The following is a 57477-nucleotide window of genomic DNA, read 5'->3' as shown; positions in this document are numbered from 1 at the left end:
CAACCGAGACTGACGGACATTCACACGAGCACGCGGCTGCCGAAGAAGGCAGCGCATTTTCCCGCAACGCTTTGACCAGTCTGTTCTTTGGGCTCGCCTATGTCGGCTATGGCCTTGTTCTGGTCGCAGGATACGGCTTGGCGCAGGCTTTCGGCAATGTGGTGACGCTGCGCGAAGGGCTGCTCTGGGGTATCGCGGGTTATGCCGCGTTCCAACTTGCGCCCGCGATGGGGCTGGAGCCTGAGCTGCCGGGCACGATGGCCGCTGATCTGGCTGCGCGTCAGATCTGGTGGGTTGGCACGGCTATCTGCACGGCGGGCGGTTTGGCCTTGCTCGGCTATGGCCGCGGTGTGGCTTCGGTGGTGGGTGCGGTCGCGCTGCTGGCGATCCCGCATGTGATCGGCGCGCCTGAGCTGGAAAGCTATTCCGGCGTCGCTCCGCCCGAACTCGCCTCAACCTTCGCGGCACGAACCTTGGGGGTCGGCCTGATCGTTTGGTCGGCTTTGGGAGCTTTGTCGGGTTGGATTTGGTCGCGCCCACAATAGGCGTATGAAAACCAACAAGCGTATGAAAATCAACGCGCGCCGATCCTTGTGGTTGGCGCGCGTTTTGCTGCAAATGGGGCAGCTTTAGGAGGGCATATGTTCGATCTCACTCTCATCGGCATCGGCACAGGAAATCCCGATCACCTTACCCTGCAAGCCATCAAGGCGATCAACGCTGCCGATCTGATCCTGATCCCGCGTAAGGGTGCGGGGAAGGCTGATCTGGCGGAGCTTCGGCTGGCGATCTGCCGCGACGTGCTGAGCAACCCTGCGACACGGATTGTGGAGTTTGATCTGCCGGTGCGGGATGAAAGCATCGCGGATTATAAAGCGCGGGTTGAGGATTGGCATGACCGGATCGCGGCGGTTTGGAAGGGCGCGATTGGGGGGGCTGCAAAGGTGACGTTGCTCGTGTGGGGTGATCCGAGTTTGTATGATTCCACGCTGAGGATTGCGGCGCGGTTGGTGCCTGCGGATCGGGTGCATGTGGTGCCGGGGGTGACGTCTATTCATGCGCTCACGGCGGCGCATGGGATTGCTTTGAATGAGATCGGTGCGCAGTTTGTTGTGACGACCGGGAGAAGGTTGCGGGACGAGGGGTTTCCGGCGGGCGTTGATACGGCGGTGGTGATGCTGGATGGGGAGTGTTCGTTTCAAAGCCTCGACCCTGCGGGGGTGAGCATCTGGTGGGGCGGGTATGTCGGGATGGCTGAGGAAATTATCGTCTCCGGTCCGCTGGCCGAAGTGGGGGCGCGGATTGTGAGACTGCGAGCTGAAGCGCGGGCGGCGCATGGCTGGATTATGGATATTTACCTGCTGCGGCGGTGTTAGGTTTTTGAGAGTGTCCACATGTGGACAGCTGCAAAGTCTGTTAGTTGTCAATGGGTTGGATTGCGGCTTAGGGGTTTGTTAAGGTATAGGGTGGTCTTCGCTATTGTGACCAGCCGCCCGCTTCAACCGCGCCGGGCTGCGTCAATTTTGGCGACGTCGATTTTTTGCATTGTCATCATCGCCGCGAAGGCGCGTTGGGCTTCAGCGCCGCCTGTGGCCAAAGCTTCGGTGAGAGTGCGCGGGGTGATTTGCCAGTTGATGCCCCATTTGTCGCGGCACCAGCCACATTCGCTGGTTTGGCCGCCGTTATCGACGATGGCGTTCCAGTAGCGGTCGGTTTCTTCCTGGTCGTCGGTGGCGATTTGCATCGAGAACGCCTCGGTGTGTTTGAACATTGGGCCGCCGTTCAGACCAATGCAGCGCACGCCGCAGACGGTGAAATCGACGGTCAGAACGTCACCCTGTTTGCCGGAGGGATAATCGCCCGGAGCGCGGAATACGGCGTTTACCTGCGTGTCGGGGAACACCGTGGCGTAGAAGTTTGCTGCGGCTTCGGCATCTTTGTCATACCAAATACAGATGGTGTTTTTTGCAGCCTTTATCATGAGAATCGCCTTTTCATCTTACTTTGAATTCAAGGTAGTTTTTCACCGGATCGGGCATATGGCAAGAAAAAGGCCCGCGCCTCGAGTGCGCGGGCCTTGGTAGTGGCGAGGTTTGGCTTAGCCGTTCAGACCAAACCGTTTAGGAGGCGCTTTCAACGCCTTTGACGAACCAATCAATCGTGGCGAGTTGTTCAAGGCCCATCACTTCGCCAGCTTTGACTTTTTCAACACCATCTTGGTCGAAGATAGGGCCGGTAAAAATGTCGTAAGTGCCAGCGACATAGCCGGCTTTGATCTCATCGGCCAAAGCAACGACATCGGCGGGGATCGCGGGGTTGTAGGGGGCGATGACAACGGTGCCCTCTTTCATGCCATCCCAAGTATCGGCCGAAGTCCATGTACCATCGACAAGCGCTTGTGCGCGGGCGACGTAGTAGGGGCCCCAGATATCTTCGATGGCGGTGAGGTGCGCGGTCGGTGCGAAGGCCGACATATCCGCACCTTGACCAAAGCCGTAGAGGCCCTTTTGCTCTAGGATTTGCAGCGGGCCGGGGCTGTCGGTGTGGGTGGTGACGATATCGCAGCCGAGGTTGATCAGCGTTTCGGTGGCAGCGGCTTCCTTCGGTGGATCGAACCAGCTGTCGATCAGCACCAGTTTGACGGTCGCCGCTGGGTTTTGTTTTTGCGCTGCGAGGGCGAAAGCGTTGACGCCCAAGACGACCTCGGGGACTTTGTAAGAGCCGAGATAGCCAAGCGTGCCGGATTTCGACATTTTGCCCGCAATGGTGCCGAGGACGGCGCGACCTTCGTGGAACTTCGAATTATAGGTGGAGACGTTGTCGGCGCGTTTGAAGCCGGTGCAATGTTCGAACTTCACATCCGGGAACTCGGCTGCGACGGTAAGGGTTTGATCCATGAAACCGTAAGAGGTTGTGAAGATCAGCTTGCAGCCCTGCTGCGCCAGATCGCGGATCACCGGGATGGCGCTTGCATCTTCCAAGACGTTTTCGACGTAGATCGTCTCAACCTTATCGCCGAGGGCTGCGTCGATAGCCTCACGGCCTTTGTTATGCGCCCATGTCCAGCCATAGTCGCCGATGGGGCCGAGGAAGATGAAGCCGATCTTGACCTTATCTGCGGCGTGAGCGGTGGTGCCGACCAGCGAAAGCGTGGCGGCAGCGCCCACGGCTTTCATCAGGCTGCGACGGTTGAGTGTCGTCATGTTAGTCTCCCAGTTGGTGTTTTTAGGTAGAAGGTAGAAAGGGTTTGCCGAGGCAGGCCGGGGCGGATGCGCCAACATTGCCGCGAGATGAGATCAGGGTCAGCGCCACGACTGTCATAATGTAGGGCATAGCCGCCCAGAATTGCGAGGGAATTGCTTGCAGGAACGGCATTGTGTTGCCGAAGCCGTTGGCCTTGGCGAACAATTCCAGCCACATCAGGAAGCCGAAGAAGTAGGCTCCGGCGAGTAGGCGTCCGGTGCGCCAGCCAGCGAAGACGACGAGGGCGAGGGCGATCCAGCCGCGCCCGGCGGTCATTCTCTCCGCCCACATTGGGGTGATCACCATCGAGAAATACGCGCCGCCGATGCCTGCCATGGCACCGCCGAAAGCGATGGCGGCGTAGCGTACTCCGGTCACCGAATAGCCGATCGAATGGGCGGAATGATCGTTCTCACCAACCGCGCGCAGGATCAGTCCGGCGCGGGTGGATTTGAGGAACCATGCGGTGAGCGGCACCATGATCAGGGCAAAATAGACAAGCGGGGAGTAGCCGAACAACAGTTTCCAGATCGGATCTTTTGCCAGCACGTCGGGGAAGATTGAGCCGAATTGTGGTACGATGCGACCTGTGAAGGATTGCCCGATCAGCGACGATAGGCCAGTGCCGAAGATCGACAATGCGAGACCGGTGGCGACTTGGTTGGAGTTTAACTGCAGCACGAGAATGGCGAATAGCATGGACGAGAGGGCACCGCCGGCCGCAGCACCGATGACGCCGAGCCACGGGTTGAAGGTGAAGGCGGTGGCGGCAAAACCGCAGATAGCACCCATCAGCATCATGCCTTCGACGCCGAGGTTTAAGACGCCGGATTTCTCGGTGACAAGCTCACCCAAGCCTGCCAGCAGGATCGGTGTGGTGAGGCCGATGATGGTGACAATCGAGGCGATGATGAATTCCGGGCTCATACGCGCGCTTCCTTTTTGTCAGCGATGGCTGGTTTTGTCGGGATGAAGCGGACGCGGTAGCGGATCAGGATATCGGAGGCGAGGATGAAGAACAGCATCATGGCTTGAAAGATGCCTGCGGTGGAATTCGGGATATGGACGGTGGTTTGGGCGACCTGGCCGCCGACGTAAGTGATGGCGAGGACGATGCCTGCGATCAGGCAGCCGATGGGATTGAGGCGACCGAGGAAGGCGACGATAATGGCGGTGAAGCCATAGCCGGAGGGGAAGCCGAGGTTGACGGCTTTGAGCGATCCGGTGAACTCGAGTGCGCCTGCGAGGCCAGCCATGCCGCCGCCGATCAAAAGGGCTGCCCAGATGGTTTGTTTGGCGTCAAAACCGCCGTGGCGGGCGGCGTGCGGGGCGGAGCCTACGACTCGGATTTGGAAGCCGAACACCGATTTCGACATGATCAGCCAGAAGATGAACGGCAGGATGAGGGCGATTGCGACGCCGAGGTGGACGGTGGAGCCTTGGAATAGGATCGGCAGGGTGAGTTGCTCGGGTAGCGGTGCGGTGGCGGGGAAGTTGCGGCCGTTCGTGTCTTTCCACGGGCCGCCGACGAGGTAGCCTAGCACTTGGAATGAGACATAGGTGAGCATCAGCGTGGTCAGGTTTTCGTTAACATCCCAGCGGATTTTCAGCAGCGCGGGGATGGCGGCCCAAGCAGCGCCGCCGATGATGCCTGCGAGGATCATTGGGATTAAAGTGATGGCGGGGGCGTCGGGGCCAGCGGCGATGCCGACGCCTGCGGCACAAAGTGCTCCGATAACGTATTGGCCTTCGGCGCCGATGTTCCAGATTTGCGCACGATTTCCGATGGATAGGCCGAGGGCGATGATGATTAAGGGCGCGGCTTTGACGGCGACGTCTTGCCATTTGTAGCTGGCAAGGATCGGCGTCAGAAAGATATCAACCACGGCGCGTTGGCCGTCGATGCCGATGGCGTCGAACACCAGCATACCGATCAGCATGGTTAACAGCACCGAGGCGATGGGGGTGGCGATCAGCATGAAGGTGCTGGGGGCGGGGCGTTTTTCCAGCTTAATACGCATGGGCGACCTCCGCCGAGATATGGGTGGGCGCGTTGGGATCGCCGTGGACGCCGCCCATGAGCAGGCCGATTTCCTCGATATTGGCCCCCGCGACGGGCATCGGTTTGGAGAGACGGCCTTCGTTGATCACCGCAAGCGTGTCGCAGAGGGATAGCAGTTCATCAAGGTCTTGGCTGATCACCACGATGGCGGAACCGGTGGCGGCAAGATCGACCAGCGCCTGATGGATGGCAGCGGCGGCACCTGCATCGACGCCCCATGTCGGCTGGCTGACCACCAGAACCTGTGGTTTCTGCATGATCTCGCGGCCCATGATGAATTTTTGCAGGTTGCCACCGGAAAGGCTGTCGGCCATCGCGGCGGGGCCGGTGGCTTTGACCGAGAAGGCGGCGATAACTTCGCCTGCGTAGGTGCGGGCGGAGTGGGCGTTAACCATGCCGCCGGAGACCATGCCCATGCGGTCGCGCGCGGTGAGGATGGCGTTGTCGGACAGGCTGAAATCGGGGACGGCGGCGTGGCCGTTGCGCTCCTCGGGGACCGAAGCCATGCCGGCGAGACGGCGTTGTTTGGCGGTGAGTGGGGCGACGCTTGTGCCGTCGATCTGGATGGCTTCAGGGCTGGTGGAAGGGGTTTCGCCGGAAAGCGCCAGCAGCAGGGCGTTTTGGCCGTTGCCTGCGACGCCCGCGATGCCGAAGATTTCGCCGGCTTTGACCGAGAAGCCGATGTCTTTCAGGGCGATACCGAACGGGCCGTCTTTGGCGACGCTTAAGCTCTGCACGGTAAGTTTAGCGGTACCCAAAGCGCGACCTTCGCCGCGCTGAATGTCTTTCAGACTGCCACCGATCATTTTCTCGGCCATTGAGCGGGAAGTCTCTACGGCGGGGTCGCAGGTATCGACGAGTTTACCGCCGCGCAGGATGGTGGCGGTGTGGCATAAGGCTTTGATTTCGTGCAGTTTATGGCTGATATACAGGATCGAACAGCCTTCGGAGGCGAGTTGGCGCAGGACGACGAAAAGCTGTTCAACCTCTTGCGGGGTGAGCACAGACGTCGGTTCATCCATGATCAAGAGGTTGGGCTTTAGCAGGAGTGCGCGGACGATTTCGATGCGTTGACGCTCACCTACGGACAGGGTTGAGACGATGCGGTGGGGTTCCAACTTCAGCCCGTATTGCTGCATCACGGCGACGATTTTCGCCTCGAGATCGCGGGCGGGTATATTCGCGTCCATGCCAAGCGCGATGTTTTCCAGCACCGTCATCGCCTCAAACAGCGAGAAATGTTGGAATACCATGCCGATGCCAAGCTTGCGGGCGGCTTTGGGGTTCTGGATGGTGATGCGTTCGCCGTTCCAGCGGATTTCGCCAGCGTCGGGCTGCATGATGCCGTAGATCATCTTCACCAGAGTCGATTTGCCCGCGCCGTTCTCGCCCAAAAGCGCATGGATTTCACCGGGTTGCACCGCAAAACTGACCTGATCATTGGCGAGCACGCCGGGAAAACGCTTGGTGATGCCCGAAAGATCAAGGCGGGGCGGTGTTTGCATCGGGCGCGGCTTCCTTCAGGGCTGGTGACGGTGGCGTAGTGGACACTTTGGCAGGCGGCGGTGGCTATGCGGATTGGGGTTGAAAGACTTTCAAGGTTTCGGAGGGTAATGGCTATGGTTTTGCTTGAAAGCGGTGGTTTGGTGTGGTTTTCGAAGGCGGCGGATGCCCGGTTTTTGCGCAGATGGTCAGAGGTAGGTTAGACTGGATGGCTTTGCGGTCGCAAGCGCCGCGTCGGATTGAGGGATAGAATTGTGACGGCTGGATAATAAGGAAATTGTTATTAGCTTCAGTGAGATAGGGATGGTTTCCATGATCGCAGGTTTTGGTGTGTTCCGAAGAAGCGCCGTAATTTCGTGCATATGCTGAAGCTGTTGCTGATTTATGCCGCAGAATGCAGTCGAAACTGGGCTTGATTGCGAAGCGGCAAGCGGCGACTCTGTCGTGAGATATTGAGCAGAAAAGGAGCAGGCGATGGCGGGTGAAGCACTGGATCATGTGGCGCTGCTGCGGCTGGCGATTGCGGAATCGGAAAAGGCCAAGCAGGCGGGAGTGCATCCGTTTGCCTCAATTTTGGTCGGGCCGGATGGCGCGGTGCTGATGACGCAGCACAACGCGTTCATGCCGGATCACGATATGACCGGCCATGCCGAGCGGGTTTTGATGACGCGCGCCTCGACTTCGCTGCCGATGGAGTTGCTGCGGGAGTGCACGATTTACACCTCGGCCGAGCCGTGTGCGATGTGCGCGGGGGCGATTTATTGGACCGGGTTACGGAGGGTGGTTTACGGGATGTCGGAGCATCAGTTGAAAGAGATCACCGGCAACCACCCTGAGAACCCGACGCTGGATTTGCCGTGCCGGGTGGTATTTGAGGCCGGGCAGCGGCAGGTTGAGGTTATTGGGCCGATGCTGGAGGATGAGGCGGCTTTGGTGCATGTCGGGGTTTGGTAAAAAGGGGGGCATCTGCCCCCCTCGGCTTCGCCCCACCCCCTGAGGATATTTATGAATAGGTGAAATTGAGGAGTTAGTAGTCGGGGGCGAAGCCGATTGCGGGGTCGATTTCGCTCGGGCGGCCTTCTAGGAATAGAGCGCCGACGCGTGCAGGGGTGCGGGCGATGATTTTGCCGCTCTTGATCACCAGAAGTTTGGTGGCTTTCAGGCGGAGGGCTTCGGCGGGGTCGCGGGCTTGCAGCAGGATCAGGTCGGCATTGCGGCCTTTTTCCAGACCGTAGTTTTCGAGGCCCATGGTTTTGGCGGAGTTCACCGTCAAAGCGTTGAAAATCTTGGTTTTATCCTCAAGGCTGCCCATCTGTGCGGAGTGGATCGCCATATGGCCGACCTCTAGCATGTCGCCGGAACCCATCGCATACCACGGGTCCATCACGCAATCATGGCCGAATGAGACGTTGACGCCCGCGGCCATCAGCTCTGGCACGCGGGTCATGCCGCGGCGTTTGGGGTAGCTGTCGTGGCGGCCTTGCAGCATGATGTTGATCAGCGGATTGGGGATCACATTCATCTGCGATTCCGCGATCAGCGGGATCAGTTTTGAGACGTAGTAATTGTCCATCGAATGCATTGAGGTGAGATGCGAGCCTGCGACGCGGCCTTGCAAACCGTGGCGGATGCTTTGTTGCGCGAGGGTTTCGACGTGGCGTGAGTTGGGGTCGTCGGTCTCGTCGCAGTGCATATCGACGGGCAGGCCACGGTCGGCGGCGAGGCGGCAGAGGGCTTCGACAGAGGCTTGGCCCTCGGCCATGGTGCGCTCAAAGTGCGGGATGCCGCCGACGATATCGACGCCCATGTCGAGGGCGCGGGTGAGGGATGTGACGCCTTCTGGGGCGCGGTAGTAGCCGTCTTGCGGGAAGGCGACGAGCTGTAAGTCGATGTAAGGTTTTACCTTTCGTTTCACCTCTAGCATCGCCTGCACGGTGGTGAGTTTGGGGTCGGAGGTGTCAACATGGGTGCGGATGGCGAGCAAGCCTTGAGTGACGGCGAGGTCGCAGTAGCGCAGGGCGCGGGTCACGAGTGCGTCAATGGTGAGGGTGGGGCGGAGTTCGCCCCAGAGCGCAATGCCTTCGAGTAGGGTGCCGGAGCGGTTCATTCTGGGTAGGCCGAGGGATAGGGTGGCGTCCATGTGGAAGTGCGGATCGACGAAGGGCGGGGAGGCGAGGCGGCCGGTGGCGTCGATTTCCTCATGGGCGGTGGCTTGGATGTTCGGGGCGATTTCCGCGATTTTGTTGCCCGCGATGGCGATGTCGTAGCCGCTGCGGCCATCGGGGAGGTTGGCGTTTCTTAGGATCAGATCGAACATCGGTGCCCCTTAAAAGTTTGCGGCAGGGTTGCGGGTTTGGCTTGGGGCGTCAAGCGGTGAGGGTGTGGGCAGCCCTGGCGGTGGGGCGCAGCAGGTGAGCGGCGACTCCGATGGCGATGGCGTTTGGGTGTTTGCCAAGGCTTGGGTCGCCGATGGGACAGGTGATTTTGGCGATGGTTTGGGGGGCGTGGCCGAGGACTTTCAGGCGGGATTGAAAGCGCGCCCATTTGGTTTGTGAGCCGATCAAGCCTGCGGATTTGAAGCCGTGCAGGAGGAGGCGGTGGCAGAGGTCGAGGTCTAGGGCGTGGGAATAAGTGAGGATCAGGTGCTCGGCGTTGAGGGGGGCGAGGGGGACGGCGTTGGCGGGGTTTAGGGCGGGGAAGGCCGTGGTGTTATCGGGGATTTGGTCGGGGAAACGGTTGGGGGCGGTGTCGATCCAAGTGATTGCGAGGTCTGGGAGAGGGGCGATTGTGTGGACGAGGGCGCGGCCGACGTGGCCTGCGCCCCAGATCCAGAGTTGCCGAGTGGGGTGAGCGAGGGGTTCGATCATCCAGCCTTGCAGCAGGTGAGGGGTGGGGAGCGTGCCTTGGTTGCGGGCCGATACGAGGAGGCGTTTGACAGCGAGCGGCATGGGCGCGTCGGTGGTGGGGCGAGCGATTATTGGCGTGGGTTCGGGGAGGTTGGCGGCGGTGAAAACCTCGGTGAACAGAGTGACAGCACCGCCACAGCATTGGTTTAACTTCGGGCCGAGGGCGGTGTGGGTGAGGGATTTTGTATGAGACTGCAAGAGGGTGCGGGCGTGTTCTGTGGCTTGATGCTCTAACGCTCCACCGCCGATGGTGCCGGACTGGCCGCCGGAGTCTTTCGAATCCCAGACCAGCATGGAGGCTCCGACTTCGCGGGGGGAGGAGCCTTTGTGGGCGGCTATGACAATGCGGGCGGTGGGGCCGTGTTGGGTTACGGTTTGGGTGAGGGCGGTGAGGTCAAACATGGCGCTGAGCCTGAACGGCGGCAAGGATGCGTTCGGGGGTGGCGGGGGCGTCGAGTCCGGGGTAGCGGGTGCCGTCTCCGCAGGCGGCTATGGCGTCGGAGAGGGCGAGGAAGGCGGAGACGCCGAGGTTGAAGGGGGGTTCGCCGACGGCTTTGGACTTGCCGACGGTGTCTTCTCGGTTGGGTTTGTCCCAGAGCGCGACGTTAAATATGGGCGGGCGGTCGGAGCAGGCGGGGATTTTGTAGGTGCTGGGCGCGTGGGTGGTGAGGCCGCCTTTGGCGTTCCAGACCAGTTCTTCGGTGGTGAGCCAGCCTGCGCCTTGAACGTAGGCGCCTTCGACTTGGCCGATGTCTAGGGCGGGGTTTAGCGAGGTTCCGGCGTCGTGCAGGATGTCGGTGCGCAGGATGCGGTTTTCGCCGGTGAGGGTGTCGATCACGACCTCGGTAACGGCGGCTCCGTAGGCGAAATAGAGGAACGGGCGGCCTTGGCCTTTGACGCGGTCCCAGTTGATTTTAGGGGTGGCGTAAAAGCCGGTGGAGGACAGGGAAATCCGGGCTTGGTAGGCCCAAGCGACGACTTGCGCGAAGGGGAAGGTTTGGCCGCCAGCGCGCATTTCGCCGTTCTCGAAGCGGATTTCGTTGGCTTGGCTGCCGAGTTTGTCGGACAGGAAATCGGCCATGCGTTGCCGGATGATCTCGCAGGCATTTTGCGCCGCCATGCCGTTCATATCGGCCCCAGATGAGGCGGCGGTGGCGGAAGTGTTGGGGACTTTCGCGGTGTCGGTGGCGGTGATTTTGATCTGTGATGTGTCAACGCCGAATACCGAGGCTGCGACTTGGGCTACCTTTTGGTTCAGGCCCTGACCCATCTCGGTGCCGCCGTGGTTTAGGTGGATCGAGCCGTCTTGGTAGACATGCACCAGCGCGCCCGCTTGGTTCAGCCATGTGAGGGTGAAGGAGATGCCGAACTTGACCGGCGTGAAGGCGATGCCACGCTTCAGGATTGGATTTGTGCTATTCCACGCGGTGATTTCGGCGCGGCGGGCGGCGTAATTGCTCGATTTCTCCAACGCGTCGTGGATGTCTTGGCCGATGAAATCTTCGACCTCCATGAAGTAGGGGGTGGTTTGCGGGGCGGAGTTGGCGGGGGAATAGGTGGAACCTGTGCGGTGGCCGGTGCCGGGGCCGGTAAGGTCGGCGGCGCGATAGTAGTTGAGTTTGCGGATCTCGTTGGGGTCTTTTTTGAGCGTATGGGCAATGTGGTCGATGACGCGTTCGATGCCGATGATGCCTTGCGGGCCGCCGAAGCCGCGGTAGGCGGTGGCGGATTGGGTGTTGGTTTTCAGGCGGTGCGATTCAATGCGAACGTCGGGGAGGTGGTAGCAGTTGTCGGCGTGCAGCATGGCGCGGTCGGCGACGGCGAGGGACAGGTCTTGCGCCCAACCGCAGCGCACGAGGTGAATGAAATCTAGGCCGAGGATGCGGCCTTCGGCGTCGATCCCGGCGCGGTAGGTGATGCGCAGATCGTGGCGTTTGCCGGTGATCATCATGTCATCGTCGCGGTCGTAGCGCATTTTGCAAGGTTTGTTCAGGTCGTTCGCGGCAATGGCGCAGGCGATGGCGAGAGCGTTGCCTTGGGATTCCTTGCCGCCAAAACCGCCTCCCATCCGGCGGGTTTCAACGCGCACGGCGGACATGGGAAGGTGCAGTGCGTGGGCTACTTTGTGTTGGATTTCGGTGGGGTGCTGGGTTGAGGAATAGATGTGGACGCCGTCTTCTTGCGGGATGGCGGCGGCGATCTGGCCTTCGAGGTAGAAGTGCTCTTGGCCGCCAACCTCCACTGTGCCCTCGATGATTTGTGGGGCGGTGGCGATGGCGTGGGCTGCGTCGCCTTTGGCCCAAATGATCGGGCCTTGCTCAAAGCGGGAGTTGGCGGCGAGGGCTTGATCAACGGTCAGCAGGGCGGGGAGTTCGGCGTAGGTGACGGCTCCGAGGCGAGCGGCTTTGCGGGCGTTTAGGTGGGTGTCGGCGATGACGAGGAAGACGGGTTGGCCTGCGTGATGCACGGTTCCGGTGGCGAGCAGGGGTTCGTCGTGGGTGGAGGGGGAGCAATCTGGCATCTCGGCGAAGTCGGCGGCGCTGTAGACTTTGATGACGCCGGAGGCTGCGCGGACGGCGGAAAGGTCGATGGCGGTGATGGTGCCGTGGGCGCAGGTGCTTAGGCCGAAGGCGGCGTGCAGGGTGTTTGCGGGCAGCGGAATGTCATCGAGATAACGGGCTTGGCCGGTGACATGCAGCGGGGCGCTGTCGTGTGGAAGGGGTTTGCCCATGGTCATAGTGCGACCTCCAACACGTTGGTTTTGGTGCCTGCGAGGTCGTGGAAGTAGCGGATGAGCAGGTTTTGCGCGGTGGTCAGGCGGTAGGTGGCGGAGGCGCGCATGTCGGTGAGGGGTTGGAAATCTTGGGTGAACCGGGGGAGGGCAGCTTGCAGGGTCTCGAAGGTGAAGGGTTTGTTTAGGATGGCGTTTTCGACATGGGTGGCGCGTTTCGGGATGCCGGCCATGCCGCCGAAGGCGATGCGAGCGGCTGTGATTTGACCGCTTTCGGTGGTGATGTTGAAGCAGCCGAGCACGGCGGAGATGTCTTGGTCGAAGCGTTTGGTAAGTTTGTAGCAGCGTAGGTTTGGCGCGGTGGAGGGGATGGTGATGCCGGCCACGAACTCGCCGGGGTGGCGGTCTTGTTTGCGGTATTCGATGAAGAACGACTCAAGCGGGATGGTGCGGATTTCGTCGCCTTTGCGCAGGTGGAGGGTGGCGCCGAGGGCGATCAGGGCGGGCGGGCCGTCGCCGATCGGCGAGCCGTTGGCGATGTTGCCGCCGATTGTGGCGGCGTTGCGGATTTGCTCGGAGGCGTAGCGGCGCAGCATTTCGGCGAAGGACGGGTGCAGTGGGAGCAGGGCTTCGCGCAGTTGGGCGATGGTGACGGCAGCGCCGATGTGGAGTTGGCCGGGGGAGTGCTCGATCTGTTGCAGGTCGGTGACGGCGTTGAGGAAGGCTACTTGGCCGAGGTCGCGGAGTTGTTTGGTGACCCAGAGGCCGACATCGGTGGCCCCCGCGATTAGCGTGGCGGTGGGGTTTTTGACATACCAGTCGGCGAGATCATCGGAGTTGCGTGGGTGGAACGCGCCGGGGAGGCTGTCTGCCTCCCCGGACCCCTCCGAGGATATTTCCGCAGAGAGGATGACCTTGTCGGTGTGCATCCAGTCGGGGATTGGGGTGGTGGAGGCGGCGATGGCGGCGCGGATGATGGGGGCGTAGCCGGTGCAACGGCAGAGGTTTCCGGCGAGGGTGGTGTCGTGATCGGTGCGGCCTTGCGTGTGGGCGGTGGCCATTGAGGCGATGAAACCGGGGGTGCAAAAGCCGCATTGGCTGCCGTGGTGGGCGATCATCTCGGACTGGACGGGGTGGAGTTCGCCGTTCGGGCCGGAGATGCCTTCGACGGTGCGGACGGCTTTGCCGTGCAGTTGCGGAAGGAACAATATGCAGGCGTTCAGGGCTTTCGGGCCGTTCGCGTCGGTGACCATTACTGTGCAGGCGCCGCAATCGCCTTCGTTGCAGCCCTCTTTGGTGCCGCAGAGCGATTTATCTTCGCGCAGGTATTCCAAAAGGGTGCGCGTCGGGCTGCCGCCCGCGATGCGCACCGGCGTTCCGTTCAAGAGAAACGCTGTCTCGGTCATGGTTCATCCTGCCGCGGTCTTTTGGTATCAGCCTGTCGCGCGCCCGCCCGATGCGGCGTAAAGCGGGGGCGCTGGCCTTTAGATTGGTCTAACGTATTGCTTTATCAAGCCTGCCTTGCGTTGGTTTGGCAAGCACTACCTTCTTGGCGATGCACAAAGCAGTTTCAGGATTTGCCGAGCAATCGGGCGGGGTTTTGTTCTGGCTGCTGGTTGTTTAGGCTAGGCCCATGTCAGCACCTCGATTCATCCATCTGCGCACCCATACCGAACATTCGTTGTTGGAGGGTGCCGTGCCCGTGAAGGCATTGATCAAGCTTTGCGTGAAGCATCAGATGCCTGCGGTGGCGGTGACGGATAGCAATAACATGTTCGCGGCGTTGGAGTTTTCGGTTTACGCGCGTGATGCAGGTTTGCAGCCGATTGTGGGGTGTCAGGTCTCGGTGGCTTATGATCCGGGGGTGGCGGGGGAGAAGCTGAAGGCTGCGGCTTCGATGGTTTTGCTGGCGCAGAATGAAGCGGGTTATATGAACCTGATGAAGCTGAACTCTTGTCTGTATATCGACAAGGCTGGGGCTTTGCCGGAGGTGACGGTTGCCGAGTTGGAGCGGTATTCGGGCGGGTTGATCTGTTTGACGGGCGGGGCGGATGGGCCTTTGGGGCGGTTGGTGCAGACGGCGCAGTTGCCTAAGGCTCGGGTGTTGTTGGAGCGGTTGGCTGCGGCCTATCCGGGGCGGTTGTATGTCGAATTGCAGCGTCATCCGGGTGAGGGCGGGCGGCTGACGGATGCCGAAAGCGCGACGGAGCGGTGGTTTATTGAGACGGCGTATGAGCTGGACCTGCCGCTGGTGGCGACCAATGACGTCTATTTTCCGGCGGCGACGATGTATGAGGCGCATGATGCGCTGATCTGCATTGCGGAGGGGGCTTATGTCGATCAGCAGCAACCTCGTAGACGGTTAACGCCGCAGCATTATTTCAAGACCGAGGCCGAGATGGTGACGCTGTTCGCCGATCTGCCAGAGGCGGTGGAAAATACGGTGGAGATCGCGCGGCGCTGTGCGTTTGCGGCGTTCAAGCGCAATCCGATCCTGCCGAAGTTTGCCGATGATGAGGTGAATGAGCTCAGGCGTCAGGCCAATGAGGGATTGCAGGCTCGGCTGGCGATTATTCCTCATGCGGTGACGGTGGAGGAATATCAGGCGCGGTTGGATTTTGAGCTCGGGATCATCGAGAAGATGGGGTTTCCGGGCTATTTCCTGATCGTGGCGGATTTTATTGGCTGGGCGAAGAAACGGGGTATTCCGGTGGGGCCGGGGCGGGGGTCGGGTGCGGGGTCTTTGGTGGCTTATGCGCTGACGATCACTGACCTTGATCCGCTGCGTTACGCCTTGCTGTTTGAGCGGTTTTTGAACCCTGAGCGGGTCAGTATGCCCGACTTTGACATCGACTTCTGCATGGATCGCCGGGGCGAGGTTATTCAATACGTCCAAGCCAAGTATGGCCGCGATAAGGTCGGGCAGATCATCACCTTCGGCGCGTTGCTGTCGAAAGCGGCGGTGCGCGATGTGGGTCGGGTGTTGCAGATGTCTTATGGGCAGGTGGACCGGCTGTCGAAGATGATCCCGGTGGAGGGGGTGAAACCTGTCAGCATTACCAAAGCGTTGGCGGATGAGCCTCGGCTGCGCGAGGCGGCGAAAGAGGAAGTGGTTGCGCGGCTGTTGAATTATGGCGCGCAGCTTGAGGGGCTGTATCGCAACGCCTCCACTCATGCGGCCGGGGTGGTGATTGGCGATCGTCCGCTGGATGAATTGGTGCCGCTCTATCAAGACCCGAAATCGGACATGCCTGCGACGCAGTTCAACATGAAATGGGTGGAACAAGCGGGGCTGGTGAAGTTCGATTTTCTTGGGCTGAAGACGCTGACGGTGATTCAGAATGCGATTGATCAGATTATCGACGGCGGGCGCGCGTTGAATAAGGCCGCCGATGGCCGGGTGCTTTACGAGGCGAAACCGGGGGCGGAGAACGACATCGGGCTTATTCCGTTGGACGATAAGGCATCGTATGAGCTTTATGCGGCGGCGAAGACGGTCGCGGTGTTTCAGGTGGAATCCAGCGGCATGATGGATGCTTTGCGGCGGATGAAGCCGACCTGCATCGAGGATATTGTGGCCTTGGTGGCGCTGTATCGACCGGGGCCGATGGAGAACATCCCGACCTATTGTGAGGTTAAGAACGGGCTGAAAGACTTGGAGTCTATTCACCCGACGATTGACCATATTCTTGCCGAGACGCAGGGGATTATCGTTTACCAAGAGCAGGTTATGCAGATCGCTCAGGTGATGGGGGGATATTCTCTGGGGGGCGCGGATTTGCTGCGTCGCGCGATGGGTAAAAAGATCGCGGAGGAGATGGCGAAGGAGCGGCCGAAGTTTGTCGAGGGTGCGAAGAAGACGCATAATGTTGATGCGAAGAAGGCGGGTGAAGTCTTTGACTTGCTGGAGAAATTTGCCAACTACGGCTTTAACAAATCCCACGCGGCGGCCTATGCGGTGGTTAGTTATCAGACCGCTTGGCTGAAGGCGAACCATCCGGTTGAGTTTATGGCCGGGGTGATGAACTGCGATATTCATCTGACCGACAAGCTAGCGGTTTATAAGCGCGAGATTGGCAAGCTGGGTATCAAGACGGTCGCGCCTTGTGTGAATGCATCGCTTGCGACGTTCTCGGTGCGCGATGGGGCGGTGGTTTATGCTCTGGGCGCGCTGAAGGGGGTCGGGCCGGAGGCGATGGGGTTGATCGTGACGGCGCGGGGCCTGAAGCCGTTTGCGACTCTGTTCGATTTTGCGCGACGGGTGGATATGAAGCGGGTCGGCAAGCGTCCGTTGGAGATGCTGGCGCGGGCCGGGGCGTTTGATGTGCTCGATGGCAATCGGGCGCGGGTGTTTGAGGCGTTGGATGCGCTGGTGGCTTATTCGGCGGCGATCCATGAGGCGCAATCCTCTAACCAAGTCAGTCTGTTCGGTGAGGCTGGCGCGGATATTCCTGAACCGCGTCTGGCATTCCGCGATGATTGGTTGCCGGTGGAGCGGTTGACGCAAGAGCATCTGGCGATTGGGTTTTATCTGTCGGGGCATCCGCTGGATGACTATATGTCGGCGCTGAAACGCCGGGATGTTTTAACCCTGACGGAAGTGACGCTGAAAGCCGAGCGTGGGGCGTGTATCGCCAAAATTGCAGGCTCGGTGTCGTCGAAGCAAGAGCGCAAATCGGCGAAGGGCAATCGCTTTGCCTTTGTGTCGCTGTCCGATCCGACCGGGCTTTATGAGGTGACGGTTTTCTCGGATACGCTGGAAGCCGCGCGCGATCTGCTGGAGCCGGGGCGCAATGTGGTCCTGACGGTGAAGGCTGAGCTGGAGGGCGACACGCTGAAACTGCTCGCCAATGCGGTGCAGCCGATTGATCAGGTGGCGGATGCGGCGGGGGCGCAGGCGCTGCGCATCCATTTGAACCGGGCTGAGGCGGCGGTGTCTATTGCCATGCTTTTGGCCAAGGTGGAGGGGCGCAACAAGGCGCAGATCACGCTTTGTGTGCCGGACGATCAGGGCCGCGAGATTGATCTGACGCTGCCGCAAAGCTATCCGGTGACCGCGCAAATCAAGGGCGCGATCAAGGCGATGCAGGGCGTGGTGATGGTGGAAGAGGTCTGACGCCTAACTTCTGAGCAACGCGGGCTGGGTTCTGAGGCTTTTGCGCCTCAAGGGCTGGCATGACGGGTCAATCTTTGCCAAAGAGAATAAAGTGGTTGTTTGCTGGTGTGGGCCGGTAAGCATCTGGTGCAAAATGCGTCATTAAGAGGTGGAATCAGTATGGACAGTTTGTGGGACTATGCCCTGATCGGGTTCATTGCGCAGTTGATCGACGGGTCTTTGGGCATGGGGTTTGGGGTGATCTCCTCGGCGGTTCTGCTGGCGCAAGGGGTGCCGCCGCCACTGGTTTCCGCCTCGGTCAATGCGGCGAAGCTGCCGACGGGTGGCACGGCGGCGCTGTCGAACCTGTATCACAAGAACATTGATTGGCGGATTGTCGGGGCTTTGGCGGTGTTCGGCTCGATTGGCGGGATATTGGGGGCTACGCTGTTGTCGGGGCTGAAGGGCCATGCGTTGCAATATCTGGTGAACTTTTATCTGGTGCTGATGGGCAGCTACATCATCTATCGAGGCTTTAAGGGCGTTGCGGTGCGGGCGGTGAAAACCCGGCGTTTTCAGGGCATTGGCTTTGCGGGCGGAGTGATTGAGGGCATTGGCGGGTCGTGGGGGCCGATTGTGAACACGGGGCTGCTCGGCTCGGGTGTGGAGTCGCGCTATGCGATTGGCTCGACGAACTTCTCGGAGTTTATCGTCAGCTTCGTGGTGTTTACCGCGCTGGGCGTGGCCTATTACTTCGGCTGGTGGGGCGAGGAAACCGACTGGAGCCAAGTGCGGATGACAGTGTTTGGCTTGGCCTTGGGTGGCCTGCCTGCGGCGTTTTTTGGCGGCTATCTGGCGAAGATGGCCCCGCGTAAGCCGCTTACGATTGCCGTTGGCGCGTTCGCGCTGGGCGTGGCGTTGTATCGGTTGGCTACGATGTAATTTACCCCAATCTCCTGCCTACCAGTGCGGTGGGCGGACGTTGGCTTCGGGTGCTTGGCCGTTGCCTTCACGCTCTGCCTCACGTTCCGCCAAAAGTTGCGTCAGGCGCAGCAGGCGGTCTAGGTCTTTCGACTGCCTAGCCACCACATCCGACAGGTCTTCCACCGCACGGGTGAGATGGGCGATGCGTTCTTCGAGTGATCGCGTGTTGTCCATCGCCGTCCCCTGCTTGCTGCGCGTGTCCCCATCCGTTACACGGAGCGCGAGAAAAAGCGAAGGCTGTAAGCTATGGCAAATGATAAAACCACCGCTCCAAAATCGGTGCGTCGTCCGCGCGCCGAGACCCCCAAGGGGTTCCGCGATTACTTTGGCGCGGAGGTCACCGCCCGCAAGGCAATGCTGGACAAGATTGCCGAGGTTTATCATCGCTATGGCTTTGATCCTTTGGAGACTTCTGCCGTTGAGACTGTCGAGGCTTTGGGCAAGTTCCTGCCCGATGTCGATCGGCCTAACGAGGGTGTGTTCGGCTGGCAGGATGAGGATGCCGATTGGCTGGCTTTGCGCTATGACCTGACAGCGCCTTTGGCGCGGGTGGCAGCGCAGTATCGCAATGATTTGCCGTCTCCGTATCGGCGGTTCGCGATGGGTCCGGTGTGGCGCAATGAAAAACCGGGACCGGGGCGGTTTCGGCAGTTTTATCAATGCGATGCGGATACGGTTGGGTCGGCGAGCGTTGCTGCGGATGCTGAGATTTGCGCGATGTTGTCGGATGCGCTGGAGGCTGTTGGGATTGAGCGCGGCGATTATGTGATCAAGGTCAACAATCGCAAGGTTCTGAACGGTGTGATGGAAATGGCGGGGGTGCTGGACCCATCAGACCCCGAACGGTTTGCTGCAGAGCGTGGCGTCGTGCTGCGCGCAATAGATAAGATTGATCGCTTGGGTGAGGAGGGCGTGCGAGCGCTTCTGGGCGAAGGTAGAAAGGATGAGAGCGGGGATTTCACCAAAGGGGCAGGGCTGAGCGTTGCGCAACAAAGCGTACTGATGGGCTTTGTGCAAGTAAACGAGACTGCCAAGAAGCAGCTAATCAGAATGAGCAAGTCGGTTCCTGAAGAAGTTGCTTCGCCGCTTAGGGTCGCAGCATACGACAATAACACCCACATAAGCGCTTTTTGGAGATCAATCGAAACCAGCAAGATTTGGAACCGACAAGTTCTAAGTGTGCTCGTTGATATTGTAGGTCATTCGAAGATTGGGGCCGAGGGCGTCGCCGAGCTGGCGGATATAGCTAGCTTACTAGAAGCCCAAGGTTACGGCCCAGAACGCATCTTAATCGACCCGTCCGTCGTACGTGGCCTCGGCTACTACACGGGGCCGGTTTATGAGGCTGAACTGACCTTTGAAATCCTCGACGAGAAGGGCCGCAAGCGGTCTTTCGGCTCGGTGGCGGGCGGCGGGCGGTATGATGATTTGGTCAAGCGCTTTACCGGGCAAGCGGTGCCTGCAACGGGGGTTTCGATTGGGGTGGATCGGTTGCTCGCGGCTTTGGCTGCCAAGGGACGCTTGGCGGGCGATACGGCGGGGCCAGTGGTGGTGACGGTGATGGATCGCGACCGGATGGCGGATTATATGGGGATGGTGGGGGAGCTGCGCTCGGCCGGTATCCGTGCGGAGGTTTATCTCGGCAATCCGAAGAACTTCGGTAACCAGTTGAAATATGCCGATAAACGGCAGTCTCCGATTGCGATTATTCAGGGCGGGAATGAGGCCGAGAAGGGCGTCGTGATCCTGAAAGATTTGATTTTGGGTGCGAAGATTGCTCAGAGCGCGACGCTGGAAGAATGGAAAGATCAGCCTGCGCAGGTGGAAGTGCCGCGCGGTGATCTGGTGGCGGCGGTGCGGAAGATGCTCGGGGAATGAGCAAGGCGGGGAGCCAAGCCGTGACCAAGGCGGCGATCCGGGCTGAGGCGGAGCGGCTGTTTGCGGCGTTTCAGGCGGCGGGGGCGGTGGCGGTGGAGGCTGATTTGCTGCTGCCAGCCGAGACTCTGCTGGACCTTTATGGCGAGGATATTCGGGCGCGGGCTTATGTGACGACCGACCCGTTGCGTGGTGAAATGATGCTGCGGCCGGACTTCACCGTGCCCGTCGTGCAGGCGCATATGGCGGATGGCGCGGACCCGGCGCGCTATTGCTACATGGGCGAGGTTTTCCGCAAGCAAGAGCATCTGGGCAACAGGGCGAGTGAGTATCTGCAGGTTGGCTTTGAGGTGTTTGACCGCGATGCGCCCGAGGCGGCGGATGCGGAAGTGTTTGCTTTGTTTGCAGGTTTGGTCAGTGGGCTGGGTCTGCGCGCGGTGACGGGCGACATTGGGATTCTGATGGCTGCGGTGCGGGGTCTTGATACAACCGAGCGGCGGCGGGCGGCTTTGTTGCGGCATATCTGGCGACCCAAACGGTTCCGGGCGTTGCTGGATCGGTTTGCCGGGCGGGCGGCGGTGCCTGCGGGGCGGGTGGCTTTGCTGGAGCGGTTGGCGGGCGGTGCGCCGAATGAATTGATCGCAGCGGCGGGGGCGTTTATCGGGCTGCGCGCGCCGGAAGATATTGCAGAGCGGGCGCAGGCTTTGATTGAGGATGCCGAAGCCGCGCCGATCAAGGCTCCCGAGGCGGCTTTGTTGTATGATTTGCTTGGGTTGCAGGCTCCGGCTGAGGCGGCATTGGGGCATTTGCGCGGGATTACTCCGCTGCTGCCAGCGATTGCGCCTGCGGTGGATCGGTTTGCGGCTCGGCTGGAGGCGTTGCGGGCGCGGGGGGTGGCGGTGGACACCTTGGCGTTTGAGGCGAGCCTTGGGCGGACCTCAATGGAGTATTACGACGGGTTTGTGTTTTCGTTTCATGCCGATGCGGCGGATATGCCTGCGGTGGCGACGGGCGGGCGCTATGATGCGCTGACGGCGGTGCTGGGGGCGGGGCGCTCGATTCCGGCGGTGGGGGGGATCATTCGGCCTCACCTTGTGGCTGCATTGCGGGGGGCTGTCTGATGTTGAAGATCGGGGTGCCCTCGAAGGGTCGGCTGATGGAAAACACCTTTGAGTGGTTCGGAAGTCGTGGCGTGGTGATGCGGCAAACCGGGGCGGAGCGGGAGTATTCGGGCTCGGTTGAAGGCATTGCGGGCGTGGAGTTGGTGATGCTGTCGGCGGGCGAAATCCCGCGCGAACTGGCGGCGGGGCGGATACATCTTGGCGTCACGGGTAGCGATTTGGTGCGCGATAAGCTGGCGGATTGGGAAGTGCAGGTGGCGGAACTGGCGCCCTTGGGCTTTGGCTATGCCGATCTGATTATTGCCGTGCCTGCCTGTTGGATTGATGTCGATACCGTTGATGATCTCGACGCAGCGGCGGCGGCATTTCGGGCGACGCACGGGTTTCGGTTGCGGATTGCGACGAAATATCATCGGCTGGTGCGCGAGTTTTTGACGGCGCAGGGGGTGGCGGATTATCAGTTGGTGGACAGCCAGGGGGCGACTGAGGGCACGGTAAAAAACCTGACCGCCGAGGCGATTGCGGATATTACCTCGTCGGGTGAGACTTTGCGGGCGAACCATTTGAAAATCCTTTCGGATTCTGTGATTTTGCAAAGTCAGGCGGTGCTGTTTGCCAGTAGATCGGCCGAATGGACGCAGGCTCGGGCGGTGCTGGAGATGTTGGCTGCGCGGCTTGGGCTGACTTTGCCGCAAATTTAAGCGGCTTGACGGCGCGGGGCGAAGGCGTAAGGCTATCAGTAACCGAGGGGGTTCAAAAGTGCGTTATATTCTGCCGTTCTTGCTACTGGCAACGCCCGCCGGGGCGGCTGATCTGGCGACCGGTGATGCAATTCGCAGCGCGCTTGTCGGCAATACCGTGACCGGAAGCATGTCGGCATCGGGGGCTTATGCCGAGTTTTATGCACCCGATGGCAGCCTGCACGCCGCTGATTATACAGGAAAATGGGCGGTGAAGGGCGATAAGATGTGCTTCGCTTACGGCCAAGACCCCGAGAATTGCTGGTCGGTGGTGATCGACGGCGCGCATGTGGTCTGGATGAGCGAAGCAGGCGAAGAAGGCCACGGCAGCATCAAGCCCGGCAATCCCGGCGGCTGGTGATCAGAGCGTTTCGTTGAGTTTATCGCTGGGCGCGGTGACGCCAGATTTGTTGCTGACCCGGGATTTTTTGCTCACCAATGCCACGCCCAAACCTGCCAGCGCCATGCCTGCCCATGCCAGCGGCGGCATCGCCTCACCCAAGAGCGGCCATGCGAATAGGGCGGATAGGGCGGGGACTAGGTAGAATAGGGCGGAGACTCGGGCGACCTCTCCGGCGCGGATCATTGCGAGCAGCAGGCTGATCGCGAGGATCGAGTTGCCGATCACTAGGTAGCCGAGGATCAATAAAAATTCGGGCGACCATTGCACGATCATACCCTCGGTTAAGTATGCGGCGGGTAGGGTGAACAACGCTCCGGTGGCATATTGGATCAGGTTGGCGGTGATCGGGTGTTGGCTGACACCGAAGCGTTTTTCGTAAAGCGTGCCGCCTGTCATGCCCATTAGCGCGCCGAAGGTTAGCAAGATGCCCCAAGGATTTTCGGCTTGTAGGCTGGAGCGCGACAGGATGGCGATGGCGGCTCCGGCGAGGCCCAGACCGAGGCCGATCCAGCCGAGGCGGGTGGTGGCCTCTTTCACCGTGTAGGGCGCGGCGAGGGCGACGAGAATCGGTTGCAGGCAGACGATGATGGCGACTCCGCCCGCCGAAACTCCGGCTTTGAAGGCGATGTAGCAGAGGCCGAAGTAGACGACTTGGATCAGGAAGCCAGTGATGGCTACGTCGGCCCAAGCGCGTTTGGTTTTGGGGAGCGGTGGGCGAATGATCAGGGCGAGGGGCAGCAGCAGGACCAGCACGCAGGTGTAGCGCAGCGCGAGGAGGGTGAGCGGTTCGGCGTGTTGCAGGCCAAGTTTGGCTACGCCAAAGCCGCCGGACCACAGCAGCAGAAAGATTATCGGGGCGGCTGCAAGCCAGAGCGGGCGTTTGATCATGTTAAGGTTGTGGCGCGGATTTCGGGGGAAGGGAAGCGTGGATAGCGCGCTATTGGGGGTTTCACACCCCCCATGCCATTGGTCCTCGAACCGGTGGCGAACCAATGGCAAACCCGTGGGATATTTGAGCCAATGCGAAAGCAAATTTTAGATAAGTTTTAGGCGTTAGCGCAGGCCGATTTCGGCAAGTGCGGCGGCGAGGGCCGGGGGCAGGGTGTCATCGTGGGCGCGGGTTTTTGGCAGGTCGCGCGGCGATTCGGCGGGGTCGAGGTAGCGCCAGCCTTGGAACGGGCGGCGCAGGGCGTTTTCGGTGCGGATGACTTCGGCGTCGAGCACAAGTGCGCAGCGCAGGATGCCGTCTTGGCCACGGCGCTCGGCCAGACCCAGCAGGCGCTGGCGGGCTTGGATCACGCCTTTGATCACCCAATAGAGCGAGCCGCCGTTGAGAATTTCATCCTCGCGTTTCGGCCACATGCGGGTGACATGTTCGGTGGTGCCGGGTGCCCAAACATGCGCATGGGCGCGGTGCCAGTTGGTGAGGTCATCGACCGACTCGGTGCCGACGCTGAGTTTTAGGATGTTGAGCGTCATGTGTTCCTAGTGTTCCTACGAAACGCAGAGGTGAGTCTTTCAAAAAAGTTTGAGTGCAGGATAAACCTAAATCTGGTATGCTCAAGGCTTGCTCTGTCAAACTGTTCGTGTGGTGGCATTTAACAGTGCCATCGGCTTCTACCGCGACTGCGTAAAAATCCAGTTGAGAAACCCGACGCTCTGATCTTGCCGCCCATGATGCTTGCGGCTACACCTCGCCACTTATTTGATATCCCCTATCGGAAGGACTGCCCCATGTCTCGTTTTGCCGCCCCTATCGCTGAGCAAATTTGGGACATGAAATATCGGCTAAAGGCGCAGGATGGCACGCCGATTGATGGTTCGGTTGAGGACAGCTGGCGGCGAATCGCGCGGGCTTTGGCTGAGGTTGAAAAAGAACCTGCGGTTTGGGAGGAGCGATTCTACGCCGCTCTGGAAGGCTTCAAGTATTTGCCGGCGGGTCGGATCACGGCGGGTGCTGGCACTGGCCGCAATGTGACGATGTTCAACTGCTTCGTCATGGGCACCGTGCCGGACAGCATGGGCGGGATTTTTGACGCGTTGAAGGAAGCCGCGCTGACGATGCAGCAGGGCGGCGGCATTGGCTATGATTTCTCAACCATCCGCCCGCGTGGCGCTGAGGTAAAGGGTGTGGCGGCGGATGCCTCTGGGCCGTTGAGCTTCATGGATGTGTGGGATGCGATGTGTCGCACGATCATGTCGGCGGGCTCGCGCCGGGGCGCGATGATGGCGACGATGCGCTGCGATCACCCGGATGTGGAAGCGTTTATCGAGGCTAAGAAGGACGCAGCCCGGCTGCGGATGTTCAACCTTTCGGTGCTGATCACCGATCCGTTCATGGATGCGGTCAAGGCGGATGGTTCTTGGGATCTTGTGTTTGAAGGCCGGGTGTTCCGCACCCTGCAAGCACGCGATCTGTGGAACAAGATCATGCGCAACACCTATGATTTTGCCGAACCGGGGGTGATTTTCATCGACCGGATCAACAAGGCCAACAATCTTGGTTATTGCGAGACGATTGCGGCGACCAACCCCTGTGGCGAGCAGCCATTGCCGCCCTATGGCGCGTGTTTGCTGGGCAGTATCAACATGCCGACGCTGGTGGCGGGGGCGTTTACCAAGGGTGCCAAGCTGGATCTGGTGGCGCTGGATGATCTGGTGCGGTTGGCCGTGCGGATGATGGATAACGTGGTGGATGCCTCGCGCTTCCCGTTGCCGGAGCAGCAGGCTGAGGCGAAGGCGAAGCGGCGGATTGGTCTGGGTGTGACCGGGTTGGCGGATGCTTTGCTGATGGTCGGCTTGCGCTATGGCTCGGTTGAGGCGGCCAAGCAGACCGAGGATTGGATGCATGCGATTGCGCGGGCGTCTTATCTGGCGTCGGTTGATCTGGCGAAGGAAAAGGGTGCATTTCCGCTGTTTGAGGCGGAGCCGTATTTGGCGACCGGCAATATGATGCAGATGGATGATGATGTGCGCGAGGCGGTGCGCACGCATGGGATTCGCAACGCGTTGTTGACCTCGATTGCGCCGACGGGCACGATTTCTTTATATGCGGGGAATGTGTCGTCGGGGATTGAGCCGGTGTTTGCCTATGCTTACACGCGGAAAGTGCTGCAAAAGGACGGCTCGCGGACGGAAGAAGAAGTCGTCGATTACGCGGTGCGGCTGTGGCGTGAGTTGAAGGGCGATGCGGCGTTGCCGGATTACTTTGTGAATGCGCAAACCCTGCCACCGCTGGACCATGTGCGGATGCAGGCTGCGGCGCAGAAGTGGATTGATAGCTCCATCTCGAAGACGATCAACTGCCCGGAAGATATCAGCTTTGAGGCGTTCCAAGAGGTCTATATGGCCGCTTGGGATCAGGGGTGTAAGGGTTGCACCACCTACCGGCCGAATGCGGTGACGGGGTCGGTGCTGACCGTTTCGGAGAGCACGGATAAGGTTCCGGCTGAGGCGCCTGCGATGGTGGCGGGGGGCGAGGTGGTGTATCTGACCGATCCGCTCGACCGTCCGGCGGCGCTGGAGGGGCAGACCTATAAGGTGAAGTGGCCGGGGTCGGAACACGCGCTTTATATCACCATCAATGACATCATCATCGCCGGGCATCGCCGCCCGTTTGAGGTGTTCATCAACTCCAAAAACATGGAGCATTTCGCTTGGACCGTGGCTTTGACGCGGATGATTTCGGCGGTGTTCCGGCGCGGTGGCGATATTTCCTTCGTGGTCGAGGAATTGAAAGCGGTGTTCGATCCGCGCGGCGGGGCTTGGATGGAGGGGCGGTATATTCCTTCAATTCTCGCGGCGATTGGCGGGGTGATTGAGCGGCATCTGGTCAGCATTGGCTTCATTGAAGGCGAGGGCATGGGTCTGAAATCTGACCCGCAGGCGAGTGCGATGGTGATGGGAGAGCGGCCCAAGGGCAAGGCTTGCCCAAGCTGCGGCAGCTATGCGTTGCAGATGAAAGAGGGCTGCATGACCTGTTCGGATTGCGGGCATTCCAAGTGTGGCTGAGGTTGAATCCGGCTAAGGGGTGTTGAGCCTGCGGGCTTGGGATGCTAGAAGACAGCAGCGCGGGCGTTGTGTAATGGTAAGACCTTAGCCTTCCAAGCTAAAGACGCGGGTTCGATTCCCGCCGCCCGCTCCATTAAGAACTGATAAGTCATTGTTATAGATCATCAAAATGCCTTTGTGGTGTTTTTAGATGGGCGGTTTATTATACAGTTTTGCCATCGCTTGAAATTTTGCGGCGATGATGATGGGTGCGAAAATTTGATGATCGCACAGGCCTGACGGCCAGCGCGTCCACAGCACGACAGAGCAGGCCTGACGACCTCAGCGTCTTGCACAGCACAGGAGTAAGGCAGGGCGCTCCAGCAGCCCCGTACAGGCCTCTGGGCAGGCGGCGGGCGTACCATCAGTACCAGCACGGCTTCGCACGTCACCCAATCGACGCAAAAGCCCCACCACGCCCTTACCCAATCCGCAATCCGATAGCGCAGTAAATGTAGTGCGGTATTAAGATGCTGCCCGCGAAGGGTGCTAATATGACGCCTTAGTAAATTGGATTTTGCGCGTCAGCTCGTTTATTACAAATGAACCGTTATCCGGCAAATTTGACAAGCTGACGTTTCATTGATAGGTTACTTTCATTAAGTGAATCACGGCGGGGCTGTGATTTCCATTCGCGACGGTGTCGCTAAAACAAATCATAACATCATAATCAGAAAGGAACTCCCATGAGTTTTTTCAACACGATGCGCGAAATCCGCGCCACGACTGGACTCGGGGTTGCAGCCGTAAGATGGCTCCTGCGACTGCCTTATCCGCTGCCGTTTTTAGTGTCCCCCGCGCCCAAGCAGGGCGGAAATCCGACGCGTCTTTATCTCTGGGCTGACGTGTCGCCGCGCTTGCGGCAACTACACCGCGTCACCGATGAGCAGATTAACGCGCTTCTTCTAATCGCTCAACAACGGCATAAAAACAAAGGACTACAGACATGACACATAAAACTACCGAACGGGAAGAATACGCTCTGCGCGCGTCCCGGATAAATTTGCTGCGTAGCACAAGCCCTGCCCATCAGTTGGCGCGGCTTACCCCGTTGGAGTCACAGTATGAATTGGCTCTCGCCCGCTTATATGGCGCAAAGTTGACGCCAATAATGACAGCCCATTTGCTGGAAAATTTGATTCTCGAGTCGGAAATTCTCGTGCATCTCTCCGGGGGACAAGCCGAACTGCCGACTACGGCGAAAGGCTGGGATAACTTTGCCCGTGGCACGGTGGCGAAAACGCCAATGGCGCGGCTGTGCATTGAATCTGCCGACACCAATTTGAGAGAAACTATTAGACAATCGTATATCTCCAAACTGTCTCTAGCCGATAAGATCAACAAAAGTCGCAACGGAACATTGGACAGTGAATCCAATGATTTTGTTACAGAAGAATTGCGCAGGAATGCTGGGCTATTATGATAGGCCTTCAATTAAGCCGAATGGAACAGGCGCATCTTTATATCGCGATGTGTGCCGCGCTGGGCGTCCCAGACGATATTGAAACGCCGCAGCAAGCAATGGCGGAGGCCCGGTCACACGCGTTTGTATATCTACAGCCCTACGATTTTCTTGAGGCTAGCATACTCGCAGATACTATAGACGATTACATTCATCAGAGCGGAGCGGAGCTTTACTCTATTCGAGTTGAACAAGTGGCTGAACTTGCGAATTGCACGGCAGATGTAGCAAAGCGGGCGCTGGGCTTCCTAGGACTAGTCAAAAGCCCAGTTCACGGCCCCCGCATTTATACGAATGCGCCGACCGGGTACGCGGCGGAGATGAAACTGCCGCCAGACCTTTTCATAGATTGGCGGCAGATTGCTTGGTGATGCAGACAACTAGGTGGGGTCAGGCAGACGTATGATCAGCCCTCCGCCATCTGCCAAGGCTTCCAACTTGGCAGCAATCACATGGGCCTGCGTATTCAGACTCCGCAGGCCCGTGTGATCCAAATTATTCATCGCATCGCTTGCAAACTTATGGCTCTGGGTGATCAGATCAGCGTGCAGTACATCACTGTCAGTCATTGTTGAGACTCCCTGTCTTGGTGGGTGGAGCCTAATTTTTACGCCAAATCAAAAGATGACGCTAAATGATCCTCGTTTGAAAACAAATACTTATATCACCTTCGAAGTTTAAAATCACAAGCAACGAACGTGTCACAATCGGTCAGATCGAACTGCCCCTGAAGCGAACTATTTCAATTGACAATTTCATAGCGTGCCAAACCGACTCGCACCGAATTACGAAAAAGTTGACAAACGTTTATGAAGTGGGTACGGTTGGTTTTTAGTTGCACCTAGCAGTACTACCGGACCTAGCCTCAGACAACTTATACCAACGGCCCAACTGATTCGCAAGTGCAAAATGAACTTCAAGCGCAAAGGAACTACAATGAACAAAACCACACGACTCGCCGTAACACGCCCGCAAATCGCAAAATGCTTGGGTATCAGCCTATCCAGCCTGCATGTTGCACTTGCCGTTTTTGACTCGGATGAAATAGCGCCGATCCAGTATCAGTCCGCGCCGGGGCAATCATTGCGCACGGTTTATATTCTGACGGATATCGACGCCTACCTTCGCCGCGTCTGTTCTGAACGATACACAAGTTTTTCCGCCGAGCGGCTGGCGGCTGGCGCATCAGAAATCCGGGTGGCGTGATGGCCTTCACGACAGAACCTTTCCCGGATGATGTCACCAACACCACCAGATCAAACGAAAAAAAGAGGCCCGCGTGAAAACGCGGACCTCCCGAAAGACTAACCGGACGTCATCAGCGCCCGATTCAACACGCCTACAGCGTAGCGGATAAATTCAACAAATGCAAATGCATTAGAAAGCCGACACACCATGACTAACCTCAAGCCAAACCAATTCGATAACGCGGCACCGCTTGACGCGATTGCACAACAGGCCGATGCGCTGGATGCCGTAAAGGCACCGCAGAGCGCTCCAGAGGCTGTGCAGAGCGCTCCACGGCGCGCACCGCATGACCGCCTGCCAGAGCCGCCTACAGGCAAGCGTCCACCAATCCTATCGCCATACCACACGGCGCGCGCGAAGCTGATCCGTGACACTATCGAGTCCACCTTCCCGGCGGAAGTCGCCAATGCCCGCGCAGCATTGATTGCGGCAGGCCTACAGCGCGGCAATATTGATTGTGCAGATGTAGCAGACCACAATGTGCTCACGCTCGCGATGGCGACGCTGTACGCCGAACATGGGCTTAAGGTTATTGATAGCCATGCGCTTGCCCCCCTGACAGGACGCGGCACAGGAAAAGGCCACAGCGCGAAGCTTCCGCGCGGAACCAAGTGGCAAGAGCGCGCGACCGCTGATGCTGCTGCCATAGTTGCCTTCTGGACAGGCGCGGGCAAATACGCCGCGAACAAAGCAGGCAAGGCTTACAAATTCGCCAACGTCCACCAGCCGCGCAACGTCTCGATTGTGTTCTTGCCGGGTTGCGGTTTGTTTGTGCTGGATATCGACGGCCCGCATGGCAAGGCGGCACTGGCAGCACTTGTCGCGGAACATGGTGAACTGCCCAAGACCGTCAAGAGCATTACAGGCTCAGGTGGTGAGCACCACATCTTCAGAGGCATTCAACCAATCCGCAACACGGCTTCCGCTATCGCATCCGGTGTAGATATTCGCGGCGAAGGGGGGCAAATAATTGCCGCACCCTCAATTCACCATTCGGGCAACTTCTACCAGTGGGCAGAGGGATGCGCGCCGGGGGAGTGTGCGATTGCGCAAGCTCCGGCATGGCTGGAACAGCTTGCCTTGAATGCGTCAAAGATCACGGGCAAAGAGACCGAGACCAAAGCCACCAAAACGAAATCCAACCGCACGAAATCCACAGCCCCGCGTGACATTGCGGTGGGTGGGTTTGAGAACCTTGTAGGTCTGATTGGTGATGGCGAAGGGCTAGAAGGTTTCGACAAACCTATCTATCGTGCCGCTTGTTCGTGGTGGGCTACGAACCCTGATGGTGATGCGCTGGACCTGATTCATATCTTACACGATGCCATCTCGGATGCACCTTGCGACGACGAACGCGCGGAAGATCGCTACGCCACCGATGACTACTTGCCCGGTCGGGTACAGCAGGCGCGGGAATATATCCGCACGGACAAAGTGGACAAGACTGCACAAGCTGAAACGGAAGAGGCTTTCCAAGCCATCGTACAAGCCGAACTGCAAGCCGAACTCGAGTCTCGAGTGAAGGCCTTCTCCCCGGAAACCCCCATTGCTGATCTGGAGTCGGTGATCGAAGATGCCACACAGGGCGACTTCGTGCTGGAAGAAATCGCACTTGCTAAGGTCAAGAAAGCACTCGCCAAGGCCACCGGAGTCGGTTTGCGCGAATTGAACGTGGTGACAACCAAGTCACAGGAAAAGGCCAAGGAAAATCGCAAGGCCAATGCAAAGGCCACGGATAGCGCTGAGTCCGGTATCATCGTGTCGGAAACCGACTTTGATATCATCTGCGAATATGGGCAGCGCAGTCTGCTAGCCAAAAACCTAACCGACCCGAACATCTTCTGCTACATGGAAGACCTCTACAGCCTTGAGGTATTGCCCGGTCGCACCCCCCGCATGAAACCGCTGTATCAGCTTGGATTCGCCAACCGATTGAACAAGGCAGCGCGCTTTGTGAAACGTGTTGGTGATGATGGCAACACGATTGCAATTTCCGCGCCGGATGATGTCGTGAGCTTTCTGTATCAAGAGCCTAAGAGCCTCTACCCGGGCCTTAAGGGTCAAGCTGTAGTGCCATACTTCAACGCCAGCGGCTCATTGGTAACTCAAAACGGTTACGATCCTGAGGGGCAGATTTATCTGACCATGCCAGCAGGTCTCGACATCCCAGCCGTATCGCTGGAGCCGACGCAGACAGAGATTGAAAAGGCGCGGGCGTTGCTGGTGGATGATGTATTCGGCGACTTCCCCCTAGGGGGCGAGACACGCAAGACACTTATGGCGAAGGCCTACACAGCCGAGGGCGTTCCAGCGCTGGCAAATATGATCTGCTGTACCATACAGCCCTTCCTGCGTTCCATGATCACCGGTGACACACCTATTTATCTGGTGAACAAGCCTGCATCCGGCACAGGGGCGGGATTTATGATTGCGGCTGCAACATCCATCAGCGAAGGCCGCTCAGCAACGCCTTGGGCGATGTCGCCCAAGGATGAGGAATTTGCAAAGCAGTTGACCGCGTATCTACGGCAGATGACTGGCACCAACTTCTTCGACAACGTAGACCACTACGTTAAATCCCCCGAGTTGTGCGCAATGGTGACGGGAAATCAAAAATATGAAGCGCGCTTGCTTGGCACGGGTGCGACGGTGGAAGTTGATATTCTCGGGCGACACGTTATCGCGGCTAACACTTTCACAGGCTCGCCAGATATCCAACGGCGAAGCGTGATGGCTGATCTGGATGCCATGCACCCTGAGCCGGGGGAGCGCGTAATCAAGTGGAAGCATGACGATATCCGCACTTGGGTATTAGACAACCGGGGTGAACTGATCTGGGCATGCCTGACGCTCATTCAAGCATGGATCGCCAAGGGCAAGCCCATGGGAACCGACAACATTCTAGCAGGCTTCGAGTCGTGGTCGTACGTGATGGGTGGCGTTCTAAAGGTGGCGGGTATCGGTGGATTCAACGCCAACCGAGACAAGCTGAAAGCGACCACCACCGGAGCCGCACAGACGAATGAGGCCGCGCTTGTCCGCGCGATATACAACCTTGGTGACAATCCTATCCTACGTGTCGGTGGCACTGCAAAGTATAAGAAAATGACGGTGCACGCGGTTAAGGACATACTCAATAAAGCTGACGGGAACGAGCCGTTACTGCTTGCCGGATGGGGGTATGAAGACGGGATATACACCAATGCCCAGAGAATTACCCCAGCATGGGATAAGTTTGCGTCACGGGTTCACGGCTTGACCGTGGAGGACGGGGCAGAGGGTTCCGAGATCACGCGCAAGGTTCTGATCAGCTTCACGAAAAAGGACGACACTTCGAACGGCGGGTTCGTCTACTTTGTCTCGATCAAGGATGACGTCGCAGCCGTGTAGAGAGTTGAGGTATCAGGTGAGAACGGGACGGCGACAGCCGTCCTTTTTTCATGTTTGAGTTGTTGGTGGTAGGCGTCAGCCTGATTTTGCGGACAGTTTTGCGGATGGTTTGGGCTTTTGCGGATGGTTTGCGGATGGTTTGCGGATAGTTTTGAAAACCATCCGCACGGTGTAAGTCGTTGTAAATAAATACAAAATATAGAGTTCACTCTGTTTTTGCGGATGGTTTCTTCTTTTTAGTAAAATCTATATCAGTATGAAAATCTTTATTCATTTACGGAAGGCTTTCGGGGCGATTGTGTGTGTATGTGCCCCACCACCGCGCTGTGAGTTACGCAAAACCATCCGTCTATCCGCACAACGTCCCGATATTCGTGATTTACCGTCCGATTCAACGGGTTGCACCGTGCGGATGGTTTTCAGAACTATCCGCAAACTGTCCGCAAACTGTCCGCAAACTGTCCGCTCAGTACACAACATCCTTCCAATCTCGAACGATCCTTGGCGGACTCGGCCTCCGCACCACAAGCTTGCCCACATCGCCCGGATGGATTGAGCGCAGCGTGACCTTGACCCACTCCCGCGAACGACACCGCGCGCAATCAAAGGGTGCGTCATGCGCAGGCCACTGGCCTCCCACAACGTCCACCAGATCGCTGGCAAGGTAGGTGGCCCCACGGTGGCAACCGTTGCAGCGCACCACCACCAGAATCCCCTCCCTCGCTGCCTGCGCGATGCTGTACGGAGGCTTGCCGGGATGGCGTCTCGCTGGCTGAAATTCATCTGGCATGCTCACGATTATAAACCGGAACGAAATGAGAACAAGGCCTGCCGCGCCTAGTCATCTTCTTTGCCGCCAAACCAACAAAACAGCGCGGCAAAGGCACCATCAAAACCAGATGCAGGTACGCAAACACGGTCCTGCCGCCGATCAGGTTAGGAACATAGGTTAGCAGCCAAACGTCGATACCCCACAGGACCGCCAGCAGGATCAAAACCCGCGAGCTTCGGCGCGCACCACGCGCTATGCGAGGCGCGAATTCTCGCAGCATTAGTTGATACCCAATAGCAGTTACCAAAACCTTCAACTCGCTTTGATGAAAACCGTTGCACCCCTTATACGCCGAGATTATTGTTCGCTTGTGGTTTTCTTTTGAGGTGCTGAGATGCCCGTTCATGCAAAGGTTGCCGCTGCTCTGCTTCTGACGGTCTATGTCGTCGGCGCGCTGGTATTGTTCAGTTACTTCGCCTGAGTCGCGCTGTTCTATACATCCCCGGAACCTCAGCCGTCACGATCTCCCGCGTACCAACACAGCAACAGGATCCCGGGCATCCACGCTGGCAGATAAAAGTACATCAACATTACTCCATGCCCTCCGGCGATCCGTGCTGCTTCAGGTTTGGTGGTGACGAGGTATAAGCCGCCTACCCAGAGCACCGCCAGAGCCAGTAGCACTTTCCACTTACGCCGCGCGCCGCGTACTATTCTGGCTCCGGCATCCCTAAGCATTGCACCAGCCATCCTTCAACCTAGTGGAGCCGCCCCACCGCCGTTATCTTGACCCAAGGATAGTTGCGCTCAATGAGCGGCACCAGCGCAGCGAGCGCCTGTTCGCGCCGCTCACCGTCAAGCGATACCGCAAGGAGGAAGGCTTGCTCCAACTTGTCCAACCACTCAAGACGCGCGGGATGTCGATGGTTGACCGCCCGCGCCGTTTGCACTGACACCCTAATTATATTTTCCGCATACAGTCTCGCCAGAGCGCCATCGGCAACACGCCGCAAGTCAGCGATACCGCGCATCTCGGCACTGATACCTAACAGTAGCATGGAAGAATTGTTGAACCTGTACCGACCCGCCACCCAGCCCATAGCATACTCCCAGCGGCGATATCCGCCACTGAGCTAGTAACTCGCAGATTTCGAATCCGTTGCTCGAAGAGCATAATAAGGATTCAATTCTGCCACAATTGGGGGAACACATCGATGTCCACCACGGGGAAAATTGCCGCTGCACTGCTAGCTGCGACTTATTTTGTCGCAGCGTCTGCGTTCATGTCACTTAACCATAGACCGCACGGACTGGGGAAGACGGCGATAGCAATTGCCGCGCGGTCTTCGCACTAATTAAGCGGAAATTAAAGCATTCCGGTCCGCCCTAACGCTGCTAAGTGTTGCAATGGAAGCTGGCGTTCCTCCGCGACCCTGACCAAATGGTCATATTTTAGGACGAAACAGCTTTCCGGTGGCCGCCGACGCGATCTACAGAAACCTACGGCGGGAGTTGTATAGAAAGTTGCGCAAAGCACTTATGTAGCGACATATTGTTGCGCTATGCATTCGCGACCTACCATATCGGAACGTTAGACGCATGAAAGCGCGCGGCATCCTGCAGAGAGCTGGGCATGCTGCCAAGTCACCAAACAAATCATGGCATACTGGTTTTGACCCGACCGAGTATTAGTCAGTGGCACGACGAGAGAGCGTGCTTCAGGTGACCTCCGGTGATTTTGCGTTTTTATATATTGGTTAGATCGGTGTCGCTGCAACCTCACATTCAAGAAGGTGAGTTTTGACATTTCGGCGTTTTTCCGATGCAATCCAAATTTGCAACGATGAAGCCTTAGCAGAAAAGCTGTCTGTCTGATTGTTCGCACCGATAATTAAAGGAGGTACGACGCACTGCGGTTTCGCGCTGCCATGATCCGAGAGGCACATCACCGTCGCCGCCCTACACCTGTTCCACTGGGCTTGCTCGTGTGGTGCACCCCCGAGTCCTCGGATTCATGCCCCAATAGAATGGTATTGACAATTTAGTACAATATCCTCATAAAGTCTTAAGACATTGTGGAACAGAATCAGGGGATAGAAATGCTTATCGGTTACGCCAGAACTTCGACACTTGAGCAGGAAGCCGGACTCGAAGCGCAAGTGCGCGACTTGAAGGCGATGGGCTGCGATAAAATCTATCAAGAGCAAACATCCTCCATCGGCCCGCGCCCTGAACTTGCCGCCGCCTTGGACTTCCTGCGGGAAGGCGACACGCTGGTGATCACTAAGCTTGATCGCATCGCGCGTTCGGTCCTGCACATGGGCGAGATCATTAAGACCATCAAAGCAAAGAAGGCTGGCCTGCGCATCCTCTCGCTGGATATCGACACTAACTCCGCCACGGGTGAACTATTGCTTAACGTGATGTCATCGGTGGCACAGTTTGAACGTGAAATGATGCTAGAAAGGCAACGGGAGGGCATTGCGAAGGCAAAGGACGCGGGCAAATACAAAGGCCGCAAACCCACAGCCATGTCGCAGGAAGCCGATGTAAAAGCACTCCATGCTGCAGGCACACCAGCCGCAGACATAGGCCGTAAACTGGAGATAAGCCGAACCAGCGTGTACCGAATACTCGGCAACGTTGCCCGCTAGACGCGTGCAACTCCATATAAGGACTTTGACATGCCCATACGCATCTTCTCGCTTGCCCTCCTGCTCGTGATGTCCGGATTTTTGTGGTACTTCTAAGCAAAACGTGACGCCTGACTGCTGTCGCAGTTCAGCGACCTCCAAGCATGCCACCACTCCGATCTAGTGTCGTCCCATACTGCATCGCTGTACAGCTCTACTGCCCTGACAGATCAACTGCTGACCGGTGACTCACCGAACGTCGATACCTCGTCCGATTGATAACGACTGCCGTTAGGCAGCACCCTTATCCAGCGTACTATGGAGCTGTAATGGACATGGTTAGGTTGGCTTAAGGAAAAGAACCATGACTGACTGCTATTGGCTTGACGGGCGAGACCGGGCCGAGATGGAAGTTAACACTTTGAAAATGCTCATGGAACCGCGAAGGGGGAACACCTTCCGAACGACAGACTGCCCTGTACCTGCGTAAATGCAACTCATGCAATTTGACTTTTTGGAACTTTTGATCTGCTATGTCACAGACGGTTGCCGGGATTGATTTTCGTCAGTTTATAGCAAGGATGCGGACCCAGACACTCCAAAGGCCCCAATATTTTTTTTTTTGACGAAGGTCGGAGCGAGTTGCAGGACTCGCATCAGACAGAAACTGAGAAAAAAAATTTTTCAATTCAAAACTTCGATTTTTCGGGTAAGCTGCATAATAGTACGAAGGTCGGTGTGAGATTGTCAGTTGACTAAATAGTGAGTGCAACTATCCACCGAAATAATATAAAAAGGATAAAGTTTGAAAGTTCTTAGATTTCGCGGGGCAAAGATTAACGCTCATATTAATCTTGATATTGTATTTAAAGACGACTTGAGTTTCATAACTGGCATAAACGGTTCGGGAAAAACCACGGCCCTTAATTGTATAATTTCCTTACTTATGCCAAAGCTAGAATATCTTACCATTCAACCATATGAATATATCAGTCTCTATCTGGAGAACGAGGGGCAGCGCTTCACGCTATCTTCCAGAAGAACAAAGAGCGGAGCAAGCATATCGGTAGATATTATTCCCGACATGCCGCTTGACGTTTTCTCAGTTGAATTAGATGATAGCGTACCCCCATCTAGAAATCGCGAAATGGAGCAGACGTTTTTCCGTGAGCAAATGGCACGTAACGCCAATCACCCTGTCCTCAAGTTCATCCAAAAACTTCCTACCCCGATGTTTCTCGGACTGGATCGCCGCGCTATGTATCAGGATGAGACACTCCAGAGATATCCAAATGGAAATTATTCTTATAATGGTGTCAGGCGCAGAAACGTCTTTTCTCAATCGCTATCTCAGAGTCTTTCCGAGGCCCTTGGGTTCGCACTAGAAACCCATAGGAATGCGCAGAGAATGAAGTTAAGGTTTGACGATAAGTTCAGACAAGACTTGGTTCTAGACTTGATTGAGTTTACTCCATCTAACTTTACAGGCGTGCTCGCGTTACCGACTTCGGACGACTTTGCAAAAATCGAAGCCGCTAAGAAAAATTTGCAAAGGCTTCCTGAACTGCTTGGCGTATCTGAAGACGATGTTTTTGCAAAAATTGCTCCACTTTTTGATTTTTTTGACGAAACTCGCAAAAATATTTCGGGTTCGAAACGCAAGAACAAAGAGCATCGAACCGAAGCAGAAATGTCTGCTAATATTCTTTGGGGACTTAATAAAACCCATTTATCAAAAATCTCGACGATCTCCGATAGAATTTCTAAGTATAATCAGCAGGTGGTGCGTTTATTTCGCGAAACAGATAACTTTATTTCAGCGTTGAGTTTGTTCTTCAGCGATAGCGGAAAAAAGGTCAGATTCGATAATTTTGGAGATTTAGTTTTCTCAACGTCAGGCGATAAAAGCGATCATGATTTGCGGGCTCTTTCGTCAGGAGAAGTGCAGCTTATCGTGATATTAGCACATCTTCATTTTAACCCGGAAGTTAAGAAGGCCAGTGTATTTATCATCGATGAGCCAGAACTCTCGCTGCACGTTGAATGGCAGGAGAAGTTTGTGGATGCGGTGCTAAGTTCTAGTAAAAATACTCAATTAATCATGGCGACACACTCACCGTCGATAATTTTAGATAAGCTAGACAACTGCATTGATATAACGCCATCGGAATTGACATGACAACCGCAAGATATCCTGCGAAGGCCGCACAAGCACTTGGGTTTTTGAAGTCTCACAGTAATGATGTCGATATCTACGTGGAAGATACAGGTGCACCAAGTATGTGGTTGAAGTTGATTCGAAAATACTTGCCAGCAGGCACTAAGATAAAGTCCGTCACGCCGTTGGGTGGACGTAAGGAAGTAATAAAGGCTTGCAAAGCAGATCAAGCTGCTCGCCCTCGGAGAAGAATCTATATAATTGATGCGGACATGGATTTGTTGACTAGCAGAGGCAAGCCTAAATTGAAGTATCTGTATAGACTTAGACGATACTGTGTCGAAAATTACTTGCTTTCGCAAAAAGCTCTGAAAGAAGTTTTCATGAGTTTAAATCCTAATCTTTCTGAAGAGCGCGCTTTGTCGGTTGGCGATGTAGACGTGTGGTTGGCCATAAACGAAAAGCGTTTACGATCTATTTTTACAGCGTACGCTGTTTCAGAACATCTCTCGATTGGCGCTCAAACGGTAGCATACTCGTGTCACAGGCTGTTTTTAGACAAAGTGGACTATCATTTTTGCACAGCGAAAGTGGGACGCCGGGTTGCGGCTATTTATAAAGATGCGATAGCAATCGCGGGTATTGCCGACGTGAGATCTGTATTTGATGCCATTACGAAAACGGCCAAATCAAAGCCAGTTATTGAAATTTGTTCCGCGAAAGCTTATATCATGCCCGCACTTTATGAAAAAGCAAAACGTGGCGTAGGTTTCTCTGTGAGTTTGGACAGCTTCAAGACTATGTTAAGTGATCATGCTGATGCTTCAATTGATCCTTATTTAATGAGGCGATTACGTGCGCTTTGAGAGATTGGGCTCGCTTTATTTAACCACTTACCTATATACTATGCCAATTGGCGCGAGTTCTATCCAATTCGGCTTCGATAGCAAGGTTGAACGGTTTCACAGGTTTTTCATTGCTGCCGAAGGCGCTCAATTGATGTCATGAGGCACCCACCGATAACGGAGGTAAATGCTGCGCGCTCCTAGAGCACGAATGTTTTTTGTATATTCGTGTCCGTCGCTCCAAATCGGGTGGAGTACGGACGCTTTTACACGAAGGTCGCCGTAACTTATATTCTTCCTTATTCGCTCCTATCTAATGCCAGATCAGCGTAGGAGCCTTTGGCGTCTGCATCGCTGCCGCCGTTTCTGTAGTGCTGCGCAACTGCTTTCGTTTCATACACATCAGCAAGATCGTCTACGGTCATTCCGGTGACGAATTCCGCCCATTTATCCATGATCACGCGCCGCTCTTCCAAGCGGTCACCGCGTAAATATGCTCTGTCGCTCTTTGTCCGAGTCTGGTGATCAAGACAAAACACCGCCATTTTATCATCGCAAATTCCGGTTTCGACGCACCAGTCAGAAAAGCTAGAGCGGATGCCGTGGGCGGTGGTGTCACGTTTTCGCGCTTTGAATGCGAGATTCCAAGTATTCTCGCTGACGACGCCTTTCTTCCACGCCGCAGCCGATGGAAAGATAAAAGCTGCCGGATCAGCGCTTGGCTTCATATGCTGCAAAACCTGTTTGGCTTGCCAAGCCAAAGGTATACGAAATGGCATTTCTTCCTTCATTTTGTCACCGGGAATAAACCAAATGTCCTTGCGAAAATCCATTTCCCCCCAAACCGCGTTCGTTACGTTCGAGACACGCGGAACCATGAGAATGTACAGGCGCAATGCTTGATCCGCGACCGACCCTTTCAGCTCTTTATAGATTGCAGGCATGTCCTTCCACGCCGCCGCCGGATGGTGGACTGCAACATGCTTCACCGCCCCCAACTTAGCTTTGGCCTTTTCCAGAATCGTCAGGTCAAAATCATCATCGGCGGAACCATACCTAATAATTTGAAACAGTCTCGCTTGGGCTTTCTTGGCGGTAGGGTACTTTGTGCGCCAGATCGAATCAAAACAGTTTACAATTTCGTCAATCCCGATCTGGGCTAATGTTTTCTCACCGAGTTTGGGCATTACATGGTTGTCGAGAGGCGACCACCACATGCCCGCATCGCCATCACCTTTTAGAGTGCCTTTCTTGATCAGGAAGAACGCGTCACCTATCTGGCGCAAGGTTCTTAGTTTCTTACGCCGGATAATAGCAGCTTTGCCGCGTACCTCTAACGGATCAATACGCTCCGCCTTCATGCTACGGAAACCGTCGCACAATTCCCGCGCCCGCTTCAACGTTATGTTGGGATACCCGCCAAGCCCCATGCTATGATTTTTGCCGTGAAGCTGATACCGATAAACCCATGATTTGGCGGTAAGCGACGTGGCAATAAGGTACAATCCGCCCCCGTCATGTACTGGCTTGGGCTTGCCATTTTTGCCCGGTTGTGCGGCGCGTATCTGGGCATCTGTGAGTACGTACTTTGGCATGGGGAAGCGAACTTTCTCAGTACGGATTCTTATACAACTTTATGCCTGATAAGGGTTGTTCTGAGCGACAGCAAGATATTAAATACCTTTTTGTCAATCACTTATAAGGTTGGTTCGATTCCCGCCGCCCGCTCCAGAATTTCTGATTTGACTGTGAAGGCCCCCGTTTGGGGGCTTTTATATTGCGCGTAGCGTGAAAGCTTTGGTGCTGTCGTTTTTGGTCGCGGGGATTGTTGAGGGGCGCAGGCTGGCAGCCCGCTGTGCGCTGCAATTTATATTCCCTGCTGGGAGAGGCTTGTGGTTTTCTGCGAGTACCGGCCCAGTTCGCACAAGATGTTGGGGATCTGGCCGCGCTATGGCTTGCGTCCTGCGCGCTTAGAGCAGGCTTTGCACGAATTGTGCGGCGCCGGTGAAAAGGGCGGCTGCGGTGGCGAGGTAAGCGGCGAGTGCCAAGAGGGCGGTGGATTTGCGCATTGGGCGTTGTATTTCGATCAGCCTTTCAGATTGGATGAGGCCCTGCCAGCCGATCAGCACGAAAAGCAGCAGGAAGTAGGAATGCGTCAGCACGCAGAGGGCGGCGGCAGTGGCGGACATGATGATCGACACCGCGCGGGTGGCTTTTGGGAAAAATGTGTAGGTCAGCAGACGGGTGATTTTGCCACCGTCCAGCGGCCAGAATGGCAGCAGGTTGAACAGGTTCAGCCCGCCAAGCACCAGGCCCTGTATGTAAAGGAAATTGGTTATCGCGTAGGCGCTGGGCGGCAAAAGCTCGACCATGGCAAAGCATAGCGCCATCGGGCCAAGACAGATTGCCGGGCCCATCAGGCTGATGAACAGGTTTTTGTCATGGCTGGCGGGCAGGCTGCGGGAAACTGCGACGCCGCCGAACAGCGGGATCAGGCGGAACTGGGCGTCTTTGTGGCCGCAGACCCGGAAGGCGGCGACATGGCCGATTTCATGCAGCATGATGGCGATGATGAAGGCAAGCCCATATTGCCAGCCAAAAAACCAGATGGCGGCGGCGATGGCGACTGCCGACAGGCCCAGCGCGTTGACGTCAAAGCCGACGCGATTCCAGCCTGCGCCCGCGAAGCCGCCGCGCAGGACATAGCCTGTGACGGCGATCAGGCCGAGGGATAGGGCTAGGACAAGCACTTGATGTTACAGGTTTTCCTGCTGCGGCATACCGAGCACATGATAGCCGGAATCGACATGGATGATCTCGCCACTGGTGCAAGCACCATAGTCTGAGCACAGATAAACTGCAGTGCCGCCGATGGCTTCCAGCGTGGCGTTGGTGCGCATTGGGGCGTTGGCTTCGGTGTGGCGGAAGGTGGCGCGCGCACCGCCAATCGCAGCGCCAGCGAGGGTCTTCATCGGGCCGGGGCTGATGGCGTTGACGCGGATTTGCTGCGGGCCGAGGTCGTTCGCGAGGTAGCGGGTAGCAGATTCGAGGGCGGCTTTGGCGACGCCCATTACGTTGTAATTCGGGGTGACACGATTAGAACCGCCATAAGTCAGGGTGATCAGGCTGCCGCCGTTTGGCATCAGATCAGCGGCGCGACCGGCGACGTCGATGAAGCTGTAGCAAGAGATGCAAAGCGAGTTTTTGAAATTCTCGCGGCTGGTGTTGATAAAACGGCCTGTGAGTTCGTTTTTATCTGAGAAGGCGATGGCGTGGATCAGGAAATCCATCGTGCCCCACTTGTCTTTCAGAATGGCGAAGCAGGCATCCAAAGACTCGTCGTTGGTCACGTCAACATCGACCATCACATCGGTGCCAACCGTGGCCGCCAGGGGGGCGAGACGTTTGCCGAAGGCGTCCCCCTGATAGGAAAATGCCAGTTCAGCCCCCTCAGCGGCCAGCGCTTTTGCAATGCCCCAGGCGATGGAACGTTCGTTCGCCACGCCCATGACAAGCCCGCGCTTGCCCTTCATCAGATCGGCCATACTGGCACTCCTATAAAGCCTGACCGACAAGGGATTTGCGGTTTGTCTCAAGGCAGGCGCAATTCAAAGAAACGGAGCCTGTCGCACGCTTTGCGGCATGAGGCAGACTCCGGTGACAGTTAGGCCAGATATTTGCTCATCAAAAGGGTCGCGTTGGTGCCACCGAAGCCGAAAGAGTTCGACAGGACCGAATCGAGCTTAACGTTTTCGCGCAGGGTCATTACGATTTCGGATGGATCGAGCGCGGGGTCTAGCGTCGTGATGTTAGCGGAAGCGGCGATGAAATCGCCGTTCATCATCAGCAGGCTATAGATCGCCTCATGCACGCCGGTGGCACCAAGCGAGTGGCCTGTCAGCGATTTGGTCGAGGCGACGGGCGGCGTGGTGCCGCGGCCCCAGACACGACGGATAGCCTCCATCTCGGTGATGTCGCCGACCACGGTCGAAGTTCCGTGGCTGTTGATGTAGTCGACGCTGCGGCCTTCGGGCAGGGTGGCGATGGCGAGTTTCATCGAACGCTCGCCACCCTCCCCGGACGGAGCAACCATGTCGTAGCCGTCAGAGGTGGCACCGTAGCCAGTGACTTCGCCGTAGATTTTGGCACCGCGCGCAAGGGCGTGGCTTAGTTCTTCGAGCACCACAACGCCGCCGCCGCCTGCGATGACAAAGCCGTCACGGGTGGCGTCATAGGTGCGGGACGCGGTTTCGGGGGTGTCATTATACTTGCTGCTCATCGCGCCCATCGCGTCGAACAGGCAAGACAGCGTCCAATCAAGTTCCTCGCCGCCGCCTGCGAATACGATGTCTTGCTTGCCCATCTGGATCAGTTCCACACCGTTGCCGATGCAATGCGCCGAGGTCGAGCAGGCAGAAGTGATCGAATAGTTCACGCCCTTGATTTTGAACGGGGTGGCGAGGCAAGCGGAGTTCGTCGAGGACATGCAGCGGGTTACCATGAATGGGCCCATCTTTTTGGGCGCACCCTTGTTGATCACCGCATCGAAGGCTTGAAAGAAGTTTGAGGTCGATGGCCCACCCGAGCCCATGATCAGGCCGGAACGTTCGTTCGACACGTCACTGGGTTCCAGACCGGAATCAGCGATGGCCTGCTGCATCGCTAGGAAGTTATAGGCGGCACCTGGCCCCATGAAACGCATGTCGCGTTTGTCGATATGCGCGGCAAGGTCGATTTGCGGCATGCCGTGGACTTGGCTGCGAAAGCCGTGCTCGGCATAGTCTGGGGCAAAAACGATGCCGGATTTACCCGCGCGCAAAGAGGCTTCGACCTCGGTGGCGTTGTTGCCAATGGGGGAAATGATGCCGATCCCGGTGATGACGACGCGACGCATGGCGGTCTCCTTTTGTGTCGTAAGCGGCGTCAGTGACGATTTGACGCCAAGTTTTGTCAGCTTATTCTCTGACGAGTCTAATTGTCAGACTACGTCTCTGACAGGGCAACTTTCATGTCTTTGACGAGATAGATGGTTTCGCCATCGGCCTCAACGCGGCCATCCGCGACGCCCATGGTCAGGCGGCGGGTTTGGATGGCTTTGGTGAAATCAACATAATAGGTCAGGCGCTTGCGGTCCGGTCGCACCATGCCGGTCAGCTTGACCTCGCCGACACCCAAAGCATAGCCGCGCCCCTGCCAACCGCGCCAGCCGAGATTAAAGCCGGTCAACTGCCAAAGACCGTCAAGGCCCAAACAACCGGGCATGATCGGATTGCCGGGGAAGTGGCAGTCGAAGAACCACAGGTCGGGTGTTATGTCGAATTCCGCGACAACATGGCCCTTACCGTGCAGGCCGCCATCGCCGGAAATGTCGGTGATGCGGTCCATCATCAACATCGGCGGCGCGGGAAGTTGCGCGTTGCCGGGGCCGAACAGCTCTCCGCGCGAACATTTCAGCAGATCGTCCTTGTCGAACGAAGTTGGAAAACCGCTCATGCCGTCGAAATCCCCCAGTGGTTGGCCGTTTCCCCATGTAACACCCAGCGAGAAGGCGAACAAGTGTGGGGCGGCGGGGTCGGAATAGCGCGTTTGGGGTTTTCGTTTGAAAAGCGCGGGTTTTCTACATTATATAGAGAGAGTATATGGCGGCAGACCGGTTAGGCTGGGAAAAGTGGCGATGGGTTTCAGCGAACAACAGCGCAGCACGACATGGCTGACTCGGGGCGGACTGCGCCCTACCCGGCAACGGCTGGCTTTGGCTGGCTTGTTGGTCGGCGACGGCATGAACCGGCATGTTACGGCGGAAAGCCTGTATGCGGCGGTCGGGGCTTCGGGTGCGAAGGTCAGCTTGGCTACGGTTTACAACACGCTGCGGGCGTTTTGTGACGCGGGCCTGCTGAATGAGGTCGTGGTCGATGGCGCGCGCAGCTATTTCGACACCCGGTTAGATGATCATCCGCATTTCTACTGGGAAGACAGCCACCAGCTGAGCGATGCGCCTGCCGAAGATCTGGTTATTGTAGGTCTGCCGGACGCGCCTGAGGGCATGGCGGTGTCGCGGGTGGACGTGGTGATCAGGTTGAAGCGAGCCTGATTCGGCATTAATTTTTGTCGGCTGTCTGATCTTACTCACGTTTGCGAACGCGGTACGGGCCGTATTGGTTCAACTCGCCCCATCGGAGTGCGCTTGTCTTCGCTACGGGATTACGCGCGGCTGCGAGAATGAAACTTCCGCCGCCTCATGTCGCAGCTTGGCGTGGTCGGCTCGTGTTGGGACAAATGCCGACTACTGACCAAGTTTTTTGATGCGGCCTTCAACGGCGGGTTTCACTGTGCCGAGCTTTTCGACGTAAGCCATCACATCGGTTGCCACGAGGTTGCCTGCGCCTGTGTCGGTAATCAGGCGGCCACCCCCAAGCGTTGCGTAGCCATCGCCGCCGCCAAGAATGAAGTCGTTGACCGCAACTTTGTAAAGCGCATCGGGGCTAAGAGGGGTGCCGCCGATCATAACCTTGGACACCCGCGACCCCGGTTCTGCGCTTGGGTCATAGCTGAAGGTTAGCCCTGAAACTTGCGCAAAGCGGCCCGCGCCTTTTTCAACCTGACTGACGGCGTTTTCCAAAGCGCCGAGCAGTTGGCTGCCGGGCAGTTCGGTCAGTATGGTGACATTGCCGAAGGGCAGCTCGGTGAGAATATCGCGGCGGGTCAGTTTGGTGCCTGCATCATAGGTGCGGTCGGCGCGGATGCCGCCGCCGTTCATAATCGCCACATCTGCGCCAGTTTGGGCGCGCATTGCGTCGGCAATCAGGTTGCCCATGCTGGATTCCTCGGCCCTGACCACGTTGCGGCGGCTGTCGAGGGCGGTTTCGGTGGTGCCAATTTCGACGTTCAGCGTCTGATCAAGGCCCGCCGAAAGCTTATCGACCATCGCTTGGGTTTCAGGATCGGGCTGCACGTTTGCGGTATCAATGAAACGGAACGCCGGGGTCCATTTGATCACGCGCTTGCCGTCGGCCTCGGTCACTTCGATGTTCAGGTCGATGGGCGATAGGAACTGGCCGTCGATGGAGGTCTCAATATAGGCGGTTATGCCATCATAGGCGGTGGCATAAGAGTGGTCATCGCCCGATAGGATCACATCAAACTCATGCGATTTCAGCAGCTTGCGGTCGTTGTCCATATCGGTTTGCACCACGCCGACGATGATATCTGCACCATCGGCGCGGGCGGATTTAGCGGCGGAAATACCTGTCTCGACTGAGGGCAGAAACTTCAGATCACCTGTGGCGGCAACCGAGGGCGAAGTGTCTTGACCCACCGGGATCAGTGCGACTTTCAGCCCGGCGATCTCTTTGACCATCACGCCGCCGACGCCTTCCATTGGCGAGCCATCGGCGTCGGTGATGTTGATCGCGGCCCATGGGTATTTGGAGGCTTTGACTTTCTCGATGAAGTTGGCAGGCCCAAAATCAAACTCGTGGTTGCCGGGAACGGCGAGATCGAAGGGGACGATGTTGGTCAGATCAATGGTGTTCTGGCCCTTGTCGAACCCGGAAAGCAGCGAGGGCGACAGCATATCGCCGTCAAATAGGTAGAGCGTGTTCGGGTTGGCGGCGCGCTCGGCCCGCGCCACGGCATTCAGGCGGGCAAAGCCGCCACGGCCTTCGGATTCGGTGAAGTTATAGACGTCGCCGACGCCGAGCAGGGTGAGCTTGACGGATTCGGCTTGGGCGGTAAGCGGGAATAGCGCTGCGCAGAGCAACAGGGCGGGGCGAATGGCGAGCGGGTGGGGCATGGCGATCTCCTCGGGGTTGTGGCTGTGAGTGTGGGGCGCTGCGGTGAGTCTGTCAAAGCTCGGCTTGAGGTTTGGCGGTGGTGCGCTGATGTGAGGGGATGCTTGGATAAGAATAGATAGCTTTGGTTAACGCACAGAAGTTAACGAAAGCAGAAAGCTTGACCGAAACCACGGCGCAGGGCATGAGGCGCTATGCTGATTTACAAGATATTCCTGCGCGTCGAATGGGACGCTTTTCGCAAGTTTGGCAAGACGGCGGGTGCGCCTGTCGATCTGGCCGATGGCTTTGTGCATTTCTCGGGCGCGCCACAACTGGCTGAGACAGCGGCGAAGTATTTCGCGGATCAGTCCGATCTCGTGTTGGTGGCGTGTGATGCGGATCGCTTGGGTCCGGCACTGAAATGGGAGGCTTCGCGCGGCGGGGCGTTGTTTCCGCATCTGTATCGCGAATTATTGATGGCCGATGTGGTGTGGGACAAGTCGCTGCCACTGGGACGCAGCGGCCATATCTTCCCGGAGGGCGTGTTTTGATCGAAGCTTTAGGGCTGGCAGTTCTGCGTCGGTTTGATCCTGAGCGCGCGCATGGGTTGTCATTGCGGGCGCTGTCGGCGGGGCTGGTGCCGTTGCCGGGGGTGATTACCTCGCCTCGGCTGGCGACGAATTTGGCCGGGTTGGAATTGCCCAATCCGGTGGGGTTGGCGGCTGGGTTTGATAAAAACGCGACGGTTGTGGGGCCATTGACGCGGGCGGGGTTTGGCTTTGTCGAGGTCGGCGCTGCGACGCCGCGGCCGCAGCCGGGCAATCCGCAGCCTCGGTTATTTCGGCTGACCGAGGACCGCGCGGCGATCAATCGGTTCGGCTTTAATAATGAAGGTGCAGAGGCGATTGCTGCGCGGTTGGCTGCGCGGGTGCGTGGAGCGGTGCCGGTCGGGCTGAACCTCGGCGCGAATAAGGATAGCGCCGACAAGGCGCTGGACTTCGCACAAGTGTTGGCGGTTTGCGGGCCGCATGTGGATTTCGCGACGGTGAATGTGAGCTCGCCAAACACCGAGAAGCTGCGGGATTTGCAGGGGCGGGCGGCTTTGTCGGCTTTGCTGGCGGGGGTTATGGAAACGCGGGATGCGCTGGCGCGCCCTATCCCGATCTTCCTGAAGATCGCGCCGGATTTGACTGTGGATGAGTTGGCGGAGATCGCAGAAGTCGCCTTAACCTCGGGCGTCTCCGGGATCATTGCGACGAATACAACCTTGTCGCGAGAAGGTTTGGTAAGTGCTGGAAAATCGCAGATGGGAGGGCTTTCGGGCACGCCGTTGTTCGAAAAGTCTACGCAGGTGTTGGCACAGCTGTCGGTTTTGACCGAAGGCAAGCTGCCGTTGATCGGGGTTGGTGGGATTTCCGGCGCCGAGGAGGCTTATGTCAAAATCCTCGTTGGGGCATCGGCAGTGCAGTTTTACACAGCGATGGTCTATCAGGGGATTTCGCTGGCGGCGAAGATCGTGCGGGGCTTGGATAAACTGCTGGAACGTGACGGCTATGCCTCGGTCGCCGATGCGGTGGGCAAGGGGCGCGCGCAATGGCTGTGATTTTCCGCGATGCACAGCCCCGCGATCTGGCGGCGATGGTGGCGATGCTGGCGGATGATCCGTTGGGGAAGGCCCGAGAGGGCGCGGATATGGCACCCTATCTGGAGGCGTTCGATGAGATTATTGGCAACCCGATGCATCAGATGATTGTTGGTGAAACGGGCGGGCGGATTGTGGCGATGTGCCAGCTGACCATCCTTGCGGGGCTGTCTCGGCAAGGTGCGAAACGGGCGTTGGTTGAGGCTGTGCGGGTGGTGGCTGATCTGCGCGGGCAAAAGCTTGGTGAGGCTTTGATGGCGGAATGTGAGAGCCGAGCGCGGGCGGCGGGGGCGTTGGTGATGCAACTGACCACCGATAAGACGCGCCTTCGCGCCCATGCCTTTTATGATCGACTGGGTTTTACTGCGAGCCATATCGGCTACAAAAAGAATCTCTAAGGTCATCCTCTCTGCTTAAATATCCTCGGGGGGTGAGCCTGATAAGGCGAGGGGGCTGACAGCCCCCTTTTCCCCGGCGCTCAAGGGCGCTACATCCTTTGCAACACATGGGAGATCAGCGATGGAAGACGGTATCAACAGCTTTATGACCGGACCGGACGAGCAAGGCCGTTTTGGCAAGTTTGGCGGGCGTTTTGTGTCTGAAACGCTGATGCCGCTGATCCTCGATCTGGAAGCCCGCTATGAGTTTGCCAAGACCGACCCTACGTTCTGGGCGGAGATGGATGATCTGTGGAAGCATTACGTTGGTCGGCCATCGCCGCTTTACCATGCCTCGCGGCTGACCGAGCATCTTGGCGGTGCCAAGGTTTATATGAAGCGGGATGAGCTGAACCACACCGGCGCGCATAAGATCAACAACGTGCTGGGGCAGATCATTCTGGCGCGGCGGATGGGAAAAACCCGGATTATCGCGGAAACGGGTGCTGGTCAGCACGGCGTGGCGACGGCGACGGTTTGTGCCAAGTTTGGGCTGCAATGCGTGGTCTACATGGGCGCGCATGATGTCGAACGGCAGGCTCCGAACGTGTTTCGGATGCGGTTGTTGGGGGCGGAGGTTATTCCGGTGACTTCGGGTCGCGGCACGCTGAAGGATGCGATGAACGATGCTTTGCGCGATTGGGTGACCAATGTGCGCGACACGTTTTATTGCATCGGCACGGTTGCAGGGCCGCATCCCTATCCGGCGATGGTGCGGGATTTCCAAAGCATCATCGGCAAGGAAGTGCGGTGGCAGCTTGAGGAGCAAGAGGGCGCGGGCCGTTTGCCCGACACGTTGATTGCCGCGATTGGCGGTGGCTCCAACGCGATGGGGCTGTTTTATCCGTTCCTTGATGATCCGTCGGTGAACATCATTGGCGTGGAAGCGGGCGGCAAAGGTGTCGATGAGCGGATGCAGCATTGTGCCTCGCTTACGGGTGGGCGTCCGGGTGTGCTGCATGGCAACCGCACCTATCTGTTGCAAGACAATGACGGGCAGATTTTGGAAGGCTTCTCGATCTCGGCGGGCCTTGATTATCCCGGTATCGGGCCGGAACATTCTTGGCTGCACGACATGGGCCGCGTAGAATACGTCAGCATCACCGATGCCGAGGCGTTGGAGGCGTTTCAGCTATCGTGCAAGCTGGAGGGTATCATTCCGGCGCTGGAGCCTTCGCACGCCTTGGCGCATGTGATGAAGATCGCGCCGACTTTGCCGAAGGAACATATCATCGTGATGAACATGTGCGGGCGTGGCGACAAGGATATTTTCACCGTCGCCAAGCATCTAGGCTTTGATATGAAAATCTGAGCCGAATCAAAGTTTTATAAAAGCCGCGCCCCCGCACGGAGGCGCGGCTTTTTGTTGGCAAAATTTGGATATTTTTCAGACTTTTGCTGTGGGAGTTCGGACTAAGGTCTTAAACTTACAGCTATTTTTCCTAAACTGTGGTTTAGCGGCGCAAACTATTGGCCGAATGTCCGGCGGCTAAACTCTGTGCCCATAGCCTGCCGGGTTTGTGGCTGTCATCGCTGAACTCGTCGCCACAAACGGCGCGTTTGCATAGCAGCACAAGGGAAACCCGATGAAACTGACAGTAAAACCAATGATGATAACCGCGCTTTTTGGCCTCTGGGCCGGCACTGCGCAGGCCGCGATCACCGCGAATGATGTCGTGGGCTCGTATCAGGATGCGGCCTTTACAGACATCGAAGTGAAGGAAGGCCCGAACCAAATCAAAGTTGAGGCCGTCAAGAATGGTGTAAAGGTTGAGGTGGTCTATGACAAGGCGACCGGCAACGAGGTGAAGCGGGAATCCGAGGCCAGCACCGAGGCTGGCGGCACCGGAGTAGAGGTTTCGACGACGGACCATGATTTCGCCGACGATAACGGCCATAGAGACGGCGCAGACGATGACTCTGATGACAATGGTTCAGGCGACGGCCCGACAAGTGGCTCGGACGATGGTGCAGATCATGACGCAGGCGATGATCATGGCGGCAGCAGCAGTGGCAGCGACGACGGTGCGGATCACGACGCGGGCGATGACCATGGCGGCAGTGGCAGCGATGACGGTGCGGACCACGACGCGGGCGATGATCATGGCGGCAGCGGCAGTGGCAGCGATGGCAGCGGTCACGATGGTAGCGGTCATGACGGCGGCGACCATGACGGCGGCGACCAAGATGGTGGTTCGGACGACTAAGCCCGAAAAATGATATGCCAAGCGCCTCAGACCTTGGTCGGGATTGCGGCGCTTGGCATCAATGATAGTGTGTTGCAAGCGGCGTGGACGCGCCGCTGGAAGGATCAGGGATGAACCGCAGATCGTTCATGGCTTTGAGTGCCGCCAGCATTGCTGGTGCGGCTGGCGTTTTGGCGCCCGGCGCAGCACTTGCCGAAAGCTATCAAAGCTCGGTCGTAGAGCAGTTGCGGGGGCAGGGCTACCGCCAGATCAATGTCGAGCGTACCTTGCTGGGCCGGGTGCGGATCGTCGCGGAGCGGCGTGGCGGATCGCGTGAGATTATCCTGAACCCGCGCACCGGCGAGATTTTGCGCGATGTCGTCGTCGCGGCGGATGGCCGCCAAATGCCGCAGATCGCGGACGATGATGACAAGGGCAAAGGCAGTTCGGGGGATGACGGGTCTGATAACAGCGGGTCAGATGATGGCTCTGATGACGGTGGTTCGTACAACGGCGGTTCCGATGATAGCGGCAGCGGTTCGGGCGACAGCGGAGATTCGGGCGACAGCGGATCAGATGGCAACAGCGGCTCGGGCGATGATGGCTCGGGTCACAGTGGTTCGGGCAGCAGTGGCTCTGGACACGACGATTCAGGGCACGACGATTCAGGGCACGACGATTCAGGACACGACGACTCGGGCGATGACGACTAAACGGCGCGTTTTGCACAGCATAGCGGTGCGGCAATCTTGGAGTTGATGTGAGACATCCGGCTTTCGTCTTTGCGATCTTTCTGTTGCAGGCGGCTTGCGCGATTTTCTTCGTGTCGGATATTTTGTCATCATTTGTCGGCATCACCACGACTCCGCTGCCGTGGGAACTGCGTGAGATAATGGAGATTTGGGCGGCGCTTGGCCTGATTGTTGGCGTGGTTTTGGGGGCGATCTTGTTGCGGCAAGCCATTCGTGACCGCCGCGCCGCCGAGACGCGACTGCGCAGGGCCTCGGGTGCGTTCATGGGGTTGTTGGACGAGCGGTTTGCCGAATGGGCGCTTACTCCGGCGGAAAAGGACGTGGCGCTGTTTGCGATAAAGGGCATGACCACCAGCGAGATCGCGACTTTGCGCAGCACATCAGAGGGCACGGTGAAGGCGCAAACCAATGCGATTTATCGTAAGGCGGGGGTCAGTGGGCGCTCGCAACTTTTGTCACTGTTCATCGAGGATTTGATGCGGGACGAGGGTGGGACGTTGCGGTTGCCCTCGGCTCAGTCCGCCGCGTAGGTCTGCAAGATCGCCAGATCGACCACGTCCAATGTGCGTTGATGGGTGGATGTCAGGCGGATTTTCGGAGCAACACCCTCGGCATGAGCTTGCAGGAAACGTCCGGCGCACAGACACCATTGATCGCCGGGTTTAAGGCCAGCGAAACCGTATTCGGGGCGCGGGGTGGAGAGATCATTGCCTAAGTATTTCGAGTAGGCCAAAAATTCGGCCGTCATCAGCGCACAGACGGTATGCAGGCCCTGATCCATTGGGCCAGTGTTGCAGCGACCGTCGCGGAAAAATCCGGTGACGGGGTTGGTCGAGCAGCTTTCCAGATCGCCGCCGAGAACGTTGAGGGAGGGCGCGCGCATAGTGTCTCCTTGTTTTCAGTCATTAGTTAACGCAGAGGCGCGCACTGTCCAGCGGTTTGCGGCCAATTCATCTTGGGGGTTGGTCGCGGCATTTTGTCCGCACCGCCGCCGTCAGCAGCCGATGCTTCGCAGCAGGCCCGCCATCGCTGATGGCCTGAGCGCGATACGAAAGTTTGCAGGCTCCCGCAGGTATTGGGGTCTATTAACTTAATGTCTGCAAGCATTTATAGGGTGCGATGTTCCCCACTGTGCAGAACGGCTCGGCGGCCCTAAGGTAACGCAAAAGTCTGGGGGACTGTGAATGGACGGCTTGCTAGTTTTGCTGGCTCTGGTGGCGCTTGCCATTCCAGTGTTGATCATTGTGCTGCTGATCGGACAGATCAGGTTGCGCAGCCGCATCGGCGTCGTGGAGCGGCAGTTGGCGGCGCAAAGCCAGCGTTTGCAGGCGCTGCCGACCGAGGGCGACATAGCCCGCGCGGCTGGGCCGATACCGACGTTTGGCGAACCTGCTGGCTCGGGAGCGGTGCAGATCGCCGTTGCTCCGGTTGCCGAAGACGCGCAGATCGTCGGGGTTGAGCCAAGGGATATCGTCGCAGCAGAGCCTGCGACAGCAGACGCAAATCGGCCTTTGACACCGTGGGAGCGTGCGGCGGCTGGCGCTAAAGCCGCGGATGCCGTGCCTGTGGCGGCGCGGATGCCTGCGGGGCCAAGCGTGTTCTCACGGTTTGCGGCTTGGTTTAAAGCGAACTGGGTTTATGCGATCTCCGCCGCGTCCTTGGCTTTGGCGGGGGTGTTTTTCGTGCAGTACGGCATCGAAAACGGGTTGCTGCCGCCAGCGTATCGGGTGTTGGCGGGGATCGGCTTTGGCCTGTGCTTGATTGCTGCGGGGGAGTGGTTGCGGCGACGTTCGGGCGATGGCGAGGATGTTTCCACCGCGTATCTGCCATCGGTGTTTGCCGGTGCGGGCTTGGTATCGGTGTTTGCCGCCGTAATATCCGCGCGCTTGATGTATGGGCTGATCGGGCCGCAGATGGCCTTTGTGGGGCATGTGGCGACGGCCATTTTGGCGCTGGTGCTGGGGTGGTTCTATGGGCCGCTGCTGATTGTGATCGGCTTGCTCGGCGCGTTCGTCGCCCCCTTTGTGGTGGCGGGCGAGTCTGACGCCGCGCCGTGGCTCTATGGTTATTTCGCACTGATCGCGGCTTTGGGTTTGGGTGTGGATACGTTTCGGCGCTGGGCTTGGGTATCGGTGTTGGCGCTGGTGCTGGGCTATCTGGGCGGTTGGGTTGCGATGGAGTCAGAGGCGGGTGAGGCGGGCTGGATTTGCTTGCTGCTGGTGTTGCCACTGCTGGCGATCATCATCCCCGAGCGCGGCCTGATCCCGCGTCAGCAGGGGCCGTCGGTGCTGATGCACCGCGCAGCGACCAAGATTTCCGTGCCGTTCCCGGTGATGTTGGCGACGGGTGCGGCCTTGGCCTCAACCTTGGCTCTGGCGATGTTGGCAAAAGCGCAGCCGACCGAGGCGTTGTTGGCGCTGGGTGGGCTGACTCTTCTGACGCTCGCCTATGTGATTTGGGCGGAAAAGGCCGAGGGCTTGGCAGATCTGGGCTTGATCCCGGCGGTGGGTTTTGGGCTGATGCTGCTGCAAATCGGCGGTTCGGAACTGCCGCTACAGTTGATGTTTCAGCATGCGGCGGATTGGGGTCCGGAATGGGTGGCCGCAGCACCGAGGTCGATCACGATCATGGTTGGTATGGCGGCGCTGATGTCGGCGGCGTTTGCGTGGCGGTCGCGGCAAGAGGGGCCGCAGTATTTGATACAGGGTGCTGCGGCGGCTTTGGTGGCTCCGGTTGCGGTGACGATTTTGGCGCTGCTTTGGCTGCCAGAGCAGGTGATCGGGGCCTATCCGTGGGCGCTGCATGTTATGACTGTGGCGGCTGGCATGGTCGGTTTGGCGGTAGTGTTTGCGCGCGGACCGGATCGCCGACGCCCGGCTTATGCCACGCTGTCGGCACTATCGCTGATCGCTTTGGCGCTGTTTTTGGTTACCACGCACACGGCGCTCACCTTGGCCTTGGCGCTGCTGGCGCTGGTTGCAGCTTGGTTGGATCGTCGGTTCAAACTGCCCGAGATGGGCTGGTTCATTCAGGCGGCAGTGGCTGTGTTGGGTTATCGGTTGCTGGCCGATCCGGGGCTTGATTGGGCGTTCGAGGCGCCGTTGGGTCAGGTGGTGCTGGCGTTTGCGGGGGTGATAGCGGCGCTGGTTGCGGCGCTGCGCGTTCTGCCAGAGGGTCGGATTTTGCCCAAGGGCGTGCTGGAGTCTGCGGCAGCTGGTTTGGGCGCAATCTTGGCCAACGTTTTGATCATGCGCTGGATTTTGCCATCCGAGGCGCCGAGTGATGTTGAAACCCATTGGTCGGCTGGCTTGAATGCGCTGCCATGGTTGGTGCTGATGCTGATGCAGATTTATCGGGCGCGGCTGGGCGGCGGGCTGGTGCGGATGCGCCAAGCCATTGCTTTGCTGGCGGGACTGTTCGCGACGGCGGCTTTGGCGCTGGCGGTGGGGCCGTTCAACCCGCTGTTCAGCTTTTACGCCAGTGATCCGGGCAGTTTGGTACTCGGGCCGTTCGTGTTGGATACGCTGCTGATAGCCTACGGGGTGCCGGGGCTGATGTTGCTTGCGGCGGTGTGGAAGCTGCCGGGGCTTGGGCGGCGTTTGCGGCTGGGGTTCTTAGTGGTGGGCGTCGCGCTGTTGGCGCTTTACATCGGGCTTGAGATCCGGCGGTTCTGGCAGGGTGATTGGCTGGGGGCGTCAGGTGTCGTGCAGGGCGAGCTTTACAGCTATACCGTGGCACTCATGCTCTTGGGAGCGGGGCTGCTTTATCAAGCGATTGCGCGGCGTTCCAACTTGCTGCGGCGGGTGGCGATGGCGGTGATTGGCTTGACGATTGCCAAGGTCTTCCTGCTCGATGCGGCGGGGCTGACCGGCCTGACCCGCGTGGTCAGCTTCCTCGGCCTTGGGCTGTGCTTGGCAGGGCTTGCTTGGCTGAACCGTTGGGCGGGCGAGGTTTCAACGCAGAAGCGGGACACCTGAGGCGGTCTTGGCGCCATCGACCAGCCCATAGCGCAGGCCCCGCCCGATGCGATGCGCAAGGGCGGACCAAGCCTGCGCGGTGTCGGGCGGCAGCTCGCGGGTGAGGGTGGCGTCGAACAAGGCCAGCCACGGATCAAACATGCCGGGGTGGACGTTGCCTGCGGCCTTGTGCACGGCCATCGGGTTGCCGTCATAACCACGCTCCAGCAGGATGGCATTGCGCCAGAACAACGCGATTTTCGCTTCATGTGCGGGCCAGTCGGTGACATGCGAGGCGAAAATCGGCGCCAAGGTTGGATGGTTTCGGACCGCCGCGTAAAACGTGGCGATTACGCTGTCGATTTCGGCGGGGGAAATGGCAAAACGGGCGAGGGGGGACATGGCAGGCTCCTATGCGCGCAAATTGAGGGATATGGCGTCGCGCTGCAATAGCGCGCGCTGACGCAGGGGCTTTGACCTTTCCGCGCGGGCTTTCTATAAGGCGCGGATGGACCGCATATTCGTGAGCATGTTCCGAATTATAGGCCCGGCGCTCTGAGCCATCAGACGCCGGGATTTTGGTGCCTTGCACCCTTCCGATACCTGACATTCCAAGGCCAAATTAGGCCCGACCTCAAGGACTGCCGCGATGTGCGCTGATGTGACTTCTGACTATTCGAACACCGTATTTCTGCCCGAAACCGATTTCCCGATGCGGGCTGGCCTGCCTGCGCGTGAACCCGATTGGCTGGCGCGCTGGGAAAAGATCGGGGTCTACGACCGTTTGCGCGAAAAGGCCGTGGCTGAGGCCCGCGCTCCGTTCACCCTGCATGACGGCCCGCCCTACGCCAACGGCCATCTGCACATCGGCCATGCGCTGAACAAGATCCTGAAGGATATGGTGGTGCGTTCGCAGCAGATGATGGGCAAGGATGCCCGCTATGTGCCCGGTTGGGATTGCCACGGGCTGCCGATCGAATGGAAGATCGAGGAACAATACCGGGCCAAGGGGTTGAACAAGGACGACGTGGATATCGTCGATTTCCGCCAAGAATGCCGCCGCTTTGCCGAGGGCTGGATCGACGTGCAACGCTCCGAATTCAAGCGTTTGGGCGTGACGGGGAAGTGGGAAAAGCCATATTTCACCATGGATTACCACGCCGAAGCGGTGATCGCGGACGAGTTTATGAAATTCGTCAACAACGGGTCGTTGTATCAGGGGTCGAAGCCAGTGATGTGGTCGCCGGTGGAGAAGACGGCATTGGCCGAGGCGGAGATCGAATATCACGATCATACGAGCCATACGATCTGGGTGCGGTTTCCGGTGATCTTGCTTAAGAAGCGTGAATGGGCGTTTGATCCAATTGCTTCTGACGCCGAACCATACGGAACTGGCGATGGTGTTGAGATCGATCTAGGCTTCGTCCCCCAAAATGAGCTTCTTCTGAAGGCGTCAGTGGTAATTTGGACCACGACGCCTTGGACGATCCCGCAAAATCGCGCGGTAGCCT

At 58.0% G+C, this 57477-nt stretch carries 51 protein-coding genes and 1 tRNA gene (1 of these 52 only partly in view); 29 read left to right on the top strand and 23 right to left on the bottom strand.

The window, feature by feature from the left end; genetic code table 11:
* Nucleotides 1-545, top strand: partial view of a CbtA family protein gene (locus JWS10_RS00580; RefSeq protein WP_299503767.1) — the 3' portion only. 220 nt of this gene lie to the left of the window's left edge; only the last 545 of its 765 coding nucleotides appear in the window; the start codon falls outside the window, past its left edge; the stop codon is at nt 543-545.
* 96 nt (nt 546-641) lie between these two features.
* On the top strand, nt 642-1376 hold the full coding sequence (cobF, locus tag JWS10_RS00575) for a precorrin-6A synthase (deacetylating) (RefSeq protein ID WP_299503764.1): 735 nt from the start codon (nt 642-644) through the stop codon (nt 1374-1376).
* Nucleotides 1377-1498: 122 nt separating this feature from the next.
* Here cobF and JWS10_RS00570 read toward each other — a convergent pair whose 3' ends face one another.
* The 5 genes from JWS10_RS00570 to JWS10_RS00550 all read right to left on the bottom strand — a co-directional run bounded on the left by JWS10_RS00570 (nt 1499) and on the right by JWS10_RS00550 (nt 6810).
* Nucleotides 1499-1978, bottom strand: coding sequence for a VOC family protein (locus JWS10_RS00570; protein ID WP_299503794.1), 480 nt, complete (start codon nt 1976-1978; stop codon nt 1499-1501).
* Between the two features lie 142 nt (nt 1979-2120).
* Nucleotides 2121-3203: a BMP family ABC transporter substrate-binding protein gene (locus JWS10_RS00565; RefSeq protein WP_299474764.1), complete on the bottom strand. Its 1083-nt coding sequence runs from the start codon at nt 3201-3203 to the stop codon at nt 2121-2123.
* A 22-nt stretch (nt 3204-3225) separates the two neighbouring features.
* The gene (locus JWS10_RS00560; protein WP_299503762.1) at nt 3226-4170 is read right to left on the bottom strand and encodes an ABC transporter permease; all 945 of its coding nucleotides are present in this window, start codon (nt 4168-4170) and stop codon (nt 3226-3228) included.
* Nucleotides 4167-5264, bottom strand: a complete 1098-nt coding sequence (locus JWS10_RS00555; RefSeq protein ID WP_299503760.1) for an ABC transporter permease — start codon at nt 5262-5264, stop codon at nt 4167-4169. Before JWS10_RS00555 ends, JWS10_RS00560 begins: the two co-directional genes overlap by 4 nt.
* On the bottom strand, nt 5254-6810 hold the full coding sequence (locus tag JWS10_RS00550; RefSeq protein WP_299503758.1) for an ABC transporter ATP-binding protein: 1557 nt from the start codon (nt 6808-6810) through the stop codon (nt 5254-5256). The genes JWS10_RS00555 and JWS10_RS00550 overlap by 11 nt, the downstream gene beginning before the upstream one ends.
* A gap of 472 nt (nt 6811-7282) precedes the next feature.
* On the opposite strand from JWS10_RS00550, the gene JWS10_RS00545 reads away from it, so the two are divergent.
* On the top strand, nt 7283-7762 hold the full coding sequence (locus tag JWS10_RS00545) for a nucleoside deaminase (RefSeq protein WP_299503756.1): 480 nt from the start codon (nt 7283-7285) through the stop codon (nt 7760-7762).
* A gap of 73 nt (nt 7763-7835) precedes the next feature.
* On the opposite strand, the gene JWS10_RS00540 is transcribed toward JWS10_RS00545, so the two are convergent.
* The 4 genes from JWS10_RS00540 to xdhA are packed head-to-tail and all read right to left on the bottom strand — an operon-like array spanning nt 7836 to nt 13851.
* Nucleotides 7836-9125 (bottom strand): amidohydrolase family protein, encoded by a 1290-nt coding sequence (locus JWS10_RS00540; RefSeq protein ID WP_299503754.1) that lies wholly within the window; start codon nt 9123-9125, stop codon nt 7836-7838.
* Between the two features lie 49 nt (nt 9126-9174).
* Complete coding sequence (gene xdhC / locus JWS10_RS00535; RefSeq protein WP_299503752.1) at nt 9175-10116, bottom strand: xanthine dehydrogenase accessory protein XdhC; 942 nt, start codon at nt 10114-10116, stop codon at nt 9175-9177.
* The gene (gene xdhB, locus JWS10_RS00530; RefSeq protein WP_299503750.1) at nt 10109-12451 is read right to left on the bottom strand and encodes a xanthine dehydrogenase molybdopterin binding subunit; all 2343 of its coding nucleotides are present in this window, start codon (nt 12449-12451) and stop codon (nt 10109-10111) included. Before xdhB ends, xdhC begins: the two co-directional genes overlap by 8 nt.
* A complete protein-coding gene (gene xdhA / locus JWS10_RS00525; protein ID WP_299503749.1) occupies nt 12448-13851 on the bottom strand; it encodes a xanthine dehydrogenase small subunit in 1404 nt (467 codons plus the stop codon). Before xdhA ends, xdhB begins: the two co-directional genes overlap by 4 nt.
* A gap of 227 nt (nt 13852-14078) precedes the next feature.
* On the opposite strand from xdhA, the gene dnaE reads away from it, so the two are divergent.
* Both dnaE and JWS10_RS00515 read left to right on the top strand, forming a co-directional pair.
* A complete protein-coding gene (dnaE, locus tag JWS10_RS00520) occupies nt 14079-17561 on the top strand; it encodes a DNA polymerase III subunit alpha (protein WP_299503748.1) in 3483 nt (1160 codons plus the stop codon).
* A 159-nt stretch (nt 17562-17720) separates the two neighbouring features.
* Entirely contained in the window at nt 17721-18482 is a 762-nt protein-coding gene (locus JWS10_RS00515) for a sulfite exporter TauE/SafE family protein (RefSeq protein WP_299503747.1), read from the top strand.
* 18 nt (nt 18483-18500) lie between these two features.
* Here the strand turns inward: JWS10_RS00515 and JWS10_RS00510 are convergent, their stop codons facing one another.
* Nucleotides 18501-18698 carry a SlyX family protein gene (locus tag JWS10_RS00510; RefSeq protein WP_299482573.1) on the bottom strand — a complete coding sequence of 66 codons (198 nt, stop codon included), beginning with the start codon at nt 18696-18698 and terminating at the stop codon, nt 18501-18503.
* Between the two features lie 72 nt (nt 18699-18770).
* Between JWS10_RS00510 and hisS the strand changes: the two genes are divergently transcribed.
* From hisS to JWS10_RS00490, 4 genes are read left to right on the top strand one after another with little or no spacing between them, the layout of a single operon-like run.
* Nucleotides 18771-20402: a histidine--tRNA ligase gene (gene hisS / locus JWS10_RS00505; protein WP_299503746.1), complete on the top strand. Its 1632-nt coding sequence runs from the start codon at nt 18771-18773 to the stop codon at nt 20400-20402.
* 20 nt (nt 20403-20422) lie between these two features.
* A complete protein-coding gene (locus tag JWS10_RS00500; protein ID WP_299503793.1) occupies nt 20423-21520 on the top strand; it encodes an ATP phosphoribosyltransferase regulatory subunit in 1098 nt (365 codons plus the stop codon).
* Nucleotides 21517-22221 carry an ATP phosphoribosyltransferase gene (gene hisG, locus JWS10_RS00495; RefSeq protein ID WP_299503792.1) on the top strand — a complete coding sequence of 235 codons (705 nt, stop codon included), beginning with the start codon at nt 21517-21519 and terminating at the stop codon, nt 22219-22221. Before JWS10_RS00500 ends, hisG begins: the two co-directional genes overlap by 4 nt.
* A 58-nt stretch (nt 22222-22279) precedes the next feature.
* Nucleotides 22280-22621 (top strand): hypothetical protein, encoded by a 342-nt coding sequence (locus tag JWS10_RS00490; protein WP_299503744.1) that lies wholly within the window; start codon nt 22280-22282, stop codon nt 22619-22621.
* Here JWS10_RS00490 and JWS10_RS00485 read toward each other — a convergent pair whose 3' ends face one another.
* Nucleotides 22622-23551: a DMT family transporter gene (locus JWS10_RS00485; protein WP_299503742.1), complete on the bottom strand. Its 930-nt coding sequence runs from the start codon at nt 23549-23551 to the stop codon at nt 22622-22624.
* Between the two features lie 165 nt (nt 23552-23716).
* Nucleotides 23717-24142 (bottom strand): DUF1489 domain-containing protein, encoded by a 426-nt coding sequence (locus tag JWS10_RS00480; protein ID WP_299503740.1) that lies wholly within the window; start codon nt 24140-24142, stop codon nt 23717-23719.
* Between the two features lie 255 nt (nt 24143-24397).
* On the opposite strand from JWS10_RS00480, the gene JWS10_RS00475 reads away from it, so the two are divergent.
* From JWS10_RS00475 to JWS10_RS00455, 5 genes are all read left to right on the top strand, one after another.
* The gene (locus JWS10_RS00475; protein WP_299503737.1) at nt 24398-26674 is read left to right on the top strand and encodes an adenosylcobalamin-dependent ribonucleoside-diphosphate reductase; all 2277 of its coding nucleotides are present in this window, start codon (nt 24398-24400) and stop codon (nt 26672-26674) included.
* 59 nt (nt 26675-26733) lie between these two features.
* Nucleotides 26734-26807 (top strand) — tRNA-Gly (locus JWS10_RS00470).
* A gap of 592 nt (nt 26808-27399) precedes the next feature.
* Nucleotides 27400-27663, top strand: a complete 264-nt coding sequence (locus JWS10_RS00465; protein ID WP_299503735.1) for a hypothetical protein — start codon at nt 27400-27402, stop codon at nt 27661-27663.
* Nucleotides 27660-28136, top strand: coding sequence for a hypothetical protein (locus JWS10_RS00460; protein ID WP_299503733.1), 477 nt, complete (start codon nt 27660-27662; stop codon nt 28134-28136). The genes JWS10_RS00465 and JWS10_RS00460 overlap by 4 nt, the downstream gene beginning before the upstream one ends.
* Nucleotides 28133-28546, top strand: a complete 414-nt coding sequence (locus JWS10_RS00455) for a hypothetical protein (protein WP_299503731.1) — start codon at nt 28133-28135, stop codon at nt 28544-28546. The genes JWS10_RS00460 and JWS10_RS00455 overlap by 4 nt, the downstream gene beginning before the upstream one ends.
* Before the next feature lie 9 nt (nt 28547-28555).
* Here the strand turns inward: JWS10_RS00455 and JWS10_RS00450 are convergent, their stop codons facing one another.
* Nucleotides 28556-28744 (bottom strand): hypothetical protein, encoded by a 189-nt coding sequence (locus JWS10_RS00450; protein WP_299503728.1) that lies wholly within the window; start codon nt 28742-28744, stop codon nt 28556-28558.
* A gap of 367 nt (nt 28745-29111) precedes the next feature.
* On the opposite strand from JWS10_RS00450, the gene JWS10_RS00445 reads away from it, so the two are divergent.
* Together JWS10_RS00445 and JWS10_RS00440 are read left to right on the top strand one after the other, a co-directional pair.
* Complete coding sequence (locus JWS10_RS00445; protein WP_299503727.1) at nt 29112-29381, top strand: hypothetical protein; 270 nt, start codon at nt 29112-29114, stop codon at nt 29379-29381.
* Between the two features lie 189 nt (nt 29382-29570).
* Nucleotides 29571-32813 (top strand): bifunctional DNA primase/polymerase, encoded by a 3243-nt coding sequence (locus JWS10_RS00440; RefSeq protein ID WP_299503725.1) that lies wholly within the window; start codon nt 29571-29573, stop codon nt 32811-32813.
* 779 nt (nt 32814-33592) lie between these two features.
* Here the strand turns inward: JWS10_RS00440 and JWS10_RS00435 are convergent.
* Entirely contained in the window at nt 33593-33991 is a 399-nt protein-coding gene (locus tag JWS10_RS00435; RefSeq protein WP_299503722.1) for a hypothetical protein, read from the bottom strand.
* A gap of 352 nt (nt 33992-34343) precedes the next feature.
* Nucleotides 34344-34643 (bottom strand): hypothetical protein, encoded by a 300-nt coding sequence (locus JWS10_RS00430; protein ID WP_299503720.1) that lies wholly within the window; start codon nt 34641-34643, stop codon nt 34344-34346.
* Nucleotides 34644-35684: 1041 nt separating this feature from the next.
* On the opposite strand from JWS10_RS00430, the gene JWS10_RS00425 reads away from it, so the two are divergent.
* From JWS10_RS00425 to JWS10_RS00415, 3 genes are all read left to right on the top strand, one after another.
* Nucleotides 35685-36239: a recombinase family protein gene (locus JWS10_RS00425; RefSeq protein WP_299503718.1), complete on the top strand. Its 555-nt coding sequence runs from the start codon at nt 35685-35687 to the stop codon at nt 36237-36239.
* 784 nt (nt 36240-37023) lie between these two features.
* The gene (locus JWS10_RS00420; RefSeq protein ID WP_299503717.1) at nt 37024-38397 is read left to right on the top strand and encodes an AAA family ATPase; all 1374 of its coding nucleotides are present in this window, start codon (nt 37024-37026) and stop codon (nt 38395-38397) included.
* Entirely contained in the window at nt 38394-39242 is an 849-nt protein-coding gene (locus JWS10_RS00415) for a DUF4435 domain-containing protein (RefSeq protein ID WP_299503715.1), read from the top strand. The genes JWS10_RS00420 and JWS10_RS00415 overlap by 4 nt, the downstream gene beginning before the upstream one ends.
* A gap of 278 nt (nt 39243-39520) precedes the next feature.
* Here JWS10_RS00415 and JWS10_RS00410 read toward each other — a convergent pair whose 3' ends face one another.
* From JWS10_RS00410 to fabA, 5 genes are all read right to left on the bottom strand, one after another.
* Complete coding sequence (locus JWS10_RS00410) at nt 39521-40816, bottom strand: integrase arm-type DNA-binding domain-containing protein (RefSeq protein ID WP_299503713.1); 1296 nt, start codon at nt 40814-40816, stop codon at nt 39521-39523.
* Between the two features lie 375 nt (nt 40817-41191).
* Entirely contained in the window at nt 41192-41971 is a 780-nt protein-coding gene (locus JWS10_RS00405; RefSeq protein ID WP_299503711.1) for a site-2 protease family protein, read from the bottom strand.
* 6 nt (nt 41972-41977) lie between these two features.
* Nucleotides 41978-42766 (bottom strand): SDR family oxidoreductase, encoded by a 789-nt coding sequence (locus tag JWS10_RS00400; RefSeq protein ID WP_299503709.1) that lies wholly within the window; start codon nt 42764-42766, stop codon nt 41978-41980.
* A gap of 119 nt (nt 42767-42885) precedes the next feature.
* Nucleotides 42886-44115, bottom strand: coding sequence for a beta-ketoacyl-ACP synthase I (fabB, locus tag JWS10_RS00395; RefSeq protein WP_299503707.1), 1230 nt, complete (start codon nt 44113-44115; stop codon nt 42886-42888).
* Nucleotides 44116-44204: 89 nt separating this feature from the next.
* On the bottom strand, nt 44205-44714 hold the full coding sequence (fabA, locus tag JWS10_RS00390) for a bifunctional 3-hydroxydecanoyl-ACP dehydratase/trans-2-decenoyl-ACP isomerase (protein ID WP_299482545.1): 510 nt from the start codon (nt 44712-44714) through the stop codon (nt 44205-44207).
* Nucleotides 44715-44895: 181 nt separating this feature from the next.
* On the opposite strand from fabA, the gene irrA reads away from it, so the two are divergent.
* Nucleotides 44896-45312, top strand: a complete 417-nt coding sequence (gene irrA, locus JWS10_RS00385) for an iron response transcriptional regulator IrrA (protein ID WP_299482542.1) — start codon at nt 44896-44898, stop codon at nt 45310-45312.
* 192 nt (nt 45313-45504) lie between these two features.
* On the opposite strand, the gene JWS10_RS00380 is transcribed toward irrA, so the two are convergent.
* Nucleotides 45505-47013 (bottom strand): 5'-nucleotidase C-terminal domain-containing protein, encoded by a 1509-nt coding sequence (locus JWS10_RS00380; protein WP_299503705.1) that lies wholly within the window; start codon nt 47011-47013, stop codon nt 45505-45507.
* A gap of 192 nt (nt 47014-47205) precedes the next feature.
* Here JWS10_RS00380 and JWS10_RS00375 point away from each other — a divergent pair, with 192 nt between their 5' ends.
* From JWS10_RS00375 to JWS10_RS00345, 7 genes are all read left to right on the top strand, one after another.
* Entirely contained in the window at nt 47206-47544 is a 339-nt protein-coding gene (locus JWS10_RS00375) for a DUF952 domain-containing protein (protein ID WP_299482536.1), read from the top strand.
* Nucleotides 47541-48596, top strand: a complete 1056-nt coding sequence (locus JWS10_RS00370; RefSeq protein WP_299503704.1) for a quinone-dependent dihydroorotate dehydrogenase — start codon at nt 47541-47543, stop codon at nt 48594-48596. Before JWS10_RS00375 ends, JWS10_RS00370 begins: the two co-directional genes overlap by 4 nt.
* A complete protein-coding gene (locus JWS10_RS00365; protein WP_299503703.1) occupies nt 48587-49033 on the top strand; it encodes a GNAT family N-acetyltransferase in 447 nt (148 codons plus the stop codon). Before JWS10_RS00370 ends, JWS10_RS00365 begins: the two co-directional genes overlap by 10 nt.
* A 121-nt stretch (nt 49034-49154) precedes the next feature.
* Nucleotides 49155-50384 carry a tryptophan synthase subunit beta gene (trpB, locus tag JWS10_RS00360; protein ID WP_299503702.1) on the top strand — a complete coding sequence of 410 codons (1230 nt, stop codon included), beginning with the start codon at nt 49155-49157 and terminating at the stop codon, nt 50382-50384.
* 274 nt (nt 50385-50658) lie between these two features.
* Nucleotides 50659-51279, top strand: a complete 621-nt coding sequence (locus tag JWS10_RS00355) for a hypothetical protein (RefSeq protein WP_299503701.1) — start codon at nt 50659-50661, stop codon at nt 51277-51279.
* A 110-nt stretch (nt 51280-51389) separates the two neighbouring features.
* The gene (locus JWS10_RS00350; RefSeq protein ID WP_299503700.1) at nt 51390-51971 is read left to right on the top strand and encodes a hypothetical protein; all 582 of its coding nucleotides are present in this window, start codon (nt 51390-51392) and stop codon (nt 51969-51971) included.
* Between the two features lie 47 nt (nt 51972-52018).
* Nucleotides 52019-52540, top strand: a complete 522-nt coding sequence (locus JWS10_RS00345; RefSeq protein WP_299480144.1) for a helix-turn-helix transcriptional regulator — start codon at nt 52019-52021, stop codon at nt 52538-52540.
* Here the strand turns inward: JWS10_RS00345 and JWS10_RS00340 are convergent.
* Entirely contained in the window at nt 52525-52893 is a 369-nt protein-coding gene (locus JWS10_RS00340; RefSeq protein WP_299503698.1) for a DUF2237 domain-containing protein, read from the bottom strand. The genes JWS10_RS00345 and JWS10_RS00340 overlap by 16 nt on opposite strands.
* 301 nt (nt 52894-53194) lie before the next feature.
* Between JWS10_RS00340 and JWS10_RS00335 the strand changes: the two genes are divergently transcribed.
* Complete coding sequence (locus tag JWS10_RS00335; protein WP_299503696.1) at nt 53195-55987, top strand: DUF2339 domain-containing protein; 2793 nt, start codon at nt 53195-53197, stop codon at nt 55985-55987.
* Here the strand turns inward: JWS10_RS00335 and JWS10_RS00330 are convergent.
* A complete protein-coding gene (locus JWS10_RS00330) occupies nt 55964-56368 on the bottom strand; it encodes a group III truncated hemoglobin (protein ID WP_299503694.1) in 405 nt (134 codons plus the stop codon). The genes JWS10_RS00335 and JWS10_RS00330 overlap by 24 nt on opposite strands.
* A gap of 247 nt (nt 56369-56615) precedes the next feature.
* On the opposite strand from JWS10_RS00330, the gene JWS10_RS00325 reads away from it, so the two are divergent.
* Nucleotides 56616-57477 (top strand): class I tRNA ligase family protein (locus tag JWS10_RS00325; protein ID WP_299503692.1); only part of this gene is annotated, 862 nt, incomplete at its 3' end.

This window comes from Cypionkella sp. (assembly GCF_028290025.1).
Taxonomy (GTDB): Bacteria; Pseudomonadota; Alphaproteobacteria; order Rhodobacterales; family Rhodobacteraceae; genus Cypionkella.
Note: the sequence above shows the minus strand (reverse complement) of the source record. Positions and strands in the feature narration are given on the sequence as shown.

Excerpts from the sequence above, each read along its gene's own strand:
- cobF (WP_299503764.1), top strand. The coding sequence starts at position 642 with ATGTTCGATCTCACTCTCATCGGCATCGGCACAGGAAATCCCGATCAC.
- JWS10_RS00565 (WP_299474764.1), bottom strand. The coding sequence starts at position 3,203 with ATGACGACACTCAACCGTCGCAGCCTGATGAAAGCCGTGGGCGCTGCC.
- JWS10_RS00560 (WP_299503762.1), bottom strand. The coding sequence starts at position 4,170 with ATGAGCCCGGAATTCATCATCGCCTCGATTGTCACCATCATCGGCCTC.
- JWS10_RS00555 (WP_299503760.1), bottom strand. The coding sequence starts at position 5,264 with ATGCGTATTAAGCTGGAAAAACGCCCCGCCCCCAGCACCTTCATGCTG.
- JWS10_RS00550 (WP_299503758.1), bottom strand. The coding sequence starts at position 6,810 with ATGCAAACACCGCCCCGCCTTGATCTTTCGGGCATCACCAAGCGTTTT.
- JWS10_RS00545 (WP_299503756.1), top strand. The coding sequence starts at position 7,283 with ATGGCGGGTGAAGCACTGGATCATGTGGCGCTGCTGCGGCTGGCGATT.
- JWS10_RS00540 (WP_299503754.1), bottom strand. The coding sequence starts at position 9,125 with ATGTTCGATCTGATCCTAAGAAACGCCAACCTCCCCGATGGCCGCAGC.
- xdhC (WP_299503752.1), bottom strand. The coding sequence starts at position 10,116 with ATGTTTGACCTCACCGCCCTCACCCAAACCGTAACCCAACACGGCCCC.
- xdhB (WP_299503750.1), bottom strand. The coding sequence starts at position 12,451 with ATGACCATGGGCAAACCCCTTCCACACGACAGCGCCCCGCTGCATGTC.
- xdhA (WP_299503749.1), bottom strand. The coding sequence starts at position 13,851 with ATGACCGAGACAGCGTTTCTCTTGAACGGAACGCCGGTGCGCATCGCG.
- dnaE (WP_299503748.1), top strand. The coding sequence starts at position 14,079 with ATGTCAGCACCTCGATTCATCCATCTGCGCACCCATACCGAACATTCG.
- JWS10_RS00515 (WP_299503747.1), top strand. The coding sequence starts at position 17,721 with ATGGACAGTTTGTGGGACTATGCCCTGATCGGGTTCATTGCGCAGTTG.
- JWS10_RS00510 (WP_299482573.1), bottom strand. The coding sequence starts at position 18,698 with ATGGACAACACGCGATCACTCGAAGAACGCATCGCCCATCTCACCCGT.
- hisS (WP_299503746.1), top strand. The coding sequence starts at position 18,771 with ATGGCAAATGATAAAACCACCGCTCCAAAATCGGTGCGTCGTCCGCGC.
- JWS10_RS00485 (WP_299503742.1), bottom strand. The coding sequence starts at position 23,551 with ATGATCAAACGCCCGCTCTGGCTTGCAGCCGCCCCGATAATCTTTCTG.
- JWS10_RS00480 (WP_299503740.1), bottom strand. The coding sequence starts at position 24,142 with ATGACGCTCAACATCCTAAAACTCAGCGTCGGCACCGAGTCGGTCGAT.
- JWS10_RS00475 (WP_299503737.1), top strand. The coding sequence starts at position 24,398 with ATGTCTCGTTTTGCCGCCCCTATCGCTGAGCAAATTTGGGACATGAAA.
- JWS10_RS00465 (WP_299503735.1), top strand. The coding sequence starts at position 27,400 with ATGAGTTTTTTCAACACGATGCGCGAAATCCGCGCCACGACTGGACTC.
- JWS10_RS00460 (WP_299503733.1), top strand. The coding sequence starts at position 27,660 with ATGACACATAAAACTACCGAACGGGAAGAATACGCTCTGCGCGCGTCC.
- JWS10_RS00455 (WP_299503731.1), top strand. The coding sequence starts at position 28,133 with ATGATAGGCCTTCAATTAAGCCGAATGGAACAGGCGCATCTTTATATC.
- JWS10_RS00450 (WP_299503728.1), bottom strand. The coding sequence starts at position 28,744 with ATGACTGACAGTGATGTACTGCACGCTGATCTGATCACCCAGAGCCAT.
- JWS10_RS00445 (WP_299503727.1), top strand. The coding sequence starts at position 29,112 with ATGAACAAAACCACACGACTCGCCGTAACACGCCCGCAAATCGCAAAA.
- JWS10_RS00440 (WP_299503725.1), top strand. The coding sequence starts at position 29,571 with ATGACTAACCTCAAGCCAAACCAATTCGATAACGCGGCACCGCTTGAC.
- JWS10_RS00435 (WP_299503722.1), bottom strand. The coding sequence starts at position 33,991 with ATGAACGGGCATCTCAGCACCTCAAAAGAAAACCACAAGCGAACAATA.
- JWS10_RS00430 (WP_299503720.1), bottom strand. The coding sequence starts at position 34,643 with ATGCTACTGTTAGGTATCAGTGCCGAGATGCGCGGTATCGCTGACTTG.
- JWS10_RS00425 (WP_299503718.1), top strand. The coding sequence starts at position 35,685 with ATGCTTATCGGTTACGCCAGAACTTCGACACTTGAGCAGGAAGCCGGA.
- JWS10_RS00415 (WP_299503715.1), top strand. The coding sequence starts at position 38,394 with ATGACAACCGCAAGATATCCTGCGAAGGCCGCACAAGCACTTGGGTTT.
- JWS10_RS00410 (WP_299503713.1), bottom strand. The coding sequence starts at position 40,816 with ATGCCAAAGTACGTACTCACAGATGCCCAGATACGCGCCGCACAACCG.
- JWS10_RS00400 (WP_299503709.1), bottom strand. The coding sequence starts at position 42,766 with ATGGCCGATCTGATGAAGGGCAAGCGCGGGCTTGTCATGGGCGTGGCG.
- fabB (WP_299503707.1), bottom strand. The coding sequence starts at position 44,115 with ATGCGTCGCGTCGTCATCACCGGGATCGGCATCATTTCCCCCATTGGC.
- fabA (WP_299482545.1), bottom strand. The coding sequence starts at position 44,714 with ATGAGCGGTTTTCCAACTTCGTTCGACAAGGACGATCTGCTGAAATGT.
- irrA (WP_299482542.1), top strand. The coding sequence starts at position 44,896 with ATGGGTTTCAGCGAACAACAGCGCAGCACGACATGGCTGACTCGGGGC.
- JWS10_RS00380 (WP_299503705.1), bottom strand. The coding sequence starts at position 47,013 with ATGCCCCACCCGCTCGCCATTCGCCCCGCCCTGTTGCTCTGCGCAGCG.
- JWS10_RS00375 (WP_299482536.1), top strand. The coding sequence starts at position 47,206 with ATGCTGATTTACAAGATATTCCTGCGCGTCGAATGGGACGCTTTTCGC.
- JWS10_RS00365 (WP_299503703.1), top strand. The coding sequence starts at position 48,587 with ATGGCTGTGATTTTCCGCGATGCACAGCCCCGCGATCTGGCGGCGATG.
- trpB (WP_299503702.1), top strand. The coding sequence starts at position 49,155 with ATGGAAGACGGTATCAACAGCTTTATGACCGGACCGGACGAGCAAGGC.
- JWS10_RS00355 (WP_299503701.1), top strand. The coding sequence starts at position 50,659 with ATGAAACTGACAGTAAAACCAATGATGATAACCGCGCTTTTTGGCCTC.
- JWS10_RS00350 (WP_299503700.1), top strand. The coding sequence starts at position 51,390 with ATGAACCGCAGATCGTTCATGGCTTTGAGTGCCGCCAGCATTGCTGGT.
- JWS10_RS00340 (WP_299503698.1), bottom strand. The coding sequence starts at position 52,893 with ATGCGCGCGCCCTCCCTCAACGTTCTCGGCGGCGATCTGGAAAGCTGC.
- JWS10_RS00335 (WP_299503696.1), top strand. The coding sequence starts at position 53,195 with ATGGACGGCTTGCTAGTTTTGCTGGCTCTGGTGGCGCTTGCCATTCCA.
- JWS10_RS00330 (WP_299503694.1), bottom strand. The coding sequence starts at position 56,368 with ATGTCCCCCCTCGCCCGTTTTGCCATTTCCCCCGCCGAAATCGACAGC.